The sequence below is a fragment of the Paracidovorax valerianellae genome, assembly GCF_900102625.1.
GTDB lineage: Bacteria > Pseudomonadota > Gammaproteobacteria > Burkholderiales > Burkholderiaceae_C > Paracidovorax > Paracidovorax valerianellae.
In genome coordinates this window covers 497,673-552,973 of record NZ_FMZC01000002.1, presented here as the reverse complement: position 1 = coordinate 552,973, position 55,301 = coordinate 497,673, and the positions used below count along the sequence as shown (strand labels likewise).

51 protein-coding genes and 1 pseudogene (2 of these 52 cut by a window edge) are annotated in these 55,301 nt (G+C 66.5%); 25 read left to right on the top strand and 27 right to left on the bottom strand.

The window, feature by feature from the left end:
- The 3 genes from urtD to BLT03_RS05185 form a co-directional block, all read left to right on the top strand.
- Nucleotides 1–142 carry the 3' portion of an urea ABC transporter ATP-binding protein UrtD gene (urtD, locus tag BLT03_RS05195; protein ID WP_092740960.1) on the top strand. Its footprint begins 734 nt before the window's first position, so 142 of the gene's 876 nt are visible here — the last part of the coding sequence; its start codon lies off the left edge, out of view; its stop codon occupies nt 140–142.
- A 743-nt stretch (nt 143–885) separates the two neighbouring features.
- A complete protein-coding gene (gene urtE, locus BLT03_RS05190; protein ID WP_092740958.1) occupies nt 886–1,590 on the top strand; it encodes an urea ABC transporter ATP-binding subunit UrtE in 705 nt (234 codons plus the stop codon).
- Nucleotides 1,591–1,841: 251 nt separating this feature from the next.
- Nucleotides 1,842–2,888, top strand: coding sequence for an adenylate/guanylate cyclase domain-containing protein (locus BLT03_RS05185; RefSeq protein ID WP_092740956.1), 1,047 nt, complete (start codon nt 1,842–1,844; stop codon nt 2,886–2,888).
- 211 nt (nt 2,889–3,099) lie between these two features.
- On the opposite strand, the gene BLT03_RS05180 is transcribed toward BLT03_RS05185, so the two are convergent.
- The gene (locus BLT03_RS05180) at nt 3,100–3,654 is read right to left on the bottom strand and encodes a hypothetical protein (protein ID WP_245711247.1); all 555 of its coding nucleotides are present in this window, start codon (nt 3,652–3,654) and stop codon (nt 3,100–3,102) included.
- 68 nt (nt 3,655–3,722) lie between these two features.
- Entirely contained in the window at nt 3,723–4,433 is a 711-nt protein-coding gene (locus tag BLT03_RS05175) for a haloacid dehalogenase type II (protein WP_092740954.1), read from the bottom strand.
- 241 nt (nt 4,434–4,674) lie between these two features.
- On the opposite strand from BLT03_RS05175, the gene BLT03_RS05170 reads away from it, so the two are divergent.
- Nucleotides 4,675–5,913: an MFS transporter gene (locus tag BLT03_RS05170; RefSeq protein WP_092740952.1), complete on the top strand. Its 1,239-nt coding sequence runs from the start codon at nt 4,675–4,677 to the stop codon at nt 5,911–5,913.
- Nucleotides 5,914–5,963: 50 nt separating this feature from the next.
- Here the strand turns inward: BLT03_RS05170 and BLT03_RS05165 are convergent, their stop codons facing one another.
- Nucleotides 5,964–6,902, bottom strand: a complete 939-nt coding sequence (locus BLT03_RS05165; RefSeq protein ID WP_353615273.1) for a phosphatase PAP2 family protein — start codon at nt 6,900–6,902, stop codon at nt 5,964–5,966.
- Nucleotides 6,903–7,179: 277 nt separating this feature from the next.
- Between BLT03_RS05165 and BLT03_RS05160 the strand changes: the two genes are divergently transcribed.
- The 5 genes from BLT03_RS05160 to BLT03_RS05140 all read left to right on the top strand — a co-directional run bounded on the left by BLT03_RS05160 (nt 7,180) and on the right by BLT03_RS05140 (nt 14,100).
- A complete protein-coding gene (locus BLT03_RS05160) occupies nt 7,180–8,274 on the top strand; it encodes a diacylglycerol/lipid kinase family protein (protein WP_092740948.1) in 1,095 nt (364 codons plus the stop codon).
- 23 nt (nt 8,275–8,297) lie between these two features.
- Complete coding sequence (locus tag BLT03_RS05155; protein ID WP_092740946.1) at nt 8,298–9,107, top strand: metallophosphoesterase family protein; 810 nt, start codon at nt 8,298–8,300, stop codon at nt 9,105–9,107.
- Nucleotides 9,108–9,158: 51 nt separating this feature from the next.
- Complete coding sequence (gene corA / locus BLT03_RS05150; RefSeq protein ID WP_092740944.1) at nt 9,159–10,127, top strand: magnesium/cobalt transporter CorA; 969 nt, start codon at nt 9,159–9,161, stop codon at nt 10,125–10,127.
- Between the two features lie 158 nt (nt 10,128–10,285).
- Nucleotides 10,286–11,425 carry a TRAP transporter substrate-binding protein gene (locus tag BLT03_RS05145; protein ID WP_175537665.1) on the top strand — a complete coding sequence of 380 codons (1,140 nt, stop codon included), beginning with the start codon at nt 10,286–10,288 and terminating at the stop codon, nt 11,423–11,425.
- Entirely contained in the window at nt 11,425–14,100 is a 2,676-nt protein-coding gene (locus BLT03_RS05140; RefSeq protein WP_092740942.1) for a bifunctional diguanylate cyclase/phosphodiesterase, read from the top strand. Before BLT03_RS05145 ends, BLT03_RS05140 begins: the two co-directional genes overlap by 1 nt.
- Before the next feature lie 138 nt (nt 14,101–14,238).
- Here BLT03_RS05140 and BLT03_RS05135 read toward each other — a convergent pair whose 3' ends face one another.
- On the bottom strand, nt 14,239–15,147 hold the full coding sequence (locus BLT03_RS05135) for a DMT family transporter (RefSeq protein WP_092740940.1): 909 nt from the start codon (nt 15,145–15,147) through the stop codon (nt 14,239–14,241).
- A 114-nt stretch (nt 15,148–15,261) separates the two neighbouring features.
- Between BLT03_RS05135 and BLT03_RS05130 the strand changes: the two genes are divergently transcribed.
- The 3 genes from BLT03_RS05130 (at nt 15,262) to BLT03_RS23770 (ending at nt 17,777) form a co-directional block, all read left to right on the top strand.
- Nucleotides 15,262–16,248, top strand: coding sequence for a quinone oxidoreductase family protein (locus BLT03_RS05130; protein ID WP_092740938.1), 987 nt, complete (start codon nt 15,262–15,264; stop codon nt 16,246–16,248).
- Entirely contained in the window at nt 16,245–17,072 is an 828-nt protein-coding gene (locus BLT03_RS05125) for an NUDIX hydrolase (RefSeq protein WP_092740936.1), read from the top strand. The genes BLT03_RS05130 and BLT03_RS05125 overlap by 4 nt, the downstream gene beginning before the upstream one ends.
- Nucleotides 17,073–17,177: 105 nt before the next feature.
- Nucleotides 17,178–17,777, top strand: a complete 600-nt coding sequence (locus BLT03_RS23770) for a hypothetical protein (RefSeq protein ID WP_139160325.1) — start codon at nt 17,178–17,180, stop codon at nt 17,775–17,777.
- Between the two features lie 33 nt (nt 17,778–17,810).
- Here the strand turns inward: BLT03_RS23770 and BLT03_RS05115 are convergent, their stop codons facing one another.
- Complete coding sequence (locus BLT03_RS05115) at nt 17,811–18,713, bottom strand: LysR family transcriptional regulator (RefSeq protein ID WP_092740932.1); 903 nt, start codon at nt 18,711–18,713, stop codon at nt 17,811–17,813.
- A gap of 97 nt (nt 18,714–18,810) precedes the next feature.
- On the opposite strand from BLT03_RS05115, the gene BLT03_RS05110 reads away from it, so the two are divergent.
- The gene (locus BLT03_RS05110; protein ID WP_092740930.1) at nt 18,811–19,887 is read left to right on the top strand and encodes a bile acid:sodium symporter family protein; all 1,077 of its coding nucleotides are present in this window, start codon (nt 18,811–18,813) and stop codon (nt 19,885–19,887) included.
- 18 nt (nt 19,888–19,905) lie between these two features.
- Here BLT03_RS05110 and BLT03_RS24415 read toward each other — a convergent pair whose 3' ends face one another.
- Nucleotides 19,906–20,061: a hypothetical protein gene (locus BLT03_RS24415; protein WP_175537664.1), complete on the bottom strand. Its 156-nt coding sequence runs from the start codon at nt 20,059–20,061 to the stop codon at nt 19,906–19,908.
- Between the two features lie 238 nt (nt 20,062–20,299).
- Here BLT03_RS24415 and BLT03_RS05105 point away from each other — a divergent pair, with 238 nt between their 5' ends.
- Entirely contained in the window at nt 20,300–20,659 is a 360-nt protein-coding gene (locus tag BLT03_RS05105; RefSeq protein WP_092740928.1) for an HPF/RaiA family ribosome-associated protein, read from the top strand.
- Nucleotides 20,660–20,854: 195 nt separating this feature from the next.
- On the opposite strand, the pseudogene arsC reads toward BLT03_RS05105, so the two are convergent.
- Together arsC and BLT03_RS05095 are read right to left on the bottom strand one after the other, a co-directional pair.
- Nucleotides 20,855–21,196 (bottom strand): annotated as a pseudogene (arsC, locus tag BLT03_RS05100) (arsenate reductase (glutaredoxin)); the annotation flags it as partial.
- A 163-nt stretch (nt 21,197–21,359) separates the two neighbouring features.
- Complete coding sequence (locus BLT03_RS05095) at nt 21,360–23,030, bottom strand: Na/Pi cotransporter family protein (RefSeq protein ID WP_092740924.1); 1,671 nt, start codon at nt 23,028–23,030, stop codon at nt 21,360–21,362.
- A 252-nt stretch (nt 23,031–23,282) separates the two neighbouring features.
- Here BLT03_RS05095 and BLT03_RS05090 point away from each other — a divergent pair, with 252 nt between their 5' ends.
- On the top strand, nt 23,283–24,596 hold the full coding sequence (locus tag BLT03_RS05090; RefSeq protein WP_092740922.1) for a hypothetical protein: 1,314 nt from the start codon (nt 23,283–23,285) through the stop codon (nt 24,594–24,596).
- Nucleotides 24,597–24,649: 53 nt separating this feature from the next.
- Here BLT03_RS05090 and BLT03_RS05085 read toward each other — a convergent pair whose 3' ends face one another.
- The 6 genes from BLT03_RS05085 to BLT03_RS05060 form a co-directional block, all read right to left on the bottom strand.
- On the bottom strand, nt 24,650–25,492 hold the full coding sequence (locus BLT03_RS05085) for a phosphodiesterase (protein WP_092740920.1): 843 nt from the start codon (nt 25,490–25,492) through the stop codon (nt 24,650–24,652).
- A complete protein-coding gene (locus BLT03_RS05080) occupies nt 25,489–26,553 on the bottom strand; it encodes an ABC transporter ATP-binding protein (RefSeq protein WP_092740918.1) in 1,065 nt (354 codons plus the stop codon). The genes BLT03_RS05085 and BLT03_RS05080 overlap by 4 nt, the downstream gene beginning before the upstream one ends.
- On the bottom strand, nt 26,543–27,340 hold the full coding sequence (locus BLT03_RS05075) for an ABC transporter permease (protein WP_092740916.1): 798 nt from the start codon (nt 27,338–27,340) through the stop codon (nt 26,543–26,545). Before BLT03_RS05075 ends, BLT03_RS05080 begins: the two co-directional genes overlap by 11 nt.
- Nucleotides 27,341–27,351: 11 nt before the next feature.
- Nucleotides 27,352–28,170 carry an ABC transporter permease gene (locus BLT03_RS05070; protein ID WP_092740914.1) on the bottom strand — a complete coding sequence of 273 codons (819 nt, stop codon included), beginning with the start codon at nt 28,168–28,170 and terminating at the stop codon, nt 27,352–27,354.
- 4 nt (nt 28,171–28,174) lie between these two features.
- Complete coding sequence (locus BLT03_RS05065; RefSeq protein ID WP_092740912.1) at nt 28,175–29,188, bottom strand: ABC transporter substrate-binding protein; 1,014 nt, start codon at nt 29,186–29,188, stop codon at nt 28,175–28,177.
- Nucleotides 29,189–29,251: 63 nt separating this feature from the next.
- Complete coding sequence (locus BLT03_RS05060; RefSeq protein ID WP_092740910.1) at nt 29,252–30,244, bottom strand: LacI family DNA-binding transcriptional regulator; 993 nt, start codon at nt 30,242–30,244, stop codon at nt 29,252–29,254.
- A gap of 211 nt (nt 30,245–30,455) precedes the next feature.
- On the opposite strand from BLT03_RS05060, the gene BLT03_RS05055 reads away from it, so the two are divergent.
- The gene (locus tag BLT03_RS05055; RefSeq protein WP_175537663.1) at nt 30,456–31,604 is read left to right on the top strand and encodes a hypothetical protein; all 1,149 of its coding nucleotides are present in this window, start codon (nt 30,456–30,458) and stop codon (nt 31,602–31,604) included.
- Between the two features lie 45 nt (nt 31,605–31,649).
- Here BLT03_RS05055 and lspA read toward each other — a convergent pair whose 3' ends face one another.
- From lspA to BLT03_RS05040, 3 genes are all read right to left on the bottom strand, one after another.
- Nucleotides 31,650–32,159 (bottom strand): signal peptidase II, encoded by a 510-nt coding sequence (lspA, locus tag BLT03_RS05050; RefSeq protein ID WP_092740906.1) that lies wholly within the window; start codon nt 32,157–32,159, stop codon nt 31,650–31,652.
- Complete coding sequence (gene ileS / locus BLT03_RS05045) at nt 32,159–35,032, bottom strand: isoleucine--tRNA ligase (RefSeq protein ID WP_092740904.1); 2,874 nt, start codon at nt 35,030–35,032, stop codon at nt 32,159–32,161. The genes lspA and ileS overlap by 1 nt, the downstream gene beginning before the upstream one ends.
- A gap of 109 nt (nt 35,033–35,141) precedes the next feature.
- Nucleotides 35,142–36,182, bottom strand: a complete 1,041-nt coding sequence (locus BLT03_RS05040; RefSeq protein WP_092740902.1) for a bifunctional riboflavin kinase/FAD synthetase — start codon at nt 36,180–36,182, stop codon at nt 35,142–35,144.
- 166 nt (nt 36,183–36,348) lie between these two features.
- Between BLT03_RS05040 and BLT03_RS05035 the strand changes: the two genes are divergently transcribed.
- From BLT03_RS05035 to BLT03_RS05020, 4 genes are all read left to right on the top strand, one after another.
- Complete coding sequence (locus BLT03_RS05035; protein ID WP_092740900.1) at nt 36,349–36,906, top strand: HNH endonuclease; 558 nt, start codon at nt 36,349–36,351, stop codon at nt 36,904–36,906.
- A gap of 116 nt (nt 36,907–37,022) precedes the next feature.
- Complete coding sequence (locus BLT03_RS05030) at nt 37,023–38,006, top strand: TRAP transporter substrate-binding protein (RefSeq protein ID WP_092740898.1); 984 nt, start codon at nt 37,023–37,025, stop codon at nt 38,004–38,006.
- A gap of 137 nt (nt 38,007–38,143) precedes the next feature.
- Nucleotides 38,144–38,659, top strand: a complete 516-nt coding sequence (locus BLT03_RS05025; protein WP_092740896.1) for a TRAP transporter small permease — start codon at nt 38,144–38,146, stop codon at nt 38,657–38,659.
- Between the two features lie 21 nt (nt 38,660–38,680).
- Complete coding sequence (locus tag BLT03_RS05020; protein ID WP_092740894.1) at nt 38,681–39,964, top strand: TRAP transporter large permease; 1,284 nt, start codon at nt 38,681–38,683, stop codon at nt 39,962–39,964.
- Nucleotides 39,965–40,067: 103 nt separating this feature from the next.
- Here the strand turns inward: BLT03_RS05020 and BLT03_RS05015 are convergent, their stop codons facing one another.
- Together BLT03_RS05015 and BLT03_RS05010 are read right to left on the bottom strand one after the other, a co-directional pair.
- A complete protein-coding gene (locus tag BLT03_RS05015) occupies nt 40,068–41,381 on the bottom strand; it encodes a tetratricopeptide repeat protein (RefSeq protein WP_092740892.1) in 1,314 nt (437 codons plus the stop codon).
- A gap of 259 nt (nt 41,382–41,640) precedes the next feature.
- Nucleotides 41,641–42,990: a glycoside hydrolase family 18 protein gene (locus tag BLT03_RS05010; RefSeq protein ID WP_092740890.1), complete on the bottom strand. Its 1,350-nt coding sequence runs from the start codon at nt 42,988–42,990 to the stop codon at nt 41,641–41,643.
- A 181-nt stretch (nt 42,991–43,171) separates the two neighbouring features.
- Between BLT03_RS05010 and BLT03_RS05005 the strand changes: the two genes are divergently transcribed.
- On the top strand, nt 43,172–44,299 hold the full coding sequence (locus BLT03_RS05005) for an esterase-like activity of phytase family protein (protein WP_092740888.1): 1,128 nt from the start codon (nt 43,172–43,174) through the stop codon (nt 44,297–44,299).
- A 57-nt stretch (nt 44,300–44,356) separates the two neighbouring features.
- Here BLT03_RS05005 and BLT03_RS05000 read toward each other — a convergent pair whose 3' ends face one another.
- From BLT03_RS05000 to BLT03_RS04990, 3 genes are all read right to left on the bottom strand, one after another.
- Nucleotides 44,357–45,472 carry an acyl-CoA dehydrogenase family protein gene (locus tag BLT03_RS05000; protein WP_092740886.1) on the bottom strand — a complete coding sequence of 372 codons (1,116 nt, stop codon included), beginning with the start codon at nt 45,470–45,472 and terminating at the stop codon, nt 44,357–44,359.
- A gap of 40 nt (nt 45,473–45,512) precedes the next feature.
- Entirely contained in the window at nt 45,513–46,718 is a 1,206-nt protein-coding gene (locus BLT03_RS04995) for an acyl-CoA dehydrogenase family protein (RefSeq protein WP_092740884.1), read from the bottom strand.
- Between the two features lie 63 nt (nt 46,719–46,781).
- Nucleotides 46,782–47,489 carry a YceH family protein gene (locus tag BLT03_RS04990; protein WP_092740882.1) on the bottom strand — a complete coding sequence of 236 codons (708 nt, stop codon included), beginning with the start codon at nt 47,487–47,489 and terminating at the stop codon, nt 46,782–46,784.
- A gap of 21 nt (nt 47,490–47,510) precedes the next feature.
- On the opposite strand from BLT03_RS04990, the gene purN reads away from it, so the two are divergent.
- Entirely contained in the window at nt 47,511–48,095 is a 585-nt protein-coding gene (gene purN / locus BLT03_RS04985) for a phosphoribosylglycinamide formyltransferase (protein ID WP_092740880.1), read from the top strand.
- Nucleotides 48,096–48,150: 55 nt separating this feature from the next.
- Here the strand turns inward: purN and BLT03_RS04980 are convergent, their stop codons facing one another.
- Together BLT03_RS04980 and BLT03_RS04975 are read right to left on the bottom strand one after the other, a co-directional pair.
- Nucleotides 48,151–49,206 carry a sensor domain-containing diguanylate cyclase gene (locus tag BLT03_RS04980; RefSeq protein WP_092740878.1) on the bottom strand — a complete coding sequence of 352 codons (1,056 nt, stop codon included), beginning with the start codon at nt 49,204–49,206 and terminating at the stop codon, nt 48,151–48,153.
- A gap of 208 nt (nt 49,207–49,414) precedes the next feature.
- Entirely contained in the window at nt 49,415–49,666 is a 252-nt protein-coding gene (locus BLT03_RS04975; protein ID WP_092740876.1) for a DUF1653 domain-containing protein, read from the bottom strand.
- Between the two features lie 299 nt (nt 49,667–49,965).
- Between BLT03_RS04975 and BLT03_RS04970 the strand changes: the two genes are divergently transcribed.
- Nucleotides 49,966–51,288, top strand: coding sequence for an RsmB/NOP family class I SAM-dependent RNA methyltransferase (locus BLT03_RS04970; protein ID WP_092740874.1), 1,323 nt, complete (start codon nt 49,966–49,968; stop codon nt 51,286–51,288).
- A gap of 144 nt (nt 51,289–51,432) precedes the next feature.
- Nucleotides 51,433–52,647, top strand: coding sequence for a DesA family fatty acid desaturase (locus BLT03_RS04965; protein ID WP_092740872.1), 1,215 nt, complete (start codon nt 51,433–51,435; stop codon nt 52,645–52,647).
- 111 nt (nt 52,648–52,758) lie between these two features.
- Here the strand turns inward: BLT03_RS04965 and BLT03_RS04960 are convergent, their stop codons facing one another.
- On the bottom strand, nt 52,759–53,181 hold the full coding sequence (locus tag BLT03_RS04960) for a hypothetical protein (protein WP_092740870.1): 423 nt from the start codon (nt 53,179–53,181) through the stop codon (nt 52,759–52,761).
- A 221-nt stretch (nt 53,182–53,402) separates the two neighbouring features.
- Here BLT03_RS04960 and BLT03_RS04955 point away from each other — a divergent pair, with 221 nt between their 5' ends.
- Nucleotides 53,403–54,905, top strand: coding sequence for an aminotransferase-like domain-containing protein (locus tag BLT03_RS04955; protein WP_092740868.1), 1,503 nt, complete (start codon nt 53,403–53,405; stop codon nt 54,903–54,905).
- A gap of 136 nt (nt 54,906–55,041) precedes the next feature.
- Here BLT03_RS04955 and rpmG read toward each other — a convergent pair whose 3' ends face one another.
- Nucleotides 55,042–55,212: a 50S ribosomal protein L33 gene (gene rpmG, locus BLT03_RS04950; RefSeq protein WP_008904999.1), complete on the bottom strand. Its 171-nt coding sequence runs from the start codon at nt 55,210–55,212 to the stop codon at nt 55,042–55,044.
- 11 nt (nt 55,213–55,223) lie between these two features.
- Nucleotides 55,224–55,301, bottom strand: the end of a protein-coding gene (gene rpmB, locus BLT03_RS04945) for a 50S ribosomal protein L28 (RefSeq protein WP_087496789.1). 156 nt of this gene lie beyond the right edge of the window; 78 of the gene's 234 nt are visible here — the last part of the coding sequence; its start codon lies beyond the right edge, outside the window; it ends in the stop codon at nt 55,224–55,226.

Here is a 55,301-nt window from a genome sequence, read left to right as displayed (position 1 = left end):
GGTCGTGGAGCATGACATGTCGTTCATCCGGACGATTTCGGAGAAGGTGACGGTGTTGTGCGATGGGGCGGTGTTGGCGGAGGGGACGTTGGATCAGGTGCAGGGGGATGAGAGGGTGATTGAGGTTTATTTGGGGCGGTGATGGGGCGGGCTTGTATTTTTGGTTGTTCGATAGTTACGTTCCGGGGCCGGGAGTTGCGCCCGGCGGCGCACTCACTTTCTTTTGCTTCGCCAAAAGAAAGTAAGCAAAGAAAAGGCGACCCTGCTGGGTGCGTCCCTGCGCTGCGCTTCGGGCAACCTGTGGTGCTCGGGTGCGGGGTGCGCCGTGGAACTCGCTTCGCGCTGCGCGCTGCGCTCAAACAGCCACGGCGAGTCAGTTCACGAAGCAGGTGTGTCCTGCGGCACACCTGCCCACCCCGCACCCTGCGCTCCTCGGCGCACCCAGAAGGGCCCCCAACCCAACCATCCGGGCCATCGCTGCGCTCGGCCAAAGGTGCGCGGCGCAACGCGCTCGCGCACAACGGGCCGAGCGAAGCAATGGCCCGTGTGGGATGTCTGACTGCCGGGTTCCCTTCTGGATGCGCCGAGGAGCGCAGCGGCTGGCGGAAAAAGGGCCGCGCGCTGTCTGAGCGCAACGCAGTGAAGCGAGTTTGCGCGGACCCCGCCAGCCGCGAGCACCGCAGGTTGCCCCGGAGCGCAGCGCAGGGGACACGGACAGTAGGGTCGCCTTTCTTTTGGGTACGTTTCTTTGGCGAAGCAAAGAAAAGTACCTCGGCCGCCGGGCCGAGACCCGGCCCCGGAACCCAAAACAAAAGCCACTACAAAAACAATAGCAACCGAACCAATAAAACCTAAGGCGCCAAGCCCAAAAGACATCAAAAATCCATGCTCACCGTCCAAAACCTCCACCAGTACTACGGCGGCTCCCACATCCTCCGAGACGTGAGCCTTACCGCCTCCCCCGGCAAAGTCACCGTCCTCCTGGGCCGCAACGGCGTCGGCAAGACCACCCTGCTCAAAAGCCTCATGGGCCTCGTCCCCATCAAGAGCGGCACCATCACCTGGGAAGGCGAGCCCATCCACACCCGCACGCCCTACGACCGCGCCCGCGCCGGCATCGGCTTCGTTCCCCAGGGCCGCGAAATCTTCGGCCGCCTCACCGTCGAGGAAAACCTGCGCATGGGCCTGGCCTACAAAAGCGGCTCCACCCCCATTCCCAGCCACCTCTACACCCTGTTCCCGGTGCTCAAGCAAATGCTCGGCCGGCGCGGGGGCGACCTGTCGGGCGGGCAGCAGCAGCAGCTCGCCATCGCGCGCGCGCTCGCGCCCAGCCCGCGCCTGCTGATCCTGGACGAGCCCACCGAAGGCATCCAGCCCAGCATCATCAAAGACATCGGCCGCGTGATCCGCCAACTGGCCAGCGAGGGGCTGGACGGGCACCCCGTGTCCATCCTGCTGTGCGAGCAGTACTACGACTTCGCCGAAGAGCTGGCCGACGAATACCTGGTGATGGAGCGCGGCGAAGTCATCGCCCGCGGGCCCGGTTCGGAAATGCAAGCCAAGGGCGTGCGGCAGCTCGTGGCCATCTGAGGCGCGTCGCGCACGGCCAGCGCGGCAGGCTGGCAGCCTGCGCACCCATCTTCATCCACCCATCCGTGGTGCCGGCCCACCACGTCGGGCCGCAGCCCGCCTGCGCGCTTGACCGTGGCAACGCGGGGCCCCTATGCTTTGCTTCACGAGCGCCCACCGCGCAGCCAGGGTCCATTCACCGCCGTCAAGGCCGATGGGCCAGCGCGGCACACGCACCAAAAGGCCCCCCGAAGAGAAAGCAACGCGCTCCCATGTCCTCTCTCCCCCCTGGCGATTCCCCGGCGGCGCCGGACACCCCGCTGCCGGCGCGGGCCCAAACGCAGGCGCAGGCACTGGCACCGCAAGGTGGCCCGCACCTGCAGCCGCGCGAAGTCACCCTGCTGAAGATCGGCCTGCGCGACTTTTCGCAGATCGCCTCGCACCTGCCGCCCGAGCAATCCCTGCCGTGGGTCGAGCGCATCCTGGGCTGCGTGCACGGCGTGCTCGCCCGCTACGGCGCTGAAGCGGACCACCTGACCGGCGACGCCGGTGCCGTCGTCTTCGGGCTGGCCGGCAACGCCAATCCGGCCGAAGACGACGTGCACCGCGCAGCCATGTGCGCCCTGGCGTTGCAGATGGCTGTGCGCGACCTGAACGACGCTTTCCTGCAAGACCGCCTTCCCTCCATCTATCTCGGCATCGGCATCGCCTGCGGGCCTGCACTGGTGGGCGGCTTCGGCCCTTCGGCCGGCATGCGCCAGTCGCCCGTTCTGCTGGGCGACGTGGTCATCGAAGCGCAGCAACTGCGCACCTTCGCCCTGCGCGGCCAGGTGCTGGTGAGCGAAGCGGTGTACCAGCGCTGCTGGAGCATGGCCTCCGTCGCGCCGCCCGTGCAGGTCTTCGTGAAGGGGCGCTCTGAGCCTTTGTCCATGCGCGAACTGGTCGCCGTGCCCAGCCGAAAACTCAAGGTGCCCCGCCAGGAGTTCCGCCGCAGCCACCGCGTGGAGGCACGCCTGCCGTGCACCTGGCAACTGGTGCAGGACGGCATGGTCATGCCCCACGCCGAGCCCTGCATCCTGCGCGACATGGGCTACCACGGCGCGCTCCTGGAGCTGAGCGGCGCCGCGCCGCTGCATGGCGAGTTGCGGCTGTCGTTCGACCTCCCCCTGGTGCAGTACCAGGCCCGCGACGTGTACGCCCGCGTGGTCACGCTCAAACCGGTGGGCGATCAGGTGCTGGCGGGGGTCGAGTTCACCGCGACGAGCGCGGAGTTCGATGCGCGGGTGCAGCGGTTCGTGCAGGGGATGGTGGCGGGGTGAGCATCGGGTGATTTCGACCAGGCTGCGGCCTTGGCAATTCATTCGGCGTCTCTGTCTTTGTCCAAAAGGTGACCGAAACTCTGCGAAAGAAGATAAGGGACCATGGACCCCGCCACCCACCACCAGTTCGACTGCCAGTAGGCGATGGCCCAGCAAGCCCAGGCAAACCAGATCGTTGCCGTTTGAAGATAGTCGGAGGTTTTCCGTTTGCTCATCGGGGGACCTTAACGCCGTTGAGGCCCCATCGCACATACACCAGATAAGGGAGGATCCGCGCCGTGCCCGCCGGTGTTGCCAACATGATAGGAACCCGTGCCTGCGCTGCCACGATCAGGTTCAGGGGGCGTCCGATGCGCGCCATGTACACACCAGGGCCGTAGATGCCGTGGCGGGGAAAAGCGCTGGCTCGGATCACTCCGGTGCGGGCTATCCCTGCAGCACCGGCTGCCGTCGTGAAGTGAATCAGGTTCTTGGGCAGAGCGGCGAAGCCATAGCCTGCCGTTGCGAGCGTGAGCGCGGTGGTCGGCGCTATTTCGGGTGTCCATAACACCGCGACAGCGCCTGGGACGTGGGCCAATGGGGCCCAAGGGCTTCTGGAGTTCACCGCGATGTCGGCCCAATACTGCGCCGCGTTGTCGCCGGCCAGTGTCGAGCTCCGGTACAACTGCTGGAGTTGCAGGATGAACCGGCGCATAGGGCCCGGATCAGATATTTCGACGGGCTTGCTGCAGCCGTCGCGTAGACACGTCAACGTTTGTTCGGTCATCCATCCCTCGGCACTGTGTTTATGCGAGGAGCTTACCTGCCGCCGCGCCGCGTGTGCTGCTGATGCTCTTACACGCCTAATCGCTCCGCCAGCCCCACCAGACTCTCCGCATGCCAATCGTTCCCTGCCTGCGGTGACACGTCCTTCGGCCGCGCCTTCCCGAATTCCCATGGCCGCTCGATGTAGGCGGTCCGCAGCCCGCATTCCCGCGCCGCCGCCAGGTCTTCGTGGTGCGCCGCCACCAGCATGACCTGCTCGGGCGCCAGGTCGAATGTGCGGGCCACGCCCAGGTACACCGCCGGGTCGGGCTTGTAGGCACGGAACACTTCGGCGCTCAGCACGCAGTCCCAGGGCAGGCCGGCGCGCTTGGCCATGTCGGTCAGCAGGCCGATGTTGCCGTTGGAGAGCGTGGTGATCGTGTACTGGCGCTTGAGCCGCTGCAGCCCTTCCACGCTGTCGGGCCAGGGGTCGAGGCGGTGCCATACGCGGTTCAGGTGCTGGCGCTCGGCTTCGGTCAGGTGCTGCAGGCCGAAGCGGGGCAGCATGCCGTCGAGGATGACGCGGTGCAGTTCGTCGATGCGGGTCCAGCCCAGTTCGCCGCTGCGCACGCGCTGCATGGCGGGTTGGTAGCCGTCGCGCCAGGCGAGGGCGAAGGCGTCGGCATCCACTTGCGGGTACAGGGCCTGTACCTCGCGAACGATGCTGCCGTGCCAGTCGACCACGGTGCCGAAGATGTCGAAGGCCAGCACGCGGACGCCGTGCCAGGGTTGGTCGCTCATGGGGGACTCCTTGGTTTGATTGGGAAACGCTGACTGATGGACAGGGGATCAATGCTCGTCGCCAAAGCTTAGCGGCGGCCGGCGAAACCGTTGGATTTCCTTGCAAAACCTCCCTTCCGAAGGGCGGAAGCCTGGCGTGATATGGTCAACGGCCTGCGGGTTAACCCTGATTTTTCCCATCCCCGCCTGCCGTCCGGGTCGCTTCGAAGGCCGGGTCGCGGGCGTGCACGCCGTCCTTTCCATGACCACGCCTTCCATGCCTTCTAGCTCCGCCGATGTTCCGGCGGCCGCTCCCTCCGATGTCCCGGTGCGCGACGACCGCACGCTGATGCGCGCTGTGCTGGCGCTGGGCCTGGGGGGCTTTTCCATCGGCACGGGTGAGTTCGTCATCATGGGCCTGCTGCCCGAGGTGGCGCGCGACATCGGGGTGAGCATTCCGCAGGCGGGGCATGTGATCAGCGCCTATGCGCTGGGCGTGGTGATCGGCGCGCCGGTGCTGGCGGTGATGGCGGCCGGCTGGGGGCGGCGGGCCTTGCTGATCGCACTGATGGGCGTGTATGCCCTCGGCAATTTCGCATCGGCCCTGGCGCCGGGGTATCTGTCGCTCAATCTGCTGCGCTTCGTGACGGGGTTGCCCCACGGCACGTATTTCGGGGTGGCGGCGCTGGTGGCCGCATCGCTGGCGCCGCCCGGCCGGCGCGCCCACGCGGTGGGGCTGGTGATGCTGGGGCTGACCGGGGCGACGCTGCTGGGCGTGCCGATCGCGGCGTGGCTGGGGCAGGTGTTCGGCTGGCGCGCGGCCTTCGTGTTCGTGGGCCTGATCGCGGTGGCCGCCATGGCCATGGTGCGCCGGGGCGTGCCCTACCAGGCGCCGGCCGAGGGCGCCAGCCCGTGGCGCGAGCTGGATGCGCTGCGGCGCAAGCAGGTATGGCTCACCCTGGGCATTGGGGCGATCGGCTTCGGGGGCATGTTTTCGGTGTTCAGCTACATCAAGCCCACGTTGACGGAAGTGGCCGGGCTGCCGGTGTCCGGCGTGCCGATCGTGCTGGCGTTGTTCGGCGCGGGCATGGTGGCGGGCAACCTGGTGGGCGCGCGGCTGGCCGACAAGTCGCTGATGCGCACCATCGGAGGCCTGCTGCTGTGGTCCATCGCGGTGCTGGGCGGCTTCGTGTTCGCGGCGCACCATGTCGCCACGGCGGCGGCGGCCACGTTCCTGCTGGGCACCATCGTCGCCATCGGCCCGGCGTTGCAGATCCGCCTGATGGACGTGGCGGGCGATGCGCAGACGCTGGCCGCGGCCCTCAACCATTCGGCGTTCAACTGCGCCAACGCGCTGGGCGCCTGGCTGGGCGGCGTGGCGATCACGGCCGGCCTGGGGTGGACCTCCACAGGCTGGGTGGGCGTGCTGCTGGCGCTGGGCGGGCTGGCGGTTTTCGGGCTGTCGGTGGCGGCGGATCGCCCCGGGCGCGCCGCGCGTTGACGGAAGACGAGGGCGCTTTGGCGGCAGCCTGGTGTTCTAACGCCCTCCCTTCAAGCCAAGGTGGCTGACCGGGACCGATGCCAGTGCCCGACGCCTGACATCACCATCACGCAGCAGGCCAGCCAGGCGCCACCGGTGAGCCAGCCGGCGAGCACATCGCTCGCAAAATGCACCTGCAGCACCACGCGGCTCCAGCCCACGGTGAACACGGTGGCCACGGCCAGCAGCACGGCGGGCAGGTGCCACCGCGCGGGCAGCAGGCGCAGCGCCAGGTAGGCGAGCATTCCGTAGGCCACGAGCGAGGCGCTGCTGTGCCCGCTGGGAAAGCTGAATCCGTCGGCCGTGGAGATCTCTTGCGTGTGCACGGGCCGCACGCGTTCGAAGGTGTATTTGAAAGCCCGCGTGAGCAGGCCGTTGCCGATCATCGCGGCCAGCCAGCCCAGGGCAAGCAGCCGGTAGCGGCGCAGCCACAGGGCGGCGGCCACGGCCACGGTCAGCACCGTGAGCACGGCGACGTCGCCAGCGTGGGTGAGTTTGGCGAACAGCGTCAGCGTGGCGACGCTGGCGGTGGTACGCAGGGTGTCGGCCAGCGTCTGGTCCAGTAGGGCCCAGGTGGTGGGCGCGGCCCATTCCTCAGCCAATGCGGCAAGGGCCTGGGCGCAGGCCAGCAATAGCATGGCCGCCACGAACAGGGTAGCCAGGAGCCGAGGACCGGCATGCTGCGGCGCCGTCCAGCGCTCGGCCCAGGGAGCGGCCCAGCGGGCGCCATGGGCGTGCAGCGGGCCGGTGGCGGCCCAGAGGGCCATGGCCACCAACAGCCCTATCGCCATGCCGCCTGCCCAGACCGTCAGCGGGTGCGATGCGGCCCACAGGGCCATGGACTGCGCGTCCATCATTCGTTCCCCTTGAGCGAAATGGTCCGCAGCGTAGCGTGAGGGCAGGGCGAGCGGGCGGGGCGATGGCAGCGGCACGGCAAGGGCATGGATCACGGCAAGGGAGTGGTCAGGGCGCCAATGGTGGCAGGAGCGGAGGCGGGGCCCACCGTAATTCCCGGCGGCGCATCGGGGTTTGTCGTGCTCCGACTGCACCCCGCGCGGGCGTGTTCGGGCCTGTCGGCCATGGCTGACAAGGGGTGCGCCTGCCTGCCGATGCGGGCCCTGTCGCGGCCATGTGCAGAATCGGGCGTCCCGCCGTGCGGGCGCCTGCCGCGAGCACGGCTCTCACCAGCTGCGCGGCCGGGACCTTCTCCCCCGAAAGCCTTCTCACATGCCATCCAACGACCTGCCAGCGTCCATGCCCCGAGGGCGCGGCCCGATCCATCTGGTGGTGCCCCACCGGCCGGGGGCCGACCATGCGCAGTTGCGCACCCGGCTCGAAGCCCTGGCGCCGCTGCAGCGCAATGCAGTGCAGTGGCATGTGCCCGCGCTGCGCGCCGGCATCGTGCAGGCGGCCGAAGAGGCCGCGCTGGCCGCCAAGGCGAGTGGCGGTCTGGTGGTGGCGGCCGGCGGCGACGGCACCATCAACGCGGTGGCCACGGCCGCATGGAAGCACGAAGTGCGCATGGGCGTGATTCCCGTGGGCACCTTCAACTACTTCGCGCGAGAACAAAGCCTGTCGCTCGATCCCGAGCAGGCCGCCAATGACATCTTCGATGCCATGGATGCGGGCGACATGCGGCCCGTGAACGTGGGCTTCGTCAACGACCGCATGTTCCTCGTCAACGCCAGCGTGGGGCTGTATCCGCGCCTGCTGGAAGAGCGGGAACTGGCGTCGCGCCGATTCGGGCGATCGCGCTGGGTGGCCATCGTCTCGGCGGTGTGGAGTTTTTTCAGGCCGGCGTCCGCAAGGCGCTGGCGCGTGGCGCTGCGCCAGCACCGGGTGGCAGCGCCCACGCGGGAGGAGTTTTTCGCGTCCACGCTGTTCGTTGGCAACAACCCGCTGCAATTGGAGCGCCTGGGCATTCCGCAGGCACAGGACGTGGCCGAGGGCGATCACCTGGCCGTGCTGCTGCTCAAGCCCCAGAGCCGCGCGGCCACGGCCCGCACCGTGTGGAACGCGGCCATCGGCCAGTTGGCGCGCGACGAAGCCGTCATCAGCCTCGCCTGCGCGGAAATGGTGGTGGAGCCCACCTGGCGCCCGCACCGCGTGAAAGTGGCTTTCGACGGCGAGCGCGAATGGATGGCGCCGCCGCTGCGTTTTCGGGTGGAAGACCGGCCGCTGTGGCTGGTGGCCCCCACCGCCACGGCACGCGACGACGACCCGGCCACGCAAGGCGCCATACCGGTCGCCGCCGTCGCCGAGGCCGAGCCGGAACCCGAGGCCGCCCCGGCCGCCGTGCCGGGCCTGGCCCCGGCGGGCTGAACGCGCAACGCCGGCGAACCGCGATGAGCGTTCTCATGCACCTGTCGGACCTGCACTTCGGTGCGCACGACCCGCGCGTGTGCGCGGCGGTGGCTCGGCTGGTGCAGACGCTGGACGTGTCGTTGCTGGTGGTGTCGGGCGACCTCACGCAGCGCGCCACGGCGGAGCAGTTCGCGCAGGCGCATGAATTTCTGACGGGCCTCTCCGTGCCGCAACTGCTGGTCATGCCCGGCAACCACGATGTGCCGCTCTTCGCCTGGTGGGAGCGCCTGGGCCGTGCCTACCGCCGCTATGAACGCTGGTGGGGCCGCGACCTGGAGCCGGTCTGCGATGTGGCCGGTTTTTTGGCCGTGGGCGTGAACACCACGCGCCCCTGGCGGCACGAGCGCGGCAGCCTGTCCCATGCGCAGATCGACGCGGTGGCCGAGCGGCTGGCCGCGGCGCCGCGCGACCGCTGGCGCATCGTCGTCACCCACCACCCGCTGGTGGTGCACCCCACCAGCGACACCGAGCACCGGCCCCACCGGGCCGGCGAGGCGCTGGCGCGCTGGCGCGAGGCGGGCGCGCAACTGCTGCTGTCCGGCCATGCCCATGAGCCCGGCCTGGCCGAGGTGCTGCCCGGGCTGTGGGCTGCGCGGGCGGGAACGGCGGTGTCGGTGCGCCTGCGCGCCCATGCCCCCAACAGCCTCGTGACCCTGGAGCGGCGCGATGCGGGCGTGCCCGGCCTGGGCGCTCTGCCTGCCCGCCACCGGCTGACGCGTTGGGACTACGACGCCCGGGTGCAGGCGTTTTTGCCGTTGCCTCCGCGGGACCTCGGAAGCTCCGGAACGTAGCGCCGGCATGGCAAGATTCAGCCTGTTGCCAAGGAACTGGATTGCCCCCCGATGCTGATCAATTGCGTTGCCTACCAAAACGGGGCCAAGCTGGCCGATATCTCGGTCGATCACATCAGTGATTACGTTTCGCTGCCGGGCTGCTTCGTCTGGGTGGCGCTGGCCGATGCCACGCCGCAGGAGCTGCAAGAGATGCAGCAGGAGTTCGGCCTGCACGAACTCGCTGTGGAAGACGCGCAGCACGGCCACCAGCGCCCCAAGATCGAGGAATACGGCAACTCGCTGTTCGCGGTGCTGCACCTGGTCGAGCCCGATGCCGAGCGCGGCGTCAACGTGGGAGAGGTGGATGTGTTCGTGGGCACCAATTACGTGCTCTCGGTGCGCAACCGCAGCAAGCTGGGTTTCCTGGGCGTGCGCGAGCGCTGCGAGCGCCAGCCCGAGCTGCTGCGAACCGGCGCGGGCTTCGTGCTGTACGCGCTGATGGACGCGGTGGTGGACCGCTACTTTCCGGTGATCGATGCGCTGGAGGTGGAGCTGGAGCAGATCGAGCAGCAGATCTTCACCAAGGGCGCGCCGCACAACAACATCCAGCGCCTGTACGAACTCAAGCGCCGCGCCATGGTGCTCAAGCGCGCGGTGGCGCCGCTGCTGGAGGGCGTAGGCAAGCTGCATGGCGGCCGCGTGCCCCAGGTGTGCATGGGCTCGCAGGATTATTTTCGCGATGTGCTCGACCACCTGAGCCGCATCAACGGCTCCATCGACGCGATGCGCGACACCATCGGCACGGCCATCCAGGTGAACCTGTCGATGGTGACCATCGAAGAGAACGAGATCACCAAGCGCCTGGCGGCCTGGGCCAGCATCTTCGCGGTCTGCACCGCGTTCGCAGGCATCTGGGGCATGAACTTCGAAGGCATGCCCGAACTGAAGTGGGCCTATGGCTACCCGGCGGCGCTGCTGCTGATTTTGGGCGTGTGCGGCTACCTGTATTACCGCTTTCGGCGGGCGGGCTGGCTCTGAGCCGGGCCCGGGCCGGCCGTGCCGCCGGGCGAAGGTGTTGTAAAGCGCGGCGTGCCGAGAGCACGCCCCATTGGTCAAATCGCAGCAAGATGGTACAAAAGCCGGGGATGGAGAAATCTCTGGCGGCGACACGGCAACAAGAACTACGGCGTTCCTTCATGCAACACCATTTCCTGACGCGCGCACTGTGCCGCCTGGCACTGGCCTGGCTCTGCTGCGCGCCTTTGCTGGGCGCCGCGCAAAGCCCTGTGCCGGCCAAGGCGAGTACGACGGGGGCGCCCACCGCGCCGAAAGGGCCTGCGCCCGCGCCGGTGTCGGCACCCTTCATGCTGCGGGTGGTCGGCAGCCTCGGGGCGCTGTCCCAATACCAGGAGCGCGAGGCGCCGTTCTGGACCCAGGAGCTGGCCACGCTCAGCAACGGGCGGTTTTCCGCCACCATCGTTCCCTTCGACCGCGCGGGCGTGCCGGGCATGGAAATGCTGCGGCTGGTCGAGCTGGGCGTGGTGCCCTTCGGCACCACCCTTATGAGCTCGCTCACCGCGCAGTACCCGCAATACACCGCGCCCGACCTTCCCGGCCTCAACCCCGACATCGCCAGCCTGCGCGCCACGGTGGCGGCGTTTCGCCCCTACCTGCAGAGCGCGCTGCGGCAGGAGCACGGCATGGAGATGCTGGCCATCTATGTCTATCCCGCGCAGGTGATCTTCTGCAAGAACGCCATGACCGGGCTGGCCGACCTGTCGGGCCGGCGCATCCGCGTGGCTTCGGCCTCGCAGGCCGACTTCATCAGCGCCCTGGGCGGCATTCCGGTGCACACGGGCTTCGGCCAGATGGTGGCGAGCCTGAAGGCCGGCGACAGCGAATGCGCAGTGACCGGCACCATGTCGGGCAACACCATGGGCCTTTATGAAGTGACCCAGTACGTCTACCCCATGCCGCTGACCTGGGGCCTGTCGATCTTCGGGGCCAACCGCGACATCTGGAACTCGCTGCCCGCCGACCTGCGCGCCCTGCTGCAGCGCGAGCTGCCCCGGCTGGAGGCCACCATCTGGGCCGATGCCGAGCGCGAAACCTCCGAAGGGCTGGCCTGCAACACCGGACGGCCTTCGTGCCAGAAGGGCGCTCGCGGCTCGATGATGGTGGTGCCGGTCTCTGCCGCGGACGATGCCCGCCGCGTCGAAATCCTGCGCACCACGGTGCTGGCGAACTGGCAGCGGCGCTGCGGCCCGGTTTGCGTCGATCTGTGGAACCGGACAGTCGGCCCTGCGCGCGGTATTCCCGCCCCCCGGGCGCCTTGATGAAGGCCTTTCCCCGACACATTCATGCCGCCATCAGCAGCGTGGTGGTGGTGTTCCTGCTCGCCCTGGCAGGGTCTGCAATCTGGCTGGTGTGGAGCACGCGCCACTCCGCGCTCATGGAAAGCGAGGCGCAGGTCACGCGCTTCACCACCGGCGCCGAGGCGGCGGTCAACCGTGCGCTGCTGGGGCTGGACGTGCTGCTGGCCAGCACCGCCGACCTGATGGCGCTGCGCGAGCAGATGCACGAGCCCGGCGGGCCAGGCTCGGTGAGCCAGCTGCTGCGCACCGCCGCGCGGCAGAACCTCATGGTGCGCTACGTGGCGCTGATGGACGGGCAGCGCAAGGTGGTCGCCTCGTCGGACGCGGCCGGAGCGCGCGTGGGGCTGGACCTGCCGTCGGGCTTTTTCGAAGAGGTCATGGGGCAGGCCGTGCCCACGCTCGCGATCAGCGTGCCGACGGTGAGCTTCTCCAGTTCCGAGCGCGTGGTGTACGTGGCCCGCCACGTGCGGTCGCCGGTCGGCACGCGGCTGGTGGCCATCGCCCAGGTGCCCACGAGCATGCTGGTGTCGGTGCTGACGCAGGCGGTGGACATCTCGGGCCTGGAGATCACGCTGGAGCGCGGGCAGGGGCAGATGCTGCTGGGCTTTTCGGGCCGGGGCGACGCGCGCCACCGCGCGCGGGTGCACCCCTTGAGCGAAGTGGGCACGCCGATCAGCGCCTGGGGGCAGGGCGCTCGCATCACCGGCGTCTCGGCGCTGGTGGTGGCGCGGCCCATCCTGTACCCGGACTTCTGGATTTCCGCCAGCCTGCCGCAGGAGGCGGCGCTGGCGCCATGGCGCAGCGAGCGCAACGCGATCGTGCTCGTGGCCGCGCTGTTCGGCGCCACCGTGGCGGCGGCAGGGCTGGCCACCATCGCCTACCTCAACCGCATGAACCGCGCGCGCATGGCGCTGGCCAGTTCCAAGGCCACGCTGGATCAGGCGCTCGGCTCCATGGTGACCGGCTTCGTGCTGCTGGGCCGCCAGCAGGAGGTGCTGCAGTGGAACCGCCGGTTCGAGGAGATCTTTCCTTGGCTGCGCGGCATCATGGCCGAGGGGCTGCCGTTTCGCGCCCTGCTGGAGGCCACCGTGCTGCACCACCTGCCCGACAGCAGCGAAGGGCAGCGGCGCGAATGGGTCGAGCAGCGCCTGGCCTTGCAGCGCCACCCCGACGGCACGCACGAGCAAATGCTGCCCAACGGCCACTTCATCCAGATCACCGAGCGCGCCACGCCCGAAGGCGGGCTCATGATTTCGTACCACGACGTGACCGACCTGCGCATGGCGAGCGCCGAGATCGAGAACCTCGCCTTCTACGACCTGCTCACCGGCCTGCCGAACCGCCGCCTGCTGCTGGACCGGCTGAACCAGGCCGCCGCCACGGCATCGCGGTCGCGCGAGCTGGGGGCGCTGCTGTTCCTGGACCTGGACCATTTCAAGACCCTCAACGACACGCAGGGCCATGAAGTGGGCGACCTTTTGCTGCAGCAGGTCGCCGTGCGCCTGAAGGACTGCGTGCGCACCACCGATACCGTCGCGCGGCTCGGCGGCGACGAGTTCGTCGTCATGTTGTGCGACCTGGCGCGTGACCCGCAGGAGGCCGCCACGCTCGCGCGGCGCATCGGCGAGAAGATTCTGCTGGCGCTCAGCAAGCCTTACCAGTTGCGCTCGCAGACGCACCACAGCAACTGCAGCATCGGCGCCACGGTGTTCGGCGATTCGCGGCAGTCTGCGGCCGAACTGCTCAAGCAGGCCGACATCGCCATGTACCAGGTCAAGGCCCGCCGCGGCCATGGCCTGTGCTTTTTCGATCCGCAGATGCAGGTGGTCATCACCCAGCGCGCGCAGCTCGAATCAGACCTGCAGACCGCCATCCAGCAAAACCAGTTCGTGCTGCACTACCAGCCGCAGTTCACGCTGCCCGGCACCATGGTGGGCGCCGAAGCGCTGCTGCGCTGGCAGCACCCCGAACGCGGCCTGGTGGCGCCGGGGCACTTCATCGCCGTGGCCGAGGAGAGCGAGCTGATCGTGCCCATCGGCATGTGGGTGCTGCGCACCGCCTGCGAGCAGCTGGCCCAGTGGCAGCGGGACCCGCGCCTGCGCAACCTGCACGTGTCGGTGAACGTGAGCGCGCGGCAGTTCCGCCACCCCGACTTCGTGGCCGGCGTGGTGGAGGTGATCCAGGAAACCGGCGTCCGGCCCCATCTGCTGGAGCTGGAACTGACCGAATCGCTGGTGCTGGACAACGTGGAGGATTCGGTCGCCAAGATGCACCTGCTGCGCACCAAGGGCGTGCGGTTCTCGGTGGACGATTTCGGCACGGGCTATTCGTCGCTGGCCTACCTCACGCGGTTGCCGCTGCACCAGCTCAAGATCGACCAGTCGTTCGTGCGCAACCTGGGCGTGCGGCCCACCGACGACGTGATCGTGCAGACCATCATCGGGATGGCCCGCAACCTGGAGTTGCAGGTGATCGCGGAAGGCGTGGAAACCGCCGAGCAGAAGGACTTTCTGGCCCTGCACGGCTGCGACCTCTACCAGGGCTACCTGTTCGCGCGGCCCCTGCCGGTGGCCGAGTTGATGGAGCGCTTCGCCGACCGGGCCACACCGGTCTCGCCAGCGCCCGGACCGCTCTGAGCCGTGCCCAGGCGATTCATGAAGCCCCGGGGCTTCATGAATGATTTGCTATCCTATTTATAGCAATGCTCCCTGGTCCTGATTGCGCTGAAGGCCTTTTTGACCTCAAGCCTCTTGGCGCAGCAGGCTTCGGTGCCTTCAGGCCTTTTGCGGCCGCGAGGAGGCCACGATGCCGCTCACGATCAGCAAAAACGCCGCCGCGTGGTACAGGTGCGGGGTTTCGCCCAGGAACAGTGCCGACAGCACGGCCGCGAACAGCGGGGTGAGGTTGATGAAGAACCCCGCCACCGCCGGCCCCGCACGCTGCACGCCCACGCCCCAGCACCGGTACGCCAGGATGGCCGGCCCCACCGCGATGAACGCCAGCGCCGCCGCCAGCGGCCAGCCCCATTCGATGTGCGAGTGGCCCATGGCCCACTCGCCCCCGGCGAAGGCGCCCGACCAGGCCAGCCCGAAGACCATCTGCGCCATCAGGAACGCCGCCCAGTCGGAGCGCACCGTGGCGGGCTCGTGCGTGCGCGCCAGCAGCCAGCTGTAGAAGGCCCAAGAAATGGTGGCCAGCACCATGAAGAGATCGCCCGGCACCAGCCGCAGCGCCAGCAGCTGGCTCCATTCGCCCCGGCTCAGCACCAGCAGCACCCCCGCCATGGACAGCACCGCGCCGATGAGCTGCGGGCGCCGCACCGGCACGCCGAAGCACAGCGCGCCCACGGTCAGCATCCACACCGGCAGGCTGGAGCCCACGAGCGTGACGTTCAGCGGCGTCGAGGTCTGCAGCGCCATGTACTGAAGCGCGTTGTAGCAGCCGATGCCCAGCAGGCCCAGCGCGGCGAAGCGCCGCCAGTGCGGCCACATCGGGCTCTTCGGACCCAGCACGCGATAGGCCAGCGGCAGCAGCACCAGAAACGCCAGGGCCCAGCGGATGAAGTTCAGCGTGACGGGCGGCACCAGGGTGTGGACCATCCGTCCCACCACCGCGTTGCCGGCCCAAAGTAGCGGCGCGGTGGCCAGGAGGGCGATCGTGCCCGGAGTGAGTCGTTGCGTCATGGGGCTGGACTGTAGCGTCTCGGCCCTCGGCAGAGCCGGGAAAAACATGGCAGGATTCAGGCGCTTTCCGTTTGCCGGCTTTTCATTTTTCCCCTCTCTTGCAGGAGTGTTCCCATGAGTCTTGCCGTTCAGATCCGCCAGCATGGCGGTCCCGAAGAACTCCAGATCGTCGATGTTTCCGTCGGCGAGCCCGGCCCGGGCGAAATCCGCATCCGCCACCATGCCGTCGGCCTGAACTTCATCGACGTGTACCACCGCACCGGCCTGTATCCGCTGCAGATGCCGGCCGCCATCGGCATGGAAGGCGCGGGCATCGTGGAGGCGGTGGGCGAGGGCGTCACGCACCTCAAGGTGGGTGACCGCGCCGCCTACGCCAGCAACCCGCCCGGCAGCTATGCCGAAGTGCGCGTGATGCCTGCCAAGACCGTCTGCCGCCTGCCCGACGGCATCAGCTTCGAGACCGGCGCGGCCATGATGCTCAAGGGCCTGACGGCGCAGTACCTGCTCAAGAAGACACTGCCCGCCGAAGGCCTGCAGCCCGGCGACCATGTGCTCTTTCACGCCGCGGCCGGGGGCGTGGGCCTCATCGCCTGCCAATGGGCGAAGGCGCTGGGCCTGCAGCTCATCGGCACGGCCGGCAGCGACGAGAAGTGCCAGCTGGCCCTGGCCAACGGCGCTGCGCACGCCATCAACTACCGCACCGAAGACTTCGCCGCCCGCGTGAAGGACATCACGGGCGGCAAGGGCGTGAAGGTCGTGTACGACTCGGTGGGCAAGGACACCTGGGACAAATCGCTCGAATGCCTGCGGCCCTTCGGCCTCATGGCCACGTTCGGCAACGCCTCTGGCCCCGTGGCGCCGTTCGCGCCCGGCATGCTGGGCGCCAAGGGATCGCTCTACGTGACGCGGCAGACCCTGTTCACCCACATCGCCACGCGCGAGGCCACGCAGGCCATGGCGGACGACCTGTTCGCGGTGGTGCAGAGCGGCGCCGTCAAGATCCACATCGAGCAGCGCTACGCCCTGCGCGACGTGGAGCAGGCGCACCGCGACCTGGAAGCGCGCAAGACGACCGGCTGCACCGTTCTCACCCTGTCATGAGCGCGCTTGCGCCCAGCGCGCCGGGCTGGCTGCCCGCCGCGCGTGCGCGGGCCCAGCGGCCCGCTGCGGCAGCGCGCCTGCCCTTCGCCGTCGCCGGCCACATCGTGGGCACGGTGGCGGACGGCGTTCTGAATGAAATCATCGCCCTGCCGCCGGAAAACATGCCTGGGTTGCTATTAAAAGTAGAGCAGGGTGGCAGGGTGGGCTGGCACCTCGACCGCATCGGCAGCGATGCCACTGCGGCCCTCGCGCTGCTGGCCGGTGCCTTGCGCCGGGCCGGGCGCTGCGGCCCGTGGCGCGACGAGCAACTGGCGGTCTGCAACGCGGCCGGCGAGCGCATCGGCACGGTGGAGCGCGGTGCCGTGCGCACGCTGGGCATCGCCACCTGCGCCGTGCACCTCGTGGCCAGTGCGCCCGATGGCCGCATGTGGGTGCAGCAGCGCGCCTTCGACAAACCCACCCACCCCGGCCGGTGGGACACGCTGATGGGCGGCATGGTCAGCGCCGCCGACACGCTGGACACCGCCCTCGAACGAGAAACCTGGGAAGAAGCGGGCCTCAACATCGCCGCGCTGCAAAACGTGGCCCAGGGCGGCCACGTGGACTTCGCCCGGCCGAGCGACGACGGCGAAGGGGCCGGCTACATGGTCGAGCGCATCGACTGGTTCCACGCGACCGTGCCCGAGGGCGTGGCACCGGTGAATCAGGATGGTGAAGTGGAACGGTTCGAATTGCTGGACGCGCCAGAAGTGCATGCGCGACTGGAGCGCGGCGAGTTCACGCCGGAGGCGGCGCTGGTGTTGGCGGGGTTCTACGGCTGGTGATCCTGAAGCGTTGCGTTCATTGGCTTGATGCTTCGCATGGCGATCCACACGGGCGGATGGCAGGGCTAGAGTGGGATTCATGTTCTCGCTCCAGGAAAGCATCCCATGTTCGGTCTCAGTAAATTAGGCATTGGACGCAAGTCGTCCGACACGCAAACCCAGCCCAAAGAAGGGGACAAGAAATCCTCTGGGAGCCCTTCAGGAAAGACATCGCGCCATTCGCATGCCGCTCCGTCGGGAATGCCTCCGCCCCGTGGCCAATCGGGCGCCAATGCGTCGGACCAGGGTGCCCGGCCACGCACGCGGATCGGCGGGGAGTCGTCGTCTGCGCGTCCACTCAGTGTCAAAGAACAACGGCACCAACAATTGATGGCGGAAGCGGCTGCGCAGGGCGGTGTCTATGCACAAGGCGGCTACACGCCCAAACCGAAAACTGAAAAACCACCGGCCCACACGCCTTCTTCGTCCTCAGGCTTCACGCGTCAGGAGTCTTTCGACCCTGATATGCAAACGATGATGTTCAACACACCGGCTGAGAGAGAGTTCTATCAACACATGGTGAACCCGGGCGCGCAAGCCCAAAGCGGTGCTGCAGCGGAAACCACCCCGGCGGCACCGGAGCGCCGCACCTTTGGGCGCAGTACACAGATCCAGAACACCGAATACGACGCCTCCGGACGCCAGGCGCCATCGCAAAGGTCTTAATAGGCCGCTCGTGGCAGGCGGAGCGAAGTTCGTTTATCGCTTGGCCTGCCGCTCCCGCGCCACCGTCCGCACCAGATCCCACGCTGCTTGCGCCACGGGCGCCAGCGCGCGGTTGCGGCGGTGCACGAGCACGATCTCCCGGTCCACCTGCGGTCGCAGGGGCCTGACGGCAACGCCGTGCAGCCCTTCGGGCGGCAGCGCCAGCGTGGGCACCACCGAGATGCCGAGTCCCGCAGTGAGCATGCGAAAGATCGTGGTCGGGTGGCCGACCTCCTGCGCCACGGTGGCATGGACGCCATGGGCCGCAAACGCCTGGTCGATGAGCCGGCGGCTGCCCGAGGCGTGGTCTAGCAATACCAGCGGCTGGCCTTCGAGGTTGGTCCAGCGCACGCTGCGCTTGCGCGCCAGGGGATGCGCGGGCGGGCAGGCCAGGCAGAACGGCTCGGTCAGGATGGCCTCGCAGGTCAGTGCCTCGCGCTCTCCGGGGTCGATCACCACCCCGAAGTCCACCTCGCCGGACAGCACGCTCGCCAGCACGTCGTTCTGGATGCGGTCCAGCAGCACGATCTGCAAGCCGGGCAGTTCGCGCTGGCAGCGGGCGATGCAGTCGGGCATCAGGTGCGCCGAGAGCGTGGGGCTGCTGGCGACGCGCACGCGGCCTCGCCGCTCCGACGCCATCCCGCGCACGTCGAGCAGCACGGTGTCCAGGTCGTCGAGCACGCGCTCCAGGCGCGCTGCCAGGCTGCGGCCGGCCTCGGTCAGTTCCACCTCGCGCGTGGTGCGGTTGAGCAGTTGCAAACCGAGCTGCGCTTCCAGCTCCGTGATGCAGCGGCTCACGGCGGGTTGCGTCAGCCCGATCTGCTCGCCGGCGCGGCTGAAGTTGCGCGTGGCGGCGACCGACCGGAAGACATGGAGTTGGCGCAGCGTGACATTCATGATTCGAAATCATAAAACCATCAGATAAATCCATTTCACTTGGGGCGGGCTTTTGGGCCTAATGGCAACCATTCGATCGCAAAGGCTTCGCTCTCCCATGGCCCGCTCCCGCTTCCTTCCCGACAATTTCACGCTCGCCCTGCTCGGCACGGTGGCCTTGGCGAGTCTGCTGCCTGCCTCCGGGCGCGTGGCCCAGGGCTTCGAGCAGGCCACGGTGGCTGCCGTGGCGCTGCTGTTCTTCCTGCACGGCGCCAAGCTGTCTCGCGAAGCCATCGTGGCCGGGTTGTCGCACTGGCGCCTGCACTTGGTGGTGGTGGCGTCCACCTTCGTTTTGTTTCCGCTCATTGGATGGGCGCTGCGCCCGGTGCTGCAGCCGCTGGTGACGCCCGAGCTGTATCTGGGCGTGCTCTTCCTGTGCGTGCTGCCCGCCACTGTGCAATCGGCCATCGCCTTCACGGCCATGGCACGGGGCAACATGCCGGCTGCGGTCTGCGCCGCGTCGGGTTCCACGCTGCTGGGCATCGTGATCACGCCGTTGCTGGTGGGGCTGGTGCTGCCGGGGGTTCCGGCAGCGCACGGCGCGGCGGGTGCTGCTGGCGGCGCGCACGATCTGCTGGCCAGCATCGGGCGCATCACGCTGCAGTTGTTCGTTCCGTTCCTGGCGGGCCATCTGATGCGCCCGTGGATCAGCGGTTTCCTTCAGCGCCGTGCGGCCGTGCTCAAGTTCGTGGACCAGGGCTCGATCCTGCTGGTGGTGTACACCGCCTTCAGCGCGGCCGTGATCGAAGGGCTATGGCGGCAGATTCCGCTGCCGGCGCTGGCAGGCCTGCTGGCCGTGTGCGCGGTCATTCTGGCGATTGCGCTGTCTGCGACCACCTGGATCAGCCGACGCCTCGGGTTCTCGAAAGAAGACGAAATCACCATCGTGTTCTGCGGCTCCAAGAAGAGCCTCGCGAGCGGCGTGCCCATGGCCAAGGTGCTTTTCGCCTCGCATGCGGTGGGGGCGATCGTGCTGCCGCTGATGGTGTTCCACCAGATGCAGCTCATGGTCTGCGCGGTGCTGGCGCAGCGCTATGCGCGCCGGCCCGAAGGCCTGCCGCCGGCCGACCGCATCGCTGCCAACGCGTCGCAAGCGCGCGCAGCGCAGGCGGCGTCCACGGCAGCACCGAAGTAGCTGCCTGCGGGCAAGGCGTCAGGATTTTTCTTCGCCGGGCGGCACTTCCAGCCGGTCGTTCCGCACCTCTTTCATCATGTCTTCGCCGTCGGGGTCCGTGCCGTCCAGCGGTACGTCGTTCTCCTGGGTGACTTCCGGTTCATCGCTCGGTGGCTTGCGTTGGGTGGGGCTCATGGATTTCCTCTCTGGGTTGTCGGACCGGATCAGGTTCGAAACAGCCGCGCATCGAACCAATGCATGCAGCCTGCAACCATTCGGTGCCCTGCAACGTCGGACGACGCGCACAGGCATTGCGGCTCCGGACGGCAACGGGCCGTCCGCACGGGCCGATGCTCCGTTGGCCTACAGAACCCGGCCATGCCCCCAGGCAACCTGAGCCTTGTCACATCTCAATCTTGACTCAGGAGACTCCATGGAAATTCACATCAATACGGGCAACGGCATGGAAAACCGCGAGGCGCTGGAGCGCTGGGCCGACGGAGAGATCCGCAAGAACCTGAACCGGTTTACCGAAGGGGTGCGGCGCGTCGAGGTGCACCTGTCGGACGTGAACCACGCCAAGGGCGGGGCCGATGACAAGCGCTGCATGATCGAAGCCCATCTGCCGCAACAGGCACCCGTCGCTGTGAGCCACCATGCGCCAACCCTGGATGAAGCCTTCCGCGGCGCCGAAGCCAAATTGCAGCGGGCACTGGACAGTGCGCTGGGCAAGCTGCAGGACCATCGCGACCGCACCTCCATCCGCACGCAGCCGGAGTTGCTGCAGCCTTGAGCGATGGCGTGGGCCACGCTCGTGCGTGGCCCACGGTGCATACGGCCTCTTCGGCAATCAATGCATGACGGAGCGGAAAAATTTGCCGCAATGTTGACCGGCGTTTCTGCCAGCAAGCTTCTCTAATTGTTCGAAATTCGCTTCGGAAAGATGCTTGCCGTCCCGATCCAGCGGAACGGCGCCGGCTTACTTGCTGGGCAGCAGATCGTTCACCCGATCGGCAGGCCGGCACAATCGCACGCCGCGCGGCGACACCACGATCGGCCGGTTCATCAAACCGGGATGGGCCACCATGGCGTCGAGCAGCTGCGAGTCGGCCAGCGCTGGGTCGCCGAGGCCCAGTTCGTCATGCAGCGGATTCTTCGCACGCAGCACGTCGCGCACCGAAACGCCCGCACGTGCGATCAACCCTTCCAGCATGGCCCGCGAAGGCGGCGTCTTCAAGTACTCGATCACGTGTGGCTCGACCCCGCTGGCACGGATGAGCGCCAGCACGGTCCGTGAGGTGCCGCACTCGGGGTTGTGATAAATGACGATGTCAGGCCCAGCGGGCCTTCAGCATGGATGGGTTGGGTCATTGCGGGCTTGGAGCGAGAACGGAACTACTTCGGCTGATTGGAGCGCCAGCGTGCCAACGGTGAAGCGCAACTCCGTCCGGCGTTCCGAGCGTCAGGGTCAGCACGCTGCGGGCCCTGGCCTGTCACTTTCCGATCGAGGCTTCCTGGGCTACGCTGGTGGCGGTGCGCAGGCGGCTTGGCGCCAGGGCGCCGGCCGAGTCCAGGATGGGATAGGCGATCGAGCAGATGTGCGAATTGATGCGCTTGAGCTCGCTGATCAGGTCGATGTGCAGCGAACTGGTTTCCATGCTTTGCAGCGTCTTGTCCGAAAGCCGCACCAGATGGGTGGCTGCGTAGGCACGCTCCAGGTCCCGAAAGCGCGCCTTTTCTTCCAGCAGCTTTTGCGCATCGCGCACCGTGCCGTTGAGGAACACGCTCATTCCCAGGCGCAGGTTGTTGATCAGGCGCTCGTGCAGTTCGGTGATCTCGGCCATGCCGGCTTCGGAGAACTGGCGGCCTTTCTTGATCTTCTTTTCTTCGATGTCGAGCAGCACGCGTTCGATGATGTCGCCGATCTGCTCCATGTTGATGGTGAAGCTGATGATGTCGGTCCAGCGGCGGCTTTCTTCCTCGCCCAGGGCTTCGCGCGAAATCTTGGTGAGGTAATACTTGATGGATGAGTACAGCTCGTCCACCTCGTCGTCCATCTTGCGCAGCCGTTCGGCCAGCTGGACGTCGTTTTTCTTGATGACGTCGAGCACGCCGAGCAGCATGGTCTCGACCACGTCGGCCTGGTGCAAAGCCTCCCGCGCGGCGCAGGAGATGGCGAGCGAAGGGGTCGAAAGGGCGGAGGGATCCAGGTGGTGCGGCCGCAGGCTTTGCGCGCCCGCGGGCTTGGGCAGCAGCCGGGTCACCCAGGTGGCCACCCATTGCGTGAATGCGATGAACCCCAGGCTGATGATCACGTTGAAGCCCAGGTGGAACAGCACCACGCCCTGTGCCGTGCCTGGCATCTGGGGCTGCACGTAGAGCAGCCACAGCCCGACGAAAGGCGCCACCAGCATGACGCCCATCAGCTTGAACACGAGATTGCCCACGGTGACCTGCCGCACTTCGACGGCCGACTTGGCCGTGGTCAGCACCGCCAGCAGGCCGCTGCCCAGGTTGGCGCCGAGCACCAGGCCCAGGGCCACGTCCAGCGGCACCACATGCGAGGCCGCCATGGCCGAGATGAGCAGCACGATGGCGAGGCTGGAATAGGCGATCACCGCCAGCACCGCGCCCATGACGATCTCCATCACGATGTCGCTGTTGAGCGAGCCGAGCATCGCCTTGATGATGGGCGACGCGAGCATGGGACCGCTGGCCTGCACGACCATTTCGAGCGCCAGCAGCATGAGTCCCAGTCCGATGAGCACGCGCCCCACGCGCCCGGCCGAACTGGACTGGCGGGTGATGAACAGCACCACCCCCACGAAGATGAAGAGCGGCGACAGCCAGGACAGATCAGTGGAGAACAGCACGGACATGAGCGCCGTGCCCACGTCGGCCCCGCGCATCACAGCCAGCGCGGCGGGCAATGTGATGAGCCCCTGGCCCACGAACGACGAGGTCATGAGCGAGGTGGCGGTGCTCGACTGCACCAGGGCGGTCACGCCGATGCCGGAGAGTGCCGCAGTGAAGCGGTTGCCCATGCTGCGGGCGAGCATGGTGCGCAGGTTTGCGCCGAACACACGCAGCACGCCGGTGCGCACCAGGTGGGTGCCCCAGACCAGCAGTGCCACGGCGGCCAGCAGATTCAACAGGTGCTTCATGAATGGGTCGGATGCTTCATCCGGGGGCGCTGCGCAGGGCTCCTCGCCTGGCTGCCTTCCCGGGAGTGACAGCATACTCCTGAATCCATAGCAATCGGCCAGCAACCACGGGGCGCGCTGGGTCTGGAGTGCGATGGGGAGGCGGCGGTAAAGCGGTTCGCCTGTCTGGCACAGGCTTCGGGCTTCAGGGGCGGTTTGGAATCCTTGTTTCTGCGCTCGGCTTCCTAACTCAAGCATTCAAAGGGAGAAGCCATGGTCCATATCGTCGATATCACATCGCCCAAGCGAGTCGCCCCTTCCGATACGGAGCGCGGCAAGGGCATCGCACCACCGAGCAAGTCCAGTTCCAAGCCTGGCACGGACGGGCCGCTGAAGGGCCGGGGTGGCGCGCAGGGCAAGCCCATCCAGGACTCCCAAACGGTTGTCGACCATCATCCGGCCTCACACCCCCGTCCCCGTTCGAATACCGGGATTCGGATTCACTCTCCGAAGGCGGGGATGGAGCAGGCAGCGAAAACGGCTGCGATCAGCACGGCGAAGGCTTTGGCCGAGGATGACCGGCGCCGAGACGTTGCAGCTCAAGGGATTTTGAAGATGCTGGGAGAGCCGAAGAGGTATGTCGACGACGCGGGTAAGTCGGTTGAGGAAAACCTCGCCTCGATGCAGGACCATGTCGAGAATCTGCAAGGCATGCTGCAACACAGAGACGCGGCGCTCAGTGCACAGGCCAACCTGCGCATGCAGATGAGTCGTTTGGATGGGCATGCGGAACCGGAGCGGTATAAGAGTTGGGCTCAGGCTGCGTCGATCAATCTGGAAGCGGTTTTTCAGGAGGCAGAGACCGCAGTGCGCGACATGCAGGCGCGGCTGTTTGCGGCGCCTGGGTCTGACGCCGAGTCAGACACGGATGACTATCTGGACGCCCAGACGGACTGGAGTTCGGAGGTGGAAGCCGATACGGAAACCCTTGATGACACCCAATCACGACCCATCACCCCGCAAAAGCAGAGCGTTCCAGTGAAAGCAGAGGCCGCACCGGTGCGTTCTGAGCCGCAAACAACGGCGCCCAGCTTGGCGACCATTGAAACCCCGCCTTCGGATGGGCCTGGGTCCACCCCGCTTGAGCACACGACGGCTACTGAATCTCCCGCTGCGCTGGCTCAAAGAGAGGCCGACAGAGGTCGCCACGAAATGGCCGAGGATCTGCTGGCGCTGAACAGCTTGAACATGGGATATCACACCAGTGGAGCGCTGGAGCTCGTTGGAAACGTGCGTGCGATGAACAGAAGGATTCAAGACCTGGAAGACGTGATCGCGGCAAAAGACGAAATGCTGCGAGGCCATGCTGATCTTGTTGCACAGCTGGACCGCGAAACGCCGGCAGCCCGATTGGATTGGTCGCAGTTCAAGAAATGGGAAGCCGCTGCAGCCGTCAGGCCCGATCAGAAATTCGAAGAACTGGCAGCGTCGATCAGTGCGATCAAAGCCAGGATGCGCAACGGAGTGGAGCATCTGACCAGAATGGAAGGCTATACCGAAGCTGAAATTTTCCCGAGATCACGATGAGCGACTGAGCCTTGGAAAGGCTGTCCAGCCAATGCGTTCGGACTGCCAGCGCGTCAATCGATCAACTGCCCGGCTTCGTGAAACGGGTAAGGTCCTGGGTACGACCCGCTGGCCACGGTGTGGCTCACCACGCGGCCCCCGTGCGGCAGCGCATGCAGCGCAAAGCCCGGCGGCTCCAGCGTCCAGGCCGATGCCGCATCTGGTGCCAGGTCGAGGCACACCTGGTGCGCAGGGGAGGGCACGGTCGCTGCCAGCGTGCCTCCGAACCGTACCTGAATGGCCCGGTGCAGATGACCGCACACGACCCGTTCCACATTGGAATGCCGCGCCACGAGCGCTTCCAAGGCTTCGGCGCCTTCGAGCAGGCCGATGGCGTCCATGTGGCCGATGAGCGTGCGAAACGGTGGGTGGTGCATGGCGATCACGACGGGCCGGCCGCGGTGCGCTTCCAACTGGCGCTCCAGCCAGGCAAGCCGCGCCGTGCAAAGTCCTCCTTCGCTGGCACCGGGCACCACGGTGTCGAGCGCGATCAACTGCAGCCCGCCCAAGGGAACGCTGTATTGCACGAATCCATCTTGGCCCAGGTAGGTGTGTTCTGGAAAGCTGGCGCGCAATTGGTCGCGGTCGTCATGGTTGCCGGGCATCAGGTAGAGCGGCATGGCTCCGAGCGGCGCCAGCAGTTCGCGCAGGTGCGCATATTCCGCGGGCCTGCCGAAGTCGGTCAGGTCGCCGGTGATGACGATGGCGTCGGGCCGCTGCGGCAACTGCAACACCGTTTCCACTGCCTGGCGCAGATAGGACGCAGTGTCCAGTCGCCCGTAAGCCAGTCGGCCAGGTTCGCGGATGTGCAGGTCGGACAGTTGCAGGAGCAGGGTTGTGATCGTGGTCGGGGTCATGGGTGAAGGCTTTCAGTGGCGGACAGGAGCCGATGGGTAGCAATGCGAAAGCCCACCCGCTCGCCTTCGCGCGCTGGGTGGTCGCGGTGCACATCGGCCAGCAGGGGCGAGTGCCCCGGCACGGTCAGGGTGAGTTGCACGCGGTCGCCCAGGAAGCTGCGGCGCACCACATCGGCAGCGCCCCAGCCGTGCAGCGCAGGGCCCACCTCAATGTCTTCGGGCCGCACGAGCCAGGCCTGCGCCGACGCCGCCGCCCCATCGCTGGCCTGCAGTGCGGTGATGTGCGTGGCATGCACCGCTTCGTTCAGGGCTCTGTCGGGCACCACATGGTTCACGCGGCCGAGGAACGTGGCCACGAACGGGTGGGACGGGGTCCGGTACAGCGCCTCGCCATTGCCGACCTGCACGATGCGCCCGGCATGCATCACGGCCAGCCGGTCCGCGATGGCGAGGGCCTCCTGCTGGTCGTGGGTGACATGGATCGCGGTGATGTGCAGGCGTCGCAACAGGTCTGACAGCTCGTCGCGCAGCGATTCCTTGAGCTTGGCGTCCAGCGCGGTGAGCGGCTCGTCGAGCAGCAGCACGCGCGGGCGAACGGCCACTGCGCGGGCCAGGGCCACGCGCTGGCGCTGGCCGCCGGACAGTTCGGCGGGGCGTTTTTTCTCCAGGCCGTTGAGGCGTACCAGGTCGATCAGCTCGCCCACGGTTCGCCGGCGCTCGGCCTCGTCCGTGCCGCGGACCTTCAGGCCATAGCCGATGTTGGCCTCCACCGTCATCTGCGGAAACAGCGCGTAGTGCTGAAACACCATGCCGATGCCGCGCTGTTCGATGGGCCGCTGCGTCACGTCGGTGCCGCCGAAGGCGATGCGGCTGCCTGCGTCGGGCGTCTCCAGCCCGGCGATCAAGCGCAGCAGCGTGGTCTTGCCGCACCCCGATGGCCCCAGCAGGGCCATGACCTCGCCGGGTTCCACCGTCAGGTCGGTGGGCTGCAGGCCGCGCGTGCCGTCGGCATAGGTTTTTGCGCACTGGACGACGTCCACGCGCGTGCGTTCAAGTTCCATGGTGTTTCTCGATGAAAGTGCCGATGGCCTGCAGGCCCCACAGCACGGGCAGGATGACGATCAGAAAGACCAGCGTGTAGGCCGAGCCGATCTCGATGCGCATCGACGCATAGCTGTCGGCCAGCCCCACGGGCAGCGTGCGCGTGAGCGGCGTGTGCAGCATCCAGGTGAGGTTGAACTCGCCCACCGACAGGGTGAACACCATCAGGCTGCCCGCCACGATGGCCGGCAGAACGGCCGGGACCAGCACGCCCAGAAAGCGCTGCGAAAAGCTGGCGCCCAGCGAGCGCGCGGCCTCTTCGAGCGATCGCAGTTCGTTTTTCTGAAAGGCCGAACCGACGGTGCGAACCATGAACGGCAGCGTGAACACCATGTGGCCGACCAGGATGAACGCGAAGCTCTGCCGAAAGCCTTGCAGCGTGCCGTAGGCGAGGATGAGCGCCAGCGCGCTGGCCAGCCCGGGCACGGCGACGGGCAGCGTGAGCAGTTCTTCGAACAGCCGCGCCCAGCGCGAGCGGCTGCGCGCCAGTGCATAGGCGCAGGGTACGCCCAGCACCAGGTTGCCCAGCACACACAGCAGCGCCAGCACCAGCGACCAGCCCACGGTGCCGCCATAGTTTTCCCACACCTCGCCGAGCCAGCGCAGCGTGAGCCCGCTTTTCAGGCCCGCACTGTAGTTGTTGACCAGCCCGGCCATCACCGACAGGGCGATGGGTGCGAGCATGAACAGTGCGACCAGTGCGGTCAGCGCCACCAGCAGTACCGGCGCCTGCCTTGCGTTTCGCATGATTGCGGTCTTCAAAAAGCGGTAGTGCCGGACACGCGGCGCGACACCCACAACACGAGCCAGGTGATCAGCCCGAGCGTGATCGACAAACTGGCCGCCAACGCGAAGTTGGCGTAGTTGGTGAACTCGTTGTAGATGGTGATGGGCAGCACTTCGAACTTGGCCGAGAGCGTGAACGCCGTGCCGAAGGCGCCCATGGCCGTGGCGAAAACGATGGCTCCGCAGGCCAGCGTGGTGGCAGCCAGTTCGGGCACCCACACGTCCCGCGCGACGCGCCAGCGCGAGGCGCCGAGCGAGCGCGCGGCCTCTTCGAGTTGTGCATCCATGCTGCCGGCCGCCGCCGTGTAGGTGGCAATGGCCCGCGGCAGCGAAAAATACAGATAGGCCAGGAACAGGCCGGTGAGCCCATAGGCGAACGTGGTGCGGCCCGCACCCAGAGATTCCGACAGGTCGGCCACCAGCCCCTGCCGCCCGCCCAGGAGGATCATGAAGAAACCCACGATCACGCCGGGGAACGACAGTGGCAGCGTGAGCAGCGACAGCAGCAAGGCACGGCCGCGAAACCGCTGCCGCGCGAGCGTGATGCCCACCAGCGCGCCCAGCACCAGGGTGGCCAGCGTGACGGCGAGCGACAGTCCCAGCGTTTGCAGCATGCTTTGCAGATAGCGCGCATGGGTCAGCACCGCGAAGTAGGTGGCCCAGCCCTTGGCCGCCGGCAGGGCCAGCAGCAGGGCGACGGGCAGCAGCCAGAACGCCGCGAAGAACGCCACGGCCGGTGCGGCGCACGCCAGCAGTACCGGGCGCGAGGGAGCAGAACCACCGTGGCCCATGGCGTTACTGCACTTCCTTCAGATAGCGGTCGGAGAACGCCTTCTGCGCAGCGGCCATGCGGCCGTAGTCGACCGTCTTGGCGCGTGCATAGTCGCTCGCCGGCAGGAAGCGGGCCTGGACATCCTTGGGCATGGCGCTGGCGCGCACGGGCCGCAGATACGCATTGGCCCAGAGGGACTGGCCTTCGTCGGACAGCACGAAATCCAGCACCTTCCTGGCATCGGCTGCGTGTGGAGCGTTGGCCACCAGGCTCATCACGTAAGGCACCACCACCGTGCCGTCTGCGGGGATGACGAACTGCACATTGGCCTGGTCCTTGTATTTGGCGCGATAGGCGTTGAAGTCGTAATCCAGCAGGATCGCGATCTCGCCCGACAGCACGCGGGCATAGGCCGTCTGCTTGGGCACGATGGGCTCGTTCTTCTGCAGCGCCTTGAAGTAGTCGATGCCGGGGGCGAAGTTGTCCAGCGTGCCGCCGCGCGCCTGGTTGGCGGCCACCGCGCCCACGTAGCCCACGAAGGCCGATGCGGGATCGAGGTAGCCGATCAAGCCTTTGTAGTCGGGCTTGAGCAAATCGGCCCACGACTGCGGCACCGGTTTGCCCTTGAGCGCATCGACATTCACCATGAAGCCGAGCGTGCCCGAGTGGATGGTGAACCAGTGGCCGGCCGGATCCTTGAGGCCTTCTGGAATGTCTTTCCATCCCGCCGGCTGATAGGTGCCCACCACGCCGTCTTTCTGCGCCTGGATGGCGAACGTGACGCCCAGGTAGGCCACGTCGGCGACCGGGCTCGCGCGCTCGGCCACCATCTGCGCCAGGGCCTGGCCGGAGTTTTTATTGTCCGGTGGCACCGTGACACCCGTGCGGGCCTTGATGGCCTTGAGCTGGCTGCCCCAGTCGGCCCATTCGGGCGGGCAGTTGTAGCAGATGGCGGTCTGCGCCATGGCCGCAGCGCCCGAGGCGAGTCCGAAGGCCAGCACCGTGGTGCGGATCAGGGTTTGCAAAGTGTGTTTCATCGAAGGCTCCAAAAAACAGGCTGAACTGAAAGGGGAGGTGGGCAATGGGTGGTTTGGTGCCGGTCAGGCGCCTGCGCAGGATTCACCGGCACGGAAGTGGTGGGGCAGCGTCAGGCTGGCCCCTGGTGCCAGGGGCGTGTTGGCTGCCATGGCCTGGATCAGCAGTTCCACGCTGCAGCGGCCGATATCGGCGTTGGGCTGGGCCACAGTGCTGAGCACAGGTGTCAGGTCCTGCCCCAGCGCGATGCCATCGAAGCCCACCACGCTCAGGTCCCGGGGTACGGCCAGGCCCGCCTTGTGGGCTGCGCGCAGGCATCGGATCGCGATCAGGTCGTTGGAGCACACCAGGGCCGTGGGGCGGTCGGCCCCGCGCAGCAACTGGGCCACCTCGTCCACCGCGGTTTCCACGAAAGGGACTTCGACCACCGGTGCCGGTGCGAGCCCGGCGGTCTCCATGCCGCGCCGATAGCCCCGGCAGCGCTGCTGGGCGCGGTCGGAGGCGGCCAGCAGTCCGCTCACCATGGCGATGCGCTGGTGCCCCAGCGCCACCAGCCGCGCCACCAGATCGGCCACGGCGCCCTCGCTGTCCACCGATACGCAGGCATGGCCGGGGTGCCGGTTGTAGGCCAGCACATAGGGCAGCCCCGTCGCGGCCAAACGTGCAAGCGCGGCCGAAGCCTCCGGCTGCGACACCACGAGGATCATCCCGTCCACATTCCCGGCCAGCAGCAGATGCACCGCACGTTCTTCCTGAGCGAGCAGGTAGTCCGTGGTGAACGGCAGGATGGCATAGCCCCCCAGCGCTGCGGCGCGCGCGATGCCTTCCAGGCATTCGGCGAACACGGGGTTGAGCAGCGTGGGCAGCACCACGCCGATGACGCGGCTGCGCTGCGTGCGCAGGGTGCGGGCGCTGGCGTTGGGCGAGTAGCCCAGCCGATCCGCCACGCCGAGCACGAGGTCGCGTGTGGCAGGGGTGACCTTGTCCGGCAGGTTGAAGGCGCGGGACACGGTGGCGACCGAGACCCCGGCTTCGCGGGCGACGTCCTGGATGGTCATTGGGAAAGAGCGTGGATGAGTCATGCCGTGTAATCGATTTCATGGCATTGGAGCGGGGCGGCATGACGGCGTCGTGACAGCTGAGCGAGGTCAATGGACTTCGCTTCGCACGCGCATGAAAACCTTCGCAGATCGACCGTCGCTAAATGTCCGGTTGGAGCACCCTTTAGGGCGCCAAGACCTGTTTCTTGACGATCAAACCGGAGCAGCCATGGTCGCGCCCCTTTCCACCCACAACTCTCAGCATGCACAGCGGCCTGCAGCAGCTGTGGTTGATGGCGGGCAGGTGGTGATTCATCAGGCCCCTGCTGCTGCTTCCCGCGCAGCTTCTACAGCGATACCGGTGCGCGAACCGTCATCCGGAGGACTTCCTCCCCGCCAACATGGTGCGTTGTCGCGAAATGCGCTGTCTCGGCAAAATGATGCCCGGTTGCGCGACTACGTGATGGCGCGCGCCATCGATGGCCAAGTGGTGGATGGCGCAGATCTGTCGCGGCTGCGGCGGGCCAATCTGACGGTCGACGCGGTTCGCGCAATGCTGCCTTGGGGACGGGGCAATGTGGCCGTCGATATCGAGCGCACTCAGGGAGAGAGTTCACGCAGAAGTTTGGCGTGCCAGATCATGGCAGACCAACTGATACAGATGGCGGGTTGGCCTGCGATCCAGGCGCGAGCCACTGCGGCGCTGTTTTCTCAGGCTGGGACCTGCGATCACCATGCAGCACTGGGCGTGATGTTGCATGCGCCGCACCTTCGTCCGGATGAGGTGCTTTACCAGGTGACTTCTTCCCAGATCGGCCATGTGTGGGCGGAATGGCGCCAGGAGACAAATCCCAGTAGTGCGTTCGAACTGGTCATGGACCCGTGGATGGATGGCCCGGCGGTATTCGCATCGGACGGTCAGTTGTCGGACGTGCCCGGCAACACCCAGTCTTATTTCAACTTTTCTCAGACCTCCGCCTTGGTCGCCAAAACCGAGACGGATTGGCTGATCGCTCATTCCGGGGATCGGCTGAGTGCAGCGTTCCTGCAAACACGCGCAGCGGTTGCACCCGATTTCCGCTGGCCGCCTGACGTGACCTATCGTGGAATGCCAGTGGTCAGTCGGGCTTTCGAGTTGCGCGTCCAGACCAAGCTCGATCGCGTGCTCGACACCGCCAAGGCCGCCAAGTTAGGGGTGTCCGGCGATGCACTGGCGGCACCACCGAGCCTGCAAAAGGCCCGGCGCAGCCTGCTCAATGCCACCATGGCAGTGGGTGTGGCCCGCGAGATGACGCCCGGCTTGAGCATTCAGGCTGCGAAAGAAGAAGTGCCTGGCCTGCTGCACGGCGCGCGGCACCAACTTCGAAAAGGCCGCTGACATTTGGGGTGAGGGCCTCCGCGGTCGGGTCGACCCGACCGGGACTCAGGAAGACCGCTTCACCCGCCGCAGCTCATCCAGGATCAGGCAGGCGGCTCCCACCGTGATGGCCGAGTCCGCCAGATTGAAGGCTGGAAAGTGCCAGCCACGCGCGTGGAAGTCGAGAAAATCGACCACGTAGCCGTGCATCATGCGGTCCACCACGTTGCCCACCGCCCCGCCCAGAATGCTGGACAGCGCAAAGCAAAACAGCTTCTGTCCGGGGTGCGCACGCAGTTGCCACACGATGAACAGCGTGGCCGCCACGCCGATCCCGGTGAACACCCAGCGCTGCCAGCCGCCTGCATCCGCCAGGAACGAGAAGGCCGCGCCCGTGTTGTGCGCGCGCACGATGTTGAAGAAGCTGGTGATGTAGGTGGCATCGCCCAGCCGGTAGTAGCCCAGGATCAGCGTCTTGGTGAACTGGTCTGCGATCAGGATCAGCAGCGCCCAGACGAGCCACGGCCACATCTTGCCGCCCGAGGCGGATGACGACGAAAAGCTGCTGCGGGCCATTACGCGTGCTCCCGCGCTTCGCCCGCGCCGAACAGGTTGCTGGTGCAGCGGCCGCACAGGGTGGGGTGGGCCGGGTCCTGGCCCACGTCGCTGCGGTAGTGCCAGCAGCGTTCGCACTTTGTGTCGGAACTGGCCTTGACGCTTATCTGAAGGGCATCTCCAGCTACTAATTCGATAGCGGATGTGATGAGCACGAACTTCAAGTCATCGCCCAGGCTGGCCAGCAGCGCATGGTCCTCGGGAGCGGCCGTCAGGGTGACGGTGGCTTGCAGCGACGAGCCCACCTGGCCAGCGGCACGCAGTGCTTCGATCTCCTTGTTCACCGCGTCGCGGATCGCGCGCAGGCGGCTCCACTTCGCCAAGAGGCCTTCGTCCGCGCCCGCGATGGAGCCGTAGGTTTCCAGGAAGATGGATTCGGACGCGCCGAACACCTTCCACGCCTCTTCGGCCGTGAACGACAGGAAGGGCGCCATCCAGCGCAGCATGGCGTGCGTGATCTGGTAGAGCGCGGTCTGGGCGCTGCGGCGGGCGAGGCTCTTGGGCGCCGTGGTGTACAGGCGGTCTTTCAGCACATCGAGGTAGAAGCCGCCCAGGTCTTCCGAGCAATACAGCTGCAGCTTTGCCACCACGGGGTGGAACTCGTACACCTTGTAGTGGGCCAGCACCTCGGCCTGGAATTCGGCGGCGCGCGTCAACGCGTAGCGGTCGATCTCCAGCATCTGGTCGAACGGAACGGCGTCGGCTTTTGGGTCGAAATCGCTCACGTTGGCCAGCAGGAAGCGCAGCGTGTTGCGGATGCGGCGGTACGCGTCCACCACGCGCGCCAGGATCTTGTCGTCGCCCGCAATGTCGCCCGAGTAATCGCTCGCGGCCACCCACAGGCGGATGATCTCGGCGCCGAGCTTCTTGTTGATCTCTTGCGGATCGATGCCGTTGCCCAGCGACTTGCTCATCTTGCGGCCCTGGCTGTCCACGGTGAAGCCGTGGGTCAGCAGGCCCTTGTATGGCGCGCGGCCTTCCAGAGCGCTGGCCAACAGCAGCGAACTGTGGAACCAGCCGCGGTGCTGGTCATGGCCTTCCAGGTACAGGTCGGCCTCGGGGCCAGTGTCGTGGTGCACGCCGGGGTGCGTGCCGCGCAGCACGTGAAAGAAGGTGGAGCCGGAGTCGAACCACACTTCCAGGATGTCGGTGCTCTTGGTGTAGCAGGCTGCGTCCTCGGCACCCAGGATCTCTTCGGGCGTGACGCGGCTCCAGGCCTCGATGCCGCCCTTTTCCACGATGTCGGCCGCCTGGTCCATGATTTCCATGGTGCGCGGGTGCAGCTCTCCCGAATCCTTGTGCAGGAAGAACGGGATGGGCACGCCCCAGCTGCGCTGGCGCGAGATGCACCAGTCGGGCCGGTTGGCAATCATGTCGTGCAGGCGGCCCTTGCCGTTCTCGGGGTAGAAGCTGGTGTGCTCGATGGCCTCCAGCGCCGTCTGGCGCAGGGTCTTGGGCGCCTTGTCCTTGGTGAACACGCCTTCGCCTTCGTCCATGCGGATGAACCACTGTGCGGCTGCGCGGTAGATCACCGGCGTCTTGTGGCGCCAGCAGTGCGGGTAGCTGTGGGTGATGTCCTTGGTGGCCATCAGGCGGCCGGCATTGCGCAGCGCTTCGATGACGACCGGCACGGCCTTCCAGATGTGCTGGCCGCCGAACAGTGGAAAGTCCGCCGCATAGGTGCCGTTGCCCTGCACGGGGTTCAGGATGTCGTCGAGCGCCAGGCCATGCGCGCGGCAGGAGTTGAAATCCTCCAGACCATAGGCGGGCGAGGAATGCACGATGCCGGTGCCGTCGTCGGCCGTGGCGTAGTCGGCCAGGTACACGGGCGACAGGCGGCGGTAGCCGTAGCTGCCGTCTTCGCTCTTCACGTCGTACAGCGGATGTTCGAACTCCAGGCCGCCGAGCTTTTCGCCCAGGGCCGTGGCCAGCACCTGGCCGGTGAGGCCGTAGCGCGCCATGCAATCCTCGACCAGCGATTCGGCCAGCACCAGCAGGCCGCGCTCGGTGTCCACCAGCGCGTAGGTCAGGGCCGGGTTCAGGTTCAGCGCCTGGTTGGCCGGGATGGTCCAGGCCGTGGTGGTCCAGATGACCGCGAAGGCATCCTTGTCGAGTGCCGGCAGGCCGAAGGCATTGGCCAACCGGGCGGGCTCGTGTGCCTTGAAGGCCACATCCAGCGTGGTGCTCTTCTTGTCCTGGTATTCGATCTCGAATTCGGCCAGCGACGAGCCGCAGTCGAAGCACCAGTAAACCGGCTTCAAGCCCCGGTACACGAAGCCGCGCTCCATCACGCGCTTGAACGCGCGGATTTCGCCTGCCTCGTTGGCGAAGTTCATCGTCTTGTAGGGGTTGTCCCATTCGCCCAGCACACCAAGGCGCTGGAAGTCAGCCATCTGCTGCGCAATCTGCTCCGTGGCGTAGGCACGGCTCTTGGCCTGCATGTCGTCGCGGCTCAGGTTGCGGCCGTGCTTTTTCTCGATGGCGTTTTCGATCGGCAGACCATGGCAGTCCCAGCCGGGCACATAGAGCGCGTCGAAGCCTTCGAGTTGGCGCGCCTTGGTGATCATGTCCTTCAGGATCTTGTTGACCGCGTGACCCATGTGGATCTGCCCGTTGGCGTAGGGCGGGCCATCGTGCAGGATGAACTTCGGGGCGCCGCAGCGGGCATCGCGCAGTTTCTTGTAGATGCCTTTTTCGTCCCACTCCTTCACCCAGCCCGGCTCGCGCTTGGGCAGATCGCCGCGCATCGGGAAAGCGGTGTCGGGCAGGTTGAGCGTGGCGCGGTAGTCCGTGCCGGTGGAGGGGGTGGGGGTGGCGTTCGTGTTCTCGGACATGGCGGGACCTAAGGAGCGGGCCGTTCCGGGCCATGGCCTGGAACGCAGGAAGAGAAGAAAGAAGAAGGGGCGGACGGGGCCGCAGGACTGCGCTGCGGCACGGGGACCGTCAAATTCGGTCGCGCGTGGTCTGGCGACGGGTCTCGGCGTGCGTGGAAGCGTAGAAGTACGCGCGCGCATCATCGCAGTCCTGGGCGATGCCGCGGGTGAGGGCGTCGAAGCTGTCGTATTTCAGCTCGTCGTGCAGTTTGTGCAGAAGTTCCACGCGGACGATTTTACCGTACGCCCCTTCCGGCCCCAGATCGTCCGGCCACTCCAGGCAATGCGTCTCCAGCAGCACGCGGCCGCCGTTCACGTCCTTCGGATCGAGAGATGGCCGCACGCCCAGGTTGGCCACGCCCGGCAGGGGTGCAGTGCCCAGCCCATGGACCCGCACCACGAAGATGCCGCCCGCGGCCGGCTTCCAGTGGGCAAAACGCAGGTTGAGCGTGCGAAAACCGTCGCCGGCACCTTCGCGGCTGGCGCCCAGTTCACGGCCGAGCTTGCGCCCGTGCACCACGTGGCCCGAGATGGCATAGGGGCGGCCCAGCAGGCGTGCAGCGTCTTCCATGCGGCCGGCGGCAAGGGCCTCACGCACGGCCGAGCTCGATACCCGCAGGCCGTGCACTTCGTAGCTGTTCATGCGGGCCACTTCGAAGCCTTGGCTTCGCCCGGCGCCATCCAGCATGGCGTAGTCGCCCGCGCGTTGTGCGCCGAAGCGGAAGTCGTCGCCCACCAGCACGTAGCGCGCGCCCAGGCCGCGCACCAGCACGTCTTCGATGAACGCCGGCGCGGGCTGGCTGGCCAGCCGTTCGTTGAAAGGCAGCACGACGGTCTGCTGCACGCCGCAGCGGCGCAGTTCGTCCAGTTTGTCGCGCAGGGTGCCGATGCGGGCGGGGGCCAGTTCAGGGCGTTGGCGGGCTCCGGCGAAGTAATCGCGCGGGTGGGGCTCGAAGGTCAGCACGCAGCTGGGCACGCCGCGGTGCGCCGCCTCGTTGTTCAACAGCGCCAGCATGGCCTGGTGCCCGCGGTGCACGCCGTCGAAATTGCCGATGGTGAGGGCGCAGGCCGATGCGATGTCGGGGTGATGGAAGCCTCGGAAGATCTTCATCGGAGTGCTTTACTTTTGATAGCGCCTTGCGCAGGTACAGCAAGCGCTGGACGCCAATTTGTCATGAACGGAGTATATTGTGAGCCACAGCGCGGCCTTGGCACGCCGCCCGTGAGACATCAGCGTTCCGAATCCTTGTGTGCATCGTTGTAGCAGGAGGCGAGTTGTGAAGGTCTTGAAGTTGTCGGCCCAGGGGTTGCCCCAATCGTGGATTTCGCTCGAGCAGGCGGTCATTCACTATGCCGCGGGCGAGGTGCGCTGGGAATCCGGCGGCCAGATCGCCCGGTTTCGCGGCGGCCACAACGCGGTGACGGGCGAGCAGTCGGTCATCGGCATCAACAGCATCATCGGCACCAAGGGCGTGCCGGCCATCAACCCGTTCAACCTCAAGCCCAGCCTCACCAACGGCAAGCTCTTTGCTCGCGACCGCAACGTCTGCGCCTACTGCGGCGGGCATTTCCACGAAGAAGACCTGACGCGCGAACACATCGTGCCGTATGCGCGCCAGGGCGTGGACCACTGGATGAACGTGGTCACCGCCTGCCGGCCCTGCAACCACCGCAAGGGCCCGCGCACGCCCGAGCAGGCGCACATGCCGCTGCTCTATGCGCCCTATGTTCCCAGCCTGTGGGAGGATTTCATCTTGCGCAACCGCCGGATCCTGGCGGACCAGATGGAGTTTCTGATGGCGCACGTGCCCAAATCGTCCCGCCTGCTGGACTGATCGAAAAAAAGCGCCTGCGCAGGTACTTTCCCCGAGGGCAGGGGGCAGGGGCTGCGGGAATAATCCCTGCCTCCTCTGCCACAACGCCCCCCGGGGCCCTAGATCGGACCGTTCCCATGCGCATTGCCTCCCGCCGCCTGTTGCTGGCCGCCGCCGTTGCCGGCCTGCCCGCCATTTCCGTATTTGCCCAGCAGGCCAAGGAAGTCAAGGTCGGCTATGCGCTGGCGATCAATTCGCACTACGGCGCTGCAGCGCAGGCCTGGTCGGATACGGTCGAGAAGGGCACCAACGGTGCTTTCAAATTCAAGCAGTTTCCGTCGAGCGCCCTCGGTGGCGAGCGCGAGCTGATCGAAGGCTTGCAACTGGGCACCGTGGAGGCCGTGATCGTTTCCACCGGCGCACTGAGCAACTTCGTGCCCGACGTGGGCGTGGTGGATATTCCCTTTCTGTTCCGCGACACGGCCCACGCCCGCGCGGTATTGGACGGCGCCTTTGGCCAGGAACTGCTAGGCAAGTTCAAGGCCCGCGGCTTGATCGCGCTGGCCTGGGGCGAGCAGGGCTTTCGGCACCTGACGAACAACAAGCACCCGGTGAGCACGCCGGCCGACCTCAAGGGCCTCAAAATCCGCGTGACCGAGAACCCCGTGCACATCACGGCCTTCCGCACGCTGGGCGCATCGCCCACGCCCATGTCCTGGCCCGAAGTGATCGGCGCGCTGCAGCAGGGCACGATCGACGGGCAGGAAAACCCCATGTCGGTGATCGTCTCGGCCAAGCTGCCGCAGGTGCAGAAGTACCTGTCGCTGACCGGCCATGTCTACGCGCCCATGGCGCTGATCGTGTCGCCGAACTTCTGGTCGGGCCTTACCGATGCGCAGAAGGCCACTTTCACCCAAGGCGCCAAGGCCGGAGCGGCCGCTTCGCGCAAATTCGTGGACGACGTGGAGCAAAAGGGTCTGGCCGAGGTCAAGGCAGCCGGCATGCAGGTGGTCGAGTCCGTGGACAAGGCCGCCTTCCAGAAGGCCCTGGAGCCTGCCTACAAGCAGTACGCCACCAAGTTCGGCCAGAAGACGCTGGACCAGATCACCGGCACCAAGTGATGGCCGGCGCGCCCGAGGCCTTCTCTGGCGTTCGCTGCGTTCTGCTGCCCGGCCTGGCCGGGCTTTTTCCGTTTTGATCCCGTTGGATCGATCGATTTCTGATCCGCGCCGTCAGGCGCCTTCCATTCCATGATTCCATGCTGAACCGATTCGAGCGCGCTCTCGTCGCCTGCAACCGCTGGCTGCTCATCATCTTGCTGCTGGCCATGGCCTGCATCGTCTTCGCCAACGTGGTGCTGCGCTACACCACTGGCGATTCCATCGTCTGGGCGGAAGAGGTGGCCCGGCACCTGATGATCTGGGGCACTTTCCTCGGAGCGGGCCTGGTGCTGCGCTTCGGCGGGCATGTGGCGATCGACAACCTGCACCATCCCCTTGGTCCTGTCGGCGCGCGCTGGATGCGTGGATTGATCGTGGTGGGGCTGGGCATTTTCTTTCTGGTCATGGCCTGGTTTTCGATGCAATACGTGTGGGCCACGCGCTTTCAGACCACGCCCGCCACCGACATTGCGTTCGCTTGGATCTATTCGGCCATGCCTGCGGGCTTTGTCCTGCTGTTCGTGCACCTGTTGTTCATGGCCCGTGGCTATGTGCGGGATGGGCGCTATGTCGAGTCCGACGAGATGGACGCCGAGTCCGCCGCGTCGCTGTGACGTTCCCGAGGACCTGACTTCATGGCCATCACCCTTTTCGTTTCCGCCATCGTCCTGATGGCGCTGGGCTTTCCCGTTGCCTTCGCGCTGGCCATGTCGGCCGCCATCGCCGTGTTCGTCGGCGGGCGCTATCCGCAGTTGATCGTGTTCAAGGAGATGTTCACCGGCATCGACAGCTTTCCGCTGATGGCCGTGCCCTTCTTCATTCTGGCGGCCGAGATCATGTCCGGCGGCGCGCTCACGGTGGTGCTGCTGCGCTTCGCAGCGCAGTTCGTGGGCCATCTTCGCGGCGGGCTGGGGCATGCCAACATCCTGTCGCTCACGCTGTTCTCGGGCATCTCGGGCTCGGCCCTGGCCGACGCGGCGGGGCCCGGCTCGATGATGGTCAAGATGATGGACAAGGCCGGCTATTCGCGCGCCTATGCTGCCGCGCTCACCGCCAGCACGGCCATCGTGGGGCCGATCATTCCGCCTTCGATCATCATGATCATCTACGCGCTGCAGGACGAACAGGTGTCCGTGGGCGGGCTTTTCATCGCCGGCTTCGCGCCGGGATTACTGATCGCCGCAGCCATGGCTTTCGTCAACTGGCGCGTTTGCGTTCGCCGCGACTACCGATCGCGCGAGCCGCGGCCGAGCCGTGCCGAGATGCTGACCAACAGCGTCCGGGCGATTCCCGCACTGATGCTGGTCGTGCTGATCCTGGTGGGCATCCGGTTTGGCATCTTCACGCCCACCGAGGCGTCGGTGGTGGCGGTGTTTTACGCGCTCATCTGCGGCAAGTGGATCTACCGCACGCTCGAATGGAAGGCATTGCCCCACATCGCTGCGCGCTCAGCGTTGCTGACCGCATCGGTGCTGCTGGTGGTGGCGGCGTCGGCGGCCTTCGCCTGGGTGCTGACGATCGAAGGCATTCCCCAGCAACTGGCGGAAACCATCGTGGGGTGGAACCTGTCGCCGGTCACGTTCCTGATCGCGGTGAACATTCTGCTGCTGCTGTTCGGCATCTTCATGGAGCCGCTGCCGGGCGTGATGATCCTCGTGCCCATCCTGGCGCCGATTTCTGCGGCGCTGGGCATCGATCCGATCCACTTCGCCATGGTGGTGATCGTCAACCTCACCCTGGGCATGATCACGCCGCCCGTGGGCGGGTTGCTGTTCGTGACCTCCGTGGCCACCAAGGTGCCACTGGCGGCACTCACCAAGGAACTGCCGCCGTTCCTGCTGGCGCATCTGGCAGTGCTGATGCTGCTGACCTTCGTGCCGGCGATCTCCACGTGGCTGCCGCACGCTCTGGGCTTCTAGCCAATCGCTGGTGAGCGCCGGCTTTATGCAGGCATGAAAAAAGCGCGGCATCGGCCGCGCTTTTTTCGTGGAGCGTTTGAAGCTACCGCTTTTGATCTTCGCTTCAGACGGCCTTGCGTGCCGTCACGATGAAACCTTGCACCGGAACATGGTTCTCGTAGCGCAGCATGGTGTCTTCCACCTCGACCGTCTCGAATCCCGCCGTTCTGCACAGTGCTTCCACGTGGCTGCGCTTGTGGGCATAGCGTCCGTTCAACTGCAAAACCATGTCCGGCCCATTTTCTTCCGCTAGCTCGCAAGAAAAGATCAACTCGCCTTGGGGCACCAAAATGCGCAAGGCATTGGGAATGGTTTCGGTGAGATCGCCGGTATAGATGAATACATCCAGCGCGGTCAGCACGTCATAAAGCGAATCAGGTGTTTCCTGCAGGGCATCAAGCAGGTTGACATTGTGGAAGCGGTCGTAGACGTTGTGCCGCGCCGCCTGTTCGATCATCTTCATGGAGATGTCCACACCGATCAGGAATCCGTCGATACGGCCCAGGCACACGCCGAGCAAGCCCGTGCCGCAGCCCAGGTCGAGCACATTGAGCTTCTTGTCTGGGAAGCGATCCAGAATCTTCTGCGCTACACGCTTGGGCAATTGGTAGCGCAAGACGCGGACCATGTGCTGGTCGTACATCTCGGCCAGGCTATCGAACAGGCTGCGGTTCAACTCTGGCGGTTGGTGTGGCGGAGTGACGCCATGGGCCAGCGCAGCGTAATAGGCATATACCGAGTCACCAGGGGCCAGTTCCAGAAGCGTGGTCGTATCCGCAATGGCCCGGGCTGGCATACCCGCGGAAATATGAGCTTGGACACGCCCCAGCAACGATTCCGTGTCGGCGGCGTTTTCGGTGATCAGCCCACTCCACATTTCGATGGATTCGGCGTGCTCGCCCTGGCTGCTGAGATCGCGAGCCAGCAGGCGCCGCAATTGGGGATCGCCTGGCACGAGCGCCAATCCGCGGCGCAGGTGGCGCACTGCCATCTCCAAATGGCCAGCGCGGTGCGCGATGTCGATGACACCAGCCAGCACTACCAGATTGTTCGGCTCCAATTGGGCGACCTTCTCCGCAGTGCTCAACGCTTCTTCGAACTGATTCTGGCGTGCCAGCAACATGGCGAGTTCAAGCAGGCCGGGACCCCATTCTGGCGAGATGGCGACAGCGCGACGCAGTGCTTCGAATGCCTTAGGCAGGTTGCCGGCTTTTTCCGCCATGAGACCTGCCAGCATGAAGATGCGCGGGTCGTTTGAAGAACGCTTTTGCGCCTTATTCAGCGTGAGCGCGGCTTTCTGGAGATCGCCCTGGGCGATCTGCGTCCTGGCGGTTTCGAGATATTGGCGGATGGGGTCTGCGATGGGTGTTGCGCTCATGTCGGGAGGGGCAAATAGGGGGAGGCGCGCAATGCTCGGCGCCTTCGGAATGAAGAGGGATTATCCCGGATTCGCCTGCAGCCCTTTTTGCGGGCGCGCCGCACTGTGCAGAGGGCTTGGCGAGGCGGTTGCGCGCGGCAGCGAACAGCGTTTCGATCGCCTGCCCCCAGGTCGATGCAGCCCCCGCAAACATGCCGCGTTCTTGCGTAAAAAGCCGCCAGCGCTCGGGCTTGAACGTGGCGGCCTCCGGTGCCGGGACTCAGCGCGACAGTTCGTAGCCCACGGCCCGCACGAGTTCGCCACCGTCGCCCGACAGCTCCCAAAACATCATGCCGCGCAGTCGCGCCAGCTTCACGAATCGCGCTTTTTCACGCAGGGTCTGCGCGTCGTCGAATGTCCAGAACGTGGCGCCGTCGAACAGCCACGCCGAGCGGGAATACGCGTCCCAGTAGCGGGTGAAGCCGGGCTTGGCCTTGGCGGTCTGGTAATCCTCGATGCCGGCCTCGTAGGTGCCGGCCGGCACGCCGGTGGCCGGCTGGTAAAGGCCGTTGCCGGCGTTGGTGACGCCCGACCAGCCGCGCGAATACAGCGGCGCCCCGACGACGATCTTGCTGGCCGGCACGCCCGCTTGCAGATAGCGGCCCACGATCTCGACCACCGACAGCTTTTGGGCGCGGGCCGGGTCGGCCGGGTTGGGGGCGAGCGCGGCCTGGTGGTTGGTGGTGCTCTCCCAGGCGCCGTGCAGGTCGTACGCCATGATGTTGATGAAGTCCAGCGATCGGGCCACCTCGGCCAGTTCGATCTTTGCGGCCGTCTGCGGGCCGGCCGGTGCGGCGATCGTGAGGTGCAGCTTCGGATCGACCGCATCCAACTGCCGGCGGAATTCCTGCAGCAACAGCGTGAAGTTGCGCGTGTCTTCCGGCCGGACGGTATTGCCCTCGGCGCCTTCGGCGGCCGGGTATTCCCAATCGATATCGATGCCATCGAACACCCCCGCTGCGGGGCCTTCGGCGTCAGCGGTGCCGGCCGCGCTGCCGTTGATACGGCCTTTGATGAACAGGTCGATGCAGGACGTGACGAGCGTGCTGCGGGACTCCGCGGTCAGAGCCGCGTCGGAGAACCATTTCGAACCGTTCCATCCGCCCAGCGCGATCAGCACCTTGGTGCCGGGGTGCGCCTGTTTGAGCGCACGCAACTGCTGGAAGTTGCCGCGCAGCGGCTGGCTCGCATCGACCGCCTGGCCATCCACGCTTTCCTCGGCCGTCCAGGCGCGTTCTACGTCGGCATAGGCATCGCCCAGTTGGCAGACCACCGGGCCGGTGCCGCCGGCCTGCGCGGGCTGCACGTTGCCGAAGGCGTAGTTCACCGTGGTCACGGCCGGCACGCCTCCCTGAGCGACCAAGTCTTTCACCTTGAAGTTGCGCGCGTAGATGCCCCAGGAGGTGAAGTAGCCGACGACTTCGCGTTGCTGCGCAGTGGGGCCACCGCTGCCGGGTCCGTGGTCGCCTGACCCGTTGGTTGGCCCGTTGCCTGGGCCGTGGCTCCAGGCACTGGTGGCTGCCAGCGTCAGCAGGTAGATGGCCGCAATCTGTGGAATCAAGGTGCGCATGGTGTGAAAACCTCCGGAGTCATGTTGTCGGGGCGGCCACTATAGCGATATTCCATTGATCGGAATTTATGAAATTCCCCCGCGTCATCCTTGCCGGGGCTCGCCATCAGACTGTCATGCACGACGGCTAAGGTCTGGCGCTGCCTGTTTCTGCCCTTGGTCATTTTCACGAGTCCACAACATGTTCAGACCCCTTGCCTGCGTTGCCGCCTTGTCACTGTTCCTTGCCGCTTGCGGAGGCAGCGATGGCGGTCCGCAGGCGTTCAGCGTTCGCCTGATCGGCGAGCAGACCGTGCAGAACGCGCTCCAGGTGGGCGGCACGGCCGTCGGCGGCCTGTCGGGCATCGATTACGACGCCGCCCGGGGCACCTGGGTGCTGATCAGCGACGACCGGTCCGACAAGAACCCCGCCCGGTTCTACACCGCGCGGCTGCAGTACGACCAGGCGGCGTTCGCGCCGGTCCAGGTGCTGGCGGCCACCACGCTGCGGCAGGCCGACGGCAGCGCGTACCCCGGTCGCGCGTCCGCCACGGCATCCAGCCCAGTGCCCGACCCGGAGGCGATCCGCATCGACCCGCGCGACGGCAGCCTGTGGTGGACGAGCGAAGGCGACCGCAGCCTGGGCCTGGACCCCTTCGTGATGCATGCCGACGCCAGCGGCCGTGCGCTGGGCGCGCTGCCTTTGCCGGCCGCATTCCGGATGTCGCCGACGCAGGCGACCGGCACCCGCAACAACCTGGCGCTGGAGGGGCTGAGCTTCTCGGCGGACGGCGCGTCGCTGTGGGCTGCGATGGAGGCGCCGCTCTACCAGGACGGCCCGGTGCCGACGCCGACCGCCGGCGCCCATTCGCGGTTGCTGCAATACAGCCGCAGCGGCGCCGTGCTGCGGCAGGTGGCCTACCCGGTCGATCCGATCCAGGCCGTGCCGGGCTCGGGCAAGAACGCGGACAACGGCCTGTCCGAAATGCTGGCGGTGGACGACCACCGGTTTCTGGTGCTGGAACGCTCTGGCGTTCAGGGCAGCGACGACCTGTACCGCATGTACATCCGGCTGTACGAGATCGACACCGAAGGCGCCACCGACGTGAGCGGCATGGCCTCACTGGCTTCGGGCGGCTTCACGCCGGTGCGCAAGCGGCTCGTGCTCAACCTGAACACGCTGGGCCTGCGCACGGTGGACAACATCGAGGGCATGGCCTGGGGCCCACGGCTGGCCAACGGCCACCGCAGCCTGGTGATGGTGTCGGACAACAATTTCAACGACACGCAGATCAGCCAGTTTCTCGCGTTCGAGGTGCTGTCCGAATAACCGACGCTCAGCGGACCTGCGCGGTGGCCCACCTCGCCCCGCGCCGGTCCGATGGGTTCAGGCGAAGACGCCCGCCGTGTCCTGCATGCGCGCCGACACCTCGCCCAGGTGGTGCTGGGTATCGCCGTAGGTCATCTCCAGCTGCGTGAGCTTCTTGAAGTAGTGGCTGGCGATGTACTCGTCGGTCACGCCGATGCCGCCGTGCAGCTGCACCGATTGCTGCCCCACGAAGCGCATCGACTGGCCCAGCTGCACCTTGGCTCGGGCGAGGGCGCGGCGGCGCTCGTCGGGCGGGGCGCTGAGCTTGAGGCTGGCGTAATAGCTCATCGAGCGCGCCAGCTCCAGCTGCATCTTCATGTCGGCCACGCGATGGCGCAGCGCCTGAAAGCTCGCTATCACGACGCCGAACTGCTTGCGCTGGTTCATGTAGTCCACGGTGAGCGACACGGCCTGGTCCATCACGCCCACGGCTTCTGCGCACACGCCGGCGATGCCGGTGTCCACGGCCAGCGCCAGAGCGGCCAGGCCATCGGTGGTGACCAGCGTGGCCGGTGCGTTTTCCAGTTGCACCTCGGCCGCTCGGCTGCCGTCCTGCGTGACATAGCCGCGCGTGGACACGCCCGGCGCGCTGCGTTCGACGAGGAACAGGGCAATGGCGCCATCTAACTGCGCGGACACCAGGAAGGCATCCGCCTGGTCGCCGGCCGGTACTATGCTTTTGATAGCTGTCAGCGCATGTCCTGATTGCGCTGGAGCCGCTTTTGCCTCGCATTTGTCGAGGCGGTAGCGGGCCTTGCGCTCTTGCTGCGCCAGCACCACCAGCGCTTCGCCGCTGGCGATGCGCGGCAGCCAGTCGGCCTGCACCGCTTCGGGCGCGTACTGGCTCAGCACCGTGCTGGCGATGAAGGCCTGCGCGAGCGGCTCGAGCACGATGCCCCGGCCCAGTTCTTCCATGGCCACCATGGCATCCACCGGGCCCTGGCCCAGGCCGCCGTGCGCTTCGGGCACGGTCAGGGCGGTGAGGCCCAGCTCGGCCAGTTCGTTATAGGCTGCGCGGTCGAAGCCGCCAGCGGCCACGATGCTGCGACGGCGCTCGAAGGTGTAGCCCTTTTCGACCCAGCGGCGCACCGCGTCGCGCAGCGATTGCTGGTCATCCGAGAAATCAAAGTCCATTGTTCACTCCTGGCGAAAGCTCTTGCGGCGGATAGCGGGATCAGCCCAGAACGGTCTGGGCGACGATGTTTCGCTGCACTTCGTTGGAGCCGCCATAGATGGTGGTCTTGCGCAGGTTGAAGTAGGTCGAGGCCAGAGGGGCGTTGGCCAGCGAACCGCCCGGAAAGCCGCCCAGGGCCCCGGCGGCGGCGTCGCCCTGCCAGCCGGCTTCCATGGCCTCTTCGATGAAGGGCAGGCTGAAGGGGCCGGCGGCCAGCATCATCAGTTCGGCATAGCGCTGCTGGATCTCGCTGCCGCGGATCTTCAGCAGGCCGGCGATGTCGAGCGAGTTCTTGCCCGATTTTTCGGCCGACAGCACACGCAGCACCAGCATCTCGAGCGCCACGATGTCCACCTCCAGCAGTGCGATCTGGTCGCGAAAGCGCAGATCGTCGTACACACCTTCGGCGCGGGCGATGCGCTTCAAGCGCTCCAGCTCGCGCTTGCTGCGGTTCACATCGGCGATGTTGGTGCGCTCGTGGCTCAGCAGGTGCTTGGCGTAGGTCCAGCCCTTGTTCTCTTCGCCGATCAGGTTCTCGGCGGGCACCTTCACGTTGTCGAAGAAGACCTCGTTGACCTCGCACTCGCCGTCCAGCAGCTTGATGGGCCGCACGGTGACGCCTGGCGACTTCATGTCCAGCAGCAGGAACGAGATGCCGGTCTGCGGCTTGCCCTCGTTGCTGGTGCGCACGAGGTTGAACATCCAGTCGCCGTACTGGCCCAGCGTGGTCCAGGTCTTCTGGCCGTTGACCACGTAATGGTCACCCACCCGTTCGGCGCGCGTCTTGACCGAGGCCAGGTCCGAGCCCGAGCCCGGTTCGCTGTAGCCCTGGCTCCACCACACCTCGCCGCTGGCGATGCCGGGCAGAAAGCGCTGTTGCTGTTCGGCATTGCCGAACGCCATGATCACGGGGGCCACCATCACCGGGCCGAAGGGAATGATGCGCGGCGCGCCGGCCAGTGCGCATTCTTCTTCAAACAGGTGCTTTTGCACGGCGGTCCAGCCCGGGCCGCCGAATTCCTTGGGCCAGCCGAAGCCGAGCCAGCCCTTCTTGCCCAGAATTTTGGCCCAGCCCTGCATGTCTTCGCGGGTGAGGCGCAGGGCGTTGTGAACCTTGTGGGAAATCTCCGGAGGGAGATGCTCTTTGACCCAGGCGCGAATCATTTCGCGAAAGGCCTGCTCTTCGGGGGTGAATGCGAGATCCATGCGGTGTGTCTCCTCGGGCTGCCGGTTCGAGCCGATCCACCGGTTGTAGCACGGTCGTGCTTTTTACTCCTGTCCGGGGGGCGACACGGTGGCGGCTGGCTCCGCTGGCAATCCGAGTTCCTGGCACAGTCGCTGCACGGTGGCGCGCAGTTCAGCCACCTCGGCCTCCAGTGCGGCCACGCGCGGGGCGAGCCCCTGCGCAGCCGGGCCATCGGGCGCGGCCGTGGCGCCCACCGCGTACTGGCTCGCATCCACCGGTCCGCACAGCAGGTGCGCCCAGCGCTGCTCGCGGGCGCCGGGCGCGCGGGGCAGCTGCACGACCAGCGGGCCGCCTTTTTCGTCGCTGCGCGACTGCAGCTCGTCCAAAAACGCTTCGACCGAGGAGATGTCGGCAAACCGGTACCAGCGCTCGGAGTTGATGCGCAGCTCGCCCGCCGTCTGCGGGCCGCGCAGCATGAGCAGGCCCAGGAGCACCGCCGATTGATCGGGCACGCCGATGCCTCGGGGAAAGTTGTGCTCGAACTTCGTGGCCCGGTTGCCGCCGATCTCCACGGCCAGCGTGCGCAGGCGCAGCGAATCGAGCGCCTCCTGCGCTTCGGCGTCCGTGAGCTGCATCACCGGGTCGCGGCTGCTCTTTTGGTTGCAGCCGGTCAACACGGTATTGAGCGTGAGCGGGTAGCTGTCGGGCACGGTGCGGGCTTTCTCCATCAGCGTGGCGAGCACGCGGGCCTCGGTGGGGGACAGGGGACGGGTGCGGGGATCGAAGGGCATGGCGGGGGATAATTTCCGGCAATGAAGAACATCGTGATTTTGATCTCCGGCAGCGGCTCCAACATGGCAGCCATCGTGAATGCCTCGCGCCAGCAGGACTGGGCCGGCCGCTGCGGCGCCCGGGTGGCGGCCGTTCTGAGCAACAAGGCCGAAGCCGGGGGGCTCGTCTGGGCCCGTTCGGAGGGCATCGCCACCGGGTCGCTGGACCACCGCGCGTTCGATTCGCGCGAAGCGTTCGATGCGGCGCTGGCCGAGCTGATCGACGCGCACGCACCGGCCCTGGTGGTGCTTGCGGGGTTCATGCGCATCCTCACACCGGGGTTCGTCGCGCGCTACAGCGGGCGGCTCGTCAACATCCATCCCTCGCTGCTGCCGGCCTTTCCCGGGTTGCATACGCATCAGCGCGCGATCGATGCGGGCTGCGAAGTGGCTGGCGCCACGGTGCACCAGGTCACCGCCGAACTGGACGCCGGGCCGATCCTCGCCCAGGGCGTGGTGCCGTTGCTGCCCGGCGACACGGCCCCCATGCTCGCGGCGCGCGTGCTGGCCCAGGAGCACGCCATCTACCCCCGCGCCATCCTGAAGCTGCTGCGCCAGCAGGCTTGACTGCCGGATCGGCCGCAGCGACCGCTGCGCCTGCCGAACTGGTTCCGTGTCAGGTTCAGGACCAGCTGCTGAACACGCTGACCCGGTTGCGCCCCTCGTTCTTGGCCACATAGAGCGCGCGGTCGGCCCGCGCCAACAGGGCGTGCGGATCGCTCACTTCTTCGAACCCTGCCGTCGCCACACCGAGGCTGGCGGTGACCGGCCGGTGGGGCCAATCGCTCGCGGCCAGGGCGGCGCGCAATTTGTCGGCAACGGCCTGGGCGCCAGCGGCGTCGGTGTGCGGCAGCACCACGCAGAACTCTTCGCCGCCGAAGCGGGCCGCGAAGTCCCCGGCACGCACGCTGCTGCGGATCACGCCGGCCGCGTGCCGCAGGATCTCATCGCCCGCCGGATGGCCCAGGTCGTCGTTGACGCGCTTGAAATGGTCCAGGTCCACCATCACCAGGCTCAGGGGCTGCCGATCGCGCTTGCATTCGTCCCAACTGGTGCGCAGTTGGCGGTCCAGGCAGCGCCGGTTCCAAAGCCCGGTGAGCCCGTCGGTCATGCTTTCCAGTTCGAGCCCCGCCATGGCCTGGCGCAGTTCCAGCTGGGTCACCACCTGGCGGGCCAGCGATTCGAGGGCGCGGCGCTCGGCGTCGGACAGCGTGCGCGGTTCGCGGTCGATCACGCAGACGGTACCGATTGCCATCCCGTCCGAGGTCACGAGCGGCGCGCCGGCATAAAAGCGGATGCCGGGCTCACCGGTCACCAGCGGGTTGCCGGAAAAGCGCGGGTCGAGGTTGGCATCCGGCACTTCGAACACGTAGTCGGGCTGCAGGATGGCGTGGGCGCAAAAGGCCAGTTCCCGCGGCGTCTCGGCGGCATCCAGCCCAACGCGCGACTTGAACCACTGCCGCTCGGTGTCGATGAGCGAGATCAGCGCGATCGGCGCCTGGCACACCGCAGAGGCCAGCGTGGTCAGGTCGTCAAAGGCTTGTTCGGGAGCGGTGTCGAGCACCCGCAGCTTTTCGAGGGCTTCCAGGCGCTGCGGTTCATTGAAGGGCAGCGGTGCGCCTTGCGGTTCGGGGGGTGCGGCGTCGGCGGGGGATCCGGGTTTCAGGGTGGCGGGCATCTTGTGACTTCACTTTCAGGACGACAGGAAGTGTGTACGCAGCAGATGGGTATTTCGTTGTATCCAATTGCTACGGCAACAGGCGATTGGCTCGCGCCAGCATCGCCGGGCACTCATCCCAGCACCTGCTCCCAGCCCTTAAACCTGTGTTTGCTATAAAAATAATAGCTACCACCGCAATTAATACGGCGGTGGCGGCCATTTTGCTTCAAAGGTCTGACGAATCTTCCATTCGGCGAAATCTCGGCTGTGTCAGCCCGTCGATCACCACGGTTTCCTCGAACATCGCGGCGGGCCGCACCCACAGGCCGCGCTCGCCGTACAGCGCGCGATACAGCGTCATCGGCTCCAGCGTCTCGCTATGGCGCGCGGTGTCGATCACTTCGTACATCAGGCCCTTGTAGTGGCGATAAAGGCCTGGCGGGGTAGGGCGCAGTGGGGGCAGGTCGTCGTCGGTCATGTATGCGATGGCAGTTGTCGAACGGGTATGGGGACCAGGAAAACGGTGGGGTGCAGGCGCATGAGGAACCCTGCGTTGACCGACGCGTGCCGAAGAGTCCGGGCCGCAACGGCGCAGTGTCGCCTGTTTCTCATGGACCGCATGTCTCCGCCCGGCCCGGCTTGGCCCTATGGGCATGGGGTTGCCCACGCTGTGGGGGCATTGGCACTTGGCCTGCGCGCCGGTGCTGTCGTGGTAGCAGAAGGCGGGATCGTGCAAGGGCTGGCGGGCCCGGGTGGCGCCAGTGGGACAATCGGGCGATGCACCCCAAAGCCCTTCTGGACGCCTGCGCTGAACTCGTCAGGCTGACCTTGACCCTCGAACACCCTGCCGACGCAGTGGTGTCCCGTTTTTTCCGTGACCATCGTTCCCTCGGCCCGCGCGAGCGCGCCACCCTGGCCGAGACCGCCTACACCGTGCTGCGCAAGAAGCTGCTGTTCGAACAGCTGGCCCGCTCGGGCAGCGGCCCGAAAGAGCGGCGCCTGGCGATCCTGGGCTTTGCCCACAGCCAGGATGAACAGGCCCGCCGCACGAACGGCGGCAATGCCGCCGGCGCGCGCGACTTTCTGCGCGGCGCGCTGAGCGACGTGGAGAAGAACTGGCTCGACCAGTGCGACGCCGTGCCAGCCGACGACCTGATGGAGCGCCACCGCCACAACCTGCCCGAATGGCTGGTCGCGCCGCTCAAGAGCCAGCTGGGCGACGGTTTCTGGCCGCTGGTGGAAAGCCTCTCGCAAAGCGCGCCGCTCGACCTGCGCGTCAATGCCCTGCAGGACAAGCGGGCTGACGTGCAAAAGGAACTGGCCAAGGCCGGCATCCGCGCGGTTCCCACGCCGTATTCCCCCTGGGGCCTTCGCGTGGAGGGCAAACCCGCGCTCGCCAAGCTCGATGCCTTCACCCGCGGCGCGGTCGAGGTGCAGGACGAAGGCTCTCAATTGCTCGCCCTGCTGCTGGACGCCAAGCGCGGCGAGATGGTGGTCGATTTCTGTGCCGGCGCCGGCGGCAAGACGCTGGCCATCGGTGCGTCGATGCGCAATACCGGGCGCCTGTATGCCTTCGATGTTTCGGCCCACCGGCTCGATGCTCTCAAACCCCGGCTGGCGCGCAGCGGTTTGTCGAATGTGCATCCCGCCGCCATCGCGCATGAGCGCGACGACCGCATCAAGCGGCTGGCCGGCAAGATCGACCGCGTGCTGGTGGATGCACCTTGCTCGGGCCTGGGCACGCTGCGCCGCAATCCCGACCTCAAATGGCGCCAGACGCCTCAGGCGGTGCAAGAGCTGATCGCCAAGCAAACGGCCATCCTGGCCAGCGCCGCGCGACTGCTCAAGCCGGGCGGCCGCCTGGTGTACGCCACGTGCAGCGTGTTGCCGGAAGAGAACGAAGGCATCGCGGAAGCCTTCAGCGCAGCGCATGCTGATTTCATTCCCGGCGATGCGGGCGAGTTGCTCACGCAACTCAAGGTGGAGCAGGCTGCAGCCCTGTGCAGCGGCACGGCCTCTGGCACTGGTTATCTGCGCCTTTGGCCCCATGTGCACCAGACCGATGGCTTCTTCGCCGCCGTCTGGACGCGCAAGCCCTGACCCTGAATAGCGACCCGTTGCCCTTTCCCAAGACACCTGTGGTGTCCTGGGTATGGCGGCTTCGTGCTTGCATCGCCCTTTAAAATCTGCCAGCTGCTCCGAACGGGGCAGTAATTTACTTTAGCTAGCGAAGGCTCTTTCCATATGCTGTTACCCGACTGGGCTGTTCTGAACGCCGCCATCGACTGGCTGGGGCACGGCTTGTGGAACCTGACCTGGTGGCAGGTGGTGCTCTATACGCTGTTCACCACGCACATCACCATTGCGGCGGTGACCATCTTTCTGCACCGCGCGCAGGCGCACCGGTCGGTGGAACTGGGTGCGGTGCCATCGCACTTCTTCCGCTTCTGGCTCTGGATCGGTACGGGCATGGTCACCCGGGAATGGGTCGCTATCCATCGCAAGCACCACGCCAAATGCGAAACCGAAGACGATCCGCACAGCCCGCAGACCCGGGGCCTCGATACGGTGATGTGGCGTGGCGCCGAGCTGTACCGCGCCGAAGCGAACAACGCCGAAACCGTGCGCAAGTTCGGCCACGGCACGCCTGACGACTGGATGGAGCGCAATGTCTACAGCCGGTTCGCCTGGCAGGGCGTGGGCCTCATGCTGATCATCAACCTGGTGCTGTTCGGAGGCCTGGGCGCCACCGTGTGGGCCGTGCAGATGCTGTGGATTCCCTTTTGGGCGGCGGGCGTGGTCAATGGCATCGGCCACTTCTGGGGCTATCGCAACTTCGAAGCGCAGGACGCCAGCACCAACCTCGTGCCCTGGGGCCTGGTGATCGGCGGCGAAGAGCTGCACAACAACCACCACACCTACCCGACGGCTGCCAAGTTTTCGGTCAAGCCCTATGAATTCGACATCGGCTGGATGTACATCAGCCTCATGCGCAGCGTCGGCTGGGCCACCGTCAAGAAGGTGCCGCCGAAACTGCGCCTGGGTGCCGTCAAGCCGGTGGCCGACGAACACACGCTGGAAGCCCTCATCGCCAACCGCTACGAAGTGATGGCCGGCTATGCACGCGGTGTGCGCCAGGCCTGCCGCGAGGAACTGGCTGCGCTCAAGGCCCGCAAGGCCGATGTCTCCGTGCTGCGCGCCGCGCGCCGCTGGGTGCACCGCGACGCCGAAAAAGTGCCTGCGCGTGCCAAGCCCCATCTGGCGCAGGCCCGAGAAGCCCATCCGGTGCTCGACAAGATGATCACCATGCGCGAAGAGCTGCGCCAGTTGTGGCTGAACACCTCGCAATCGCGCGAGCAACTCACCGCCGACCTGCAAGCCTGGTGCCGCCGCGCGGAGGAGAGCGGCGTGACCGCCCTGCGCGAGTTCTCTCTGCGGCTGCGCGCGGCGCAGGTTTGAGGCTGCTGGGCTCACAGCCCGTGCTGTGAGGCTTGCAGCCTTGCGCAGACCGATTCGCCAATTCATCGGTCAGGCGCTGCTCATTCCCTGCTGGGTGTCGGCCTAACCTTATTAGGCTGCGCCGACGCGGTGTGCAGCGTTTGCCCCGTTTGCTGCATTTGAGCTTGCCGCTTTGGTCCAGCGGGCTGCCATCCAGGCCCAGGCATGTGCCAATCCACTGCGCTGGGGTGCGGACTCCGTCAGCAGGGCTCGGGCCGTCTCGCGGCCGGGGTTGTGCAGGCGCACCCAGGTAGCAGGTGCTCCGCGCTCCTGGGTCAGTGCCTGGCCGGCCGCCAGGGTCTGCTGGGCCGCATGCAGCACCTGTCCGCAGATCAGCGGGCCGAAACCCAGTTGGATATCGCCTTCGAGACTCTGGAGCGTGCTGCCAGCAGGTAGGCAGGTCAGCAGATGCTGTCCTGGCGCGATGTCCAGCACCAGCCGGCAGGCGGTGGCGGCAGGGCTGCTGGCTTGTGTGGCTTGTGTCTTGGCGGTCATGGCGGACTCCTTCGGATGAGGCCTTTAGCGTAAGAAAAGCCGGCCACAAAAGGCAGGTACACGGGGCCAGGGTGACAGGTAGAACAGCTGCGATCTGCAGACCCCTGTTATGGTTCGCCAGGTTCCATCCTGTATCTGTCCCGGTGCCAGGTGCCGGGGCATGATGGTGCTCCCGCTTGCCGCGCGCGGGACTGGTGCGCGGGTTCTTTTGAAGCTGCGCCATGCCCCGCTCCGCCGACACCCGAGAGATTCCCCTGTACCGTCAACTGGCGGCCCTGTATGTGCAGGCGATTGCCGCCGGCAGTCTGCGGCCCGGCATGCGCATGCCTTCTGTGCGCGAGCTGTGCCAGCGCCATCAGGTGAGCCTGACCACCGCGCTGCAGGTGCTGCGGCACCTGGAATCCCAGGGTTGCGTGGAAGCGCGCGAGCGTGTGGGCTACTTCGTGCGCGAGCCGGACGGCATGGCATTGCCCGGTGCGCGTGAGCCCGAGTTGCTTGAACCCCTGCCCGACGACCCGAGCGTGTTCGCCGGCATCAACGAGCGCATCTCGATGTTTCTGGAAAAGGCCCGCCGAGCCGGACCGGTGCCGCTGGATCTGGGCAGCGCCATGCCGGCGCCCAGCCTGTTCGATGCGCGGGCGCTGAACCGGCTGGCGCAAAGCCTGTTGCGCGAGCAGCCTGACATCCTGGTCTATGGACCTTCTGCGCCGACCACCCATCCGGAATTCCAGCAGGCGATGGCGCGCCATGCGCTCACCTTCGGTGTGTGCCTGTCGCCCGCCGACATCGGCGCCACCCACGGCAACTCCGAAGCGGTCACGCTGGCGCTCGACGCGATCGCCGAGCCCGGCGATGTGATCGCCGTGGAGTCCCCCACGTTCTTCGGCATCCTGCAGGCCATTCAGGTTCGCGGCCTGCGTGCGCTGGAGATTCCCTGCAGCCCGCACACCGGGATCTCGCTGGAGGCGCTGGAACTTGCGGCGCGCAACGAGCCCCGCCTCAGGGGGGTCGTGGTCGTGCCCCATCTGCAGATGCCCCAGGGCAGCGTGATGCCCGATGCACACAAGGAGCGCCTGGTGGCGCTGTGCGTGGAATACGGCCTGGCGCTGATCGAAGACGACATCTACCGCGAGTTTGTTGAATCGCCGCGCGCGCTGCGTCCTGCCAAGGCCTGGGACAAGGTGGGCGATGCGGGCCAGGTGATCTATTGCGCCTCGCTCAGCAAGAGCTTTGCGCCCGGCCTGCGCCAGGGTTGGATGAGCGCCGGCCGGTGGCAGGCCCGTGTGCAGATGCTCAAGTTCGCCCGCACGCGCAACATGCAGACTTGGTCCCAGCTGCTCGCTGCGCGCAGCGTGGATTCGCCGGCGTACGAGCGCCACATGCGGCGCATGCGCATCCAGTTGCGGCTGCAGCGCGAGCAGTCCGCACGCGCCGTGGCGCGGTACTTTCCGGTCGGCACGCGCCTGAGCCTGCCGCCAGGGGGTATCAGCCTGTGGCTGGAGCTACCGCCCGACCTGTCGAGCACGCGGCTGTACGACCAGGCGCTGCAGTGCGGCATCCGCATCGCCCCGGGGCCCATGTTCTCCAACACCGGGCGTTACGAGCACTTCTTGCGACTGAGTTGCGGCATGCCGTTCACCCCCGAGGTGGAAGAGGCTTACCGCACGCTGGGCATGCTCATGGAGCGCCAGCGCACCGAGTTGCCCCTGCGCCGGGCTGCGTGATGCGCGAGGTTGGAGGCAGGCCTGTCGACGTAGCGCGGCAGGGCACGGATTCACCGACTTGCCGACGCCGAAAGTAACCCGGGCATAAAAAAACCGCCCGGGGTTAACGGGCGGTTCTTGAAGGACCGAGGCTGAATTACTTCAGCTTCATTTCCTTGTATTCGACGTGCTTGCGAGCTTTTGGATCAAATTTCATGATCAGCATCTTCTCGGGCATCGTCTTCTTGTTCTTGGTGGTGGTGTAGAAGTGACCGGTACCCGCAGTGGATTCCAGCTTGATCTTGTCGCGTCCGCCTTTGCTTGCCATGGTGCTTCTCCTTAAGCTTGGCCACGTGCGCGCAGGTCTGCGAGCACGGAGTCAATACCGTTCTTGTCGATCAAACGCAGGCCGGCATT

What these genes read in the sequence shown, in the direction of transcription:
- urtE (WP_092740958.1), top strand. Translation starts at nt 886, where the DNA reads ATGCTCACCGTCCAAAACCTCCACCAGTACTACGGCGGCTCCCACATC.
- BLT03_RS05185 (WP_092740956.1), top strand. Translation starts at nt 1,842, where the DNA reads ATGTCCTCTCTCCCCCCTGGCGATTCCCCGGCGGCGCCGGACACCCCG.
- BLT03_RS05180 (WP_245711247.1), bottom strand. Translation starts at nt 3,654, where the DNA reads ATGACCGAACAAACGTTGACGTGTCTACGCGACGGCTGCAGCAAGCCC.
- BLT03_RS05175 (WP_092740954.1), bottom strand. Translation starts at nt 4,433, where the DNA reads ATGAGCGACCAACCCTGGCACGGCGTCCGCGTGCTGGCCTTCGACATC.
- BLT03_RS05170 (WP_092740952.1), top strand. Translation starts at nt 4,675, where the DNA reads ATGACCACGCCTTCCATGCCTTCTAGCTCCGCCGATGTTCCGGCGGCC.
- BLT03_RS05160 (WP_092740948.1), top strand. Translation starts at nt 7,180, where the DNA reads ATGCCATCCAACGACCTGCCAGCGTCCATGCCCCGAGGGCGCGGCCCG.
- BLT03_RS05155 (WP_092740946.1), top strand. Translation starts at nt 8,298, where the DNA reads ATGAGCGTTCTCATGCACCTGTCGGACCTGCACTTCGGTGCGCACGAC.
- corA (WP_092740944.1), top strand. Translation starts at nt 9,159, where the DNA reads ATGCTGATCAATTGCGTTGCCTACCAAAACGGGGCCAAGCTGGCCGAT.
- BLT03_RS05145 (WP_175537665.1), top strand. Translation starts at nt 10,286, where the DNA reads ATGCAACACCATTTCCTGACGCGCGCACTGTGCCGCCTGGCACTGGCC.
- BLT03_RS05140 (WP_092740942.1), top strand. Translation starts at nt 11,425, where the DNA reads ATGAAGGCCTTTCCCCGACACATTCATGCCGCCATCAGCAGCGTGGTG.
- BLT03_RS05135 (WP_092740940.1), bottom strand. Translation starts at nt 15,147, where the DNA reads ATGACGCAACGACTCACTCCGGGCACGATCGCCCTCCTGGCCACCGCG.
- BLT03_RS05130 (WP_092740938.1), top strand. Translation starts at nt 15,262, where the DNA reads ATGAGTCTTGCCGTTCAGATCCGCCAGCATGGCGGTCCCGAAGAACTC.
- BLT03_RS05125 (WP_092740936.1), top strand. Translation starts at nt 16,245, where the DNA reads ATGAGCGCGCTTGCGCCCAGCGCGCCGGGCTGGCTGCCCGCCGCGCGT.
- BLT03_RS23770 (WP_139160325.1), top strand. Translation starts at nt 17,178, where the DNA reads ATGTTCGGTCTCAGTAAATTAGGCATTGGACGCAAGTCGTCCGACACG.
- BLT03_RS05115 (WP_092740932.1), bottom strand. Translation starts at nt 18,713, where the DNA reads ATGAATGTCACGCTGCGCCAACTCCATGTCTTCCGGTCGGTCGCCGCC.
- BLT03_RS05110 (WP_092740930.1), top strand. Translation starts at nt 18,811, where the DNA reads ATGGCCCGCTCCCGCTTCCTTCCCGACAATTTCACGCTCGCCCTGCTC.
- BLT03_RS24415 (WP_175537664.1), bottom strand. Translation starts at nt 20,061, where the DNA reads ATGAGCCCCACCCAACGCAAGCCACCGAGCGATGAACCGGAAGTCACC.
- BLT03_RS05105 (WP_092740928.1), top strand. Translation starts at nt 20,300, where the DNA reads ATGGAAATTCACATCAATACGGGCAACGGCATGGAAAACCGCGAGGCG.
- BLT03_RS05095 (WP_092740924.1), bottom strand. Translation starts at nt 23,030, where the DNA reads ATGAAGCACCTGTTGAATCTGCTGGCCGCCGTGGCACTGCTGGTCTGG.
- BLT03_RS05090 (WP_092740922.1), top strand. Translation starts at nt 23,283, where the DNA reads ATGGTCCATATCGTCGATATCACATCGCCCAAGCGAGTCGCCCCTTCC.
- BLT03_RS05085 (WP_092740920.1), bottom strand. Translation starts at nt 25,492, where the DNA reads ATGACCCCGACCACGATCACAACCCTGCTCCTGCAACTGTCCGACCTG.
- BLT03_RS05080 (WP_092740918.1), bottom strand. Translation starts at nt 26,553, where the DNA reads ATGGAACTTGAACGCACGCGCGTGGACGTCGTCCAGTGCGCAAAAACC.
- BLT03_RS05075 (WP_092740916.1), bottom strand. Translation starts at nt 27,340, where the DNA reads ATGCGAAACGCAAGGCAGGCGCCGGTACTGCTGGTGGCGCTGACCGCA.
- BLT03_RS05070 (WP_092740914.1), bottom strand. Translation starts at nt 28,170, where the DNA reads ATGGGCCACGGTGGTTCTGCTCCCTCGCGCCCGGTACTGCTGGCGTGC.
- BLT03_RS05065 (WP_092740912.1), bottom strand. Translation starts at nt 29,188, where the DNA reads ATGAAACACACTTTGCAAACCCTGATCCGCACCACGGTGCTGGCCTTC.
- BLT03_RS05060 (WP_092740910.1), bottom strand. Translation starts at nt 30,244, where the DNA reads ATGACCATCCAGGACGTCGCCCGCGAAGCCGGGGTCTCGGTCGCCACC.
- BLT03_RS05055 (WP_175537663.1), top strand. Translation starts at nt 30,456, where the DNA reads ATGGTCGCGCCCCTTTCCACCCACAACTCTCAGCATGCACAGCGGCCT.
- lspA (WP_092740906.1), bottom strand. Translation starts at nt 32,159, where the DNA reads ATGGCCCGCAGCAGCTTTTCGTCGTCATCCGCCTCGGGCGGCAAGATG.
- ileS (WP_092740904.1), bottom strand. Translation starts at nt 35,032, where the DNA reads ATGTCCGAGAACACGAACGCCACCCCCACCCCCTCCACCGGCACGGAC.
- BLT03_RS05040 (WP_092740902.1), bottom strand. Translation starts at nt 36,182, where the DNA reads ATGAAGATCTTCCGAGGCTTCCATCACCCCGACATCGCATCGGCCTGC.
- BLT03_RS05030 (WP_092740898.1), top strand. Translation starts at nt 37,023, where the DNA reads ATGCGCATTGCCTCCCGCCGCCTGTTGCTGGCCGCCGCCGTTGCCGGC.
- BLT03_RS05025 (WP_092740896.1), top strand. Translation starts at nt 38,144, where the DNA reads ATGCTGAACCGATTCGAGCGCGCTCTCGTCGCCTGCAACCGCTGGCTG.
- BLT03_RS05020 (WP_092740894.1), top strand. Translation starts at nt 38,681, where the DNA reads ATGGCCATCACCCTTTTCGTTTCCGCCATCGTCCTGATGGCGCTGGGC.
- BLT03_RS05015 (WP_092740892.1), bottom strand. Translation starts at nt 41,381, where the DNA reads ATGAGCGCAACACCCATCGCAGACCCCATCCGCCAATATCTCGAAACC.
- BLT03_RS05010 (WP_092740890.1), bottom strand. Translation starts at nt 42,990, where the DNA reads ATGCGCACCTTGATTCCACAGATTGCGGCCATCTACCTGCTGACGCTG.
- BLT03_RS05005 (WP_092740888.1), top strand. Translation starts at nt 43,172, where the DNA reads ATGTTCAGACCCCTTGCCTGCGTTGCCGCCTTGTCACTGTTCCTTGCC.
- BLT03_RS05000 (WP_092740886.1), bottom strand. Translation starts at nt 45,472, where the DNA reads ATGGACTTTGATTTCTCGGATGACCAGCAATCGCTGCGCGACGCGGTG.
- BLT03_RS04995 (WP_092740884.1), bottom strand. Translation starts at nt 46,718, where the DNA reads ATGGATCTCGCATTCACCCCCGAAGAGCAGGCCTTTCGCGAAATGATT.
- BLT03_RS04990 (WP_092740882.1), bottom strand. Translation starts at nt 47,489, where the DNA reads ATGCCCTTCGATCCCCGCACCCGTCCCCTGTCCCCCACCGAGGCCCGC.
- purN (WP_092740880.1), top strand. Translation starts at nt 47,511, where the DNA reads ATGAAGAACATCGTGATTTTGATCTCCGGCAGCGGCTCCAACATGGCA.
- BLT03_RS04980 (WP_092740878.1), bottom strand. Translation starts at nt 49,206, where the DNA reads ATGCCCGCCACCCTGAAACCCGGATCCCCCGCCGACGCCGCACCCCCC.
- BLT03_RS04975 (WP_092740876.1), bottom strand. Translation starts at nt 49,666, where the DNA reads ATGACCGACGACGACCTGCCCCCACTGCGCCCTACCCCGCCAGGCCTT.
- BLT03_RS04970 (WP_092740874.1), top strand. Translation starts at nt 49,966, where the DNA reads ATGCACCCCAAAGCCCTTCTGGACGCCTGCGCTGAACTCGTCAGGCTG.
- BLT03_RS04965 (WP_092740872.1), top strand. Translation starts at nt 51,433, where the DNA reads ATGCTGTTACCCGACTGGGCTGTTCTGAACGCCGCCATCGACTGGCTG.
- BLT03_RS04960 (WP_092740870.1), bottom strand. Translation starts at nt 53,181, where the DNA reads ATGACCGCCAAGACACAAGCCACACAAGCCAGCAGCCCTGCCGCCACC.
- BLT03_RS04955 (WP_092740868.1), top strand. Translation starts at nt 53,403, where the DNA reads ATGCCCCGCTCCGCCGACACCCGAGAGATTCCCCTGTACCGTCAACTG.
- rpmG (WP_008904999.1), bottom strand. Translation starts at nt 55,212, where the DNA reads ATGGCAAGCAAAGGCGGACGCGACAAGATCAAGCTGGAATCCACTGCG.